A 57671-nucleotide genomic window follows, 5' to 3' on the forward strand; every position below is an offset into this window, starting at 1 on the left:
TTAAACCCTCTAGCAGATGCCTTTGTTCGTAACGGAACCTATGGGGCAAAGAATTATGGCAGTGATACTTCTTTAATAGTTAAGAGTGCTAATGTAAGCGGGTANTCCCGTTCATCTTACCTTAAGTTTTCTCTCAGCGGAGTAAGTAATGTGAGCTCNGCCAAGTTGCGAATTTACGGTCGTAATACTGAGAGTACGACAAGCATTAATATGTCTGCATTTGGTTTAGATAATGATACCTGGGCTGAAAGTGTTATTACCTGGAATAATGCTCCTGTTGCATCCTCTGCAGCTTTGGGTGTGATTGGTGTTAGTAATCTCGCAAACTATTATGAAGTAGATGTAACGGGTTTTGTGAAAAGCCAGGTTGCAGGTGATAAAATTGTAAGTTTTTTAATAAAAGATGCAGCAAACCAAAATAAAAATCTGCAATTTAATAGCAAAGAAAACCGCCAGAACTCACCTCAATTGCTTATTACCACTTCCACTGCCGGCATAGCTAACAAATCAATGAGATATAATACAGGTACTCTTGGTCTTGAAAATAATTTGAAAGTACCGACTGTTTATCCAAATCCTTTGCATAAAAGTTTTGATATTAAGCTTCCAAATAAATATGAAGAAGAGTTTACCGTACAAATTACGGATGAAATAGGTAAAAGATACAACATCGGAAAACGTAAATTATGCCAGGGCGAGACAACAATACATGTGGATATCACAAATTTGTCTTTAAGGACAGGAGTTTACTTTCTCAGAATTCAATCTAAAACAAAATCAGATATAATTAAATTGATTCTACTATAGCAGAATAGGCGGTGTAAATAAGGAGGCTGTCTCAACTTAATAAAGACAGCCTTTTTTTTACAGTATTCGTATAATCGTTTTTGCAAGAAATAGTATCTACAGTTTTTCTTAAGTTTGTGCAGGCATCATGGAGTAGTTTTTAGATAAAAAGCATAAAAAAATCTTACTAACATTTATCAGATAGACCCCAAATTAGTAAGTATTTAAAAATATATTTAAGATTTATTCGTAAAACATTGTTCGAGATCTTTTAAATTAAAATTGTTACCAGAGCTAATAATCCTGCAGCTTTCAATATACACTTTGAGCTTTGCTTGTGACGCTCTGTTAGGGGGTAGCAATTCTATTCTGCTTTGTTTCATATTTATAGGTATATTAAGTTAAAAGCGACCTGGTTTTATAACAAAAGATCTTCAACGCATATATTTGCAACAGTGTAACAAAAATATGAAAAATTTTATTTTCCTTTTTTCTGTAAGTTTCCTAATAATTATCCCTTCTTTATCTTTTTCTCAATCTTCCGGAAAAGGAGTGTTAACAGGCACTGTTACTGATGAAGATGGGTACCCGTTAGCAGGTGCATCTGTTTTTTTTCATGATGTAAACACCGGAGCTATTACTGATGCAAAAGGTAAATACAGCACTGCGCCCATCAATCGTGGAAATTATCTTGTTGAAGTTACTTTCCAGGGATATTCGTCAGTTATAGTACCCATTACTTTAAATGGCAATACCACACATAACTTTACTTTAAAGACAACTGCAGTAGAGCAGGAAGCAGTAACTGTAACTGGTGTGTCATCAGCCACCCGGTTAAGAAATTCTCCCCAACCCGTCTCTGTTGTTAAAAGAACAGACTTGCTTCAAAACGCATCCACCAACCTGGTAAATGCATTGTCAAGGAAAGGGGGTGTGTCTGTAATAACCACTGGTCCTGCTATCTCAAAACCCGTTATTCGTGGCCTGAGTTCCAATCGTGTAGTTACCATAAACGATGGCATACGCCAGGAAGGCCAGCAATGGGGCGATGAACATGGAATAGAAATAGACGAATACAGTGTTCAAAAAGCTGAAGTGCTAAAAGGGCCCGCTTCGCTCATGTATGGCAGTGATGGTATTGCAGGTGTTATTAATTTCATTACCAATCAGCCTGTTACTGCTGGTACGGTAAAAGGTAACCTTTTAGCAGCCTATAACGGCAACAACAACACCCAGGGATTTAATGGTAGCCTTGCGGGTAACCTTTTAAATGGCTTCAATTGGAATATGTATGGCAGCCTGAAGTCAGCGGGAGATTATGCAAATAAATATGATGGTCGTGTGCTTAATAGCCGGTTTAATGAAAAAAATTGGGGAGGTTATGTAGGTATCAATAAGTCGTGGGGTTATTCTCACTTGCTTGTAAGTAGCTTTAACCAGAAACTTGGCCTAACAGAAGGTGTAAGAGATTCTGCTACGGGAAAGTTCTTGTATCTGCCTGAGACACCGTATGAAGCAATAGCCACAGATGAATTATTGAAAAGCAAAGATTTTATTATTCCGTATCAACATGTACAGCACTTTAAGATTGCTTTAGATAATAGTATTGCATCTGGCAGAAACAGAATAGTTACCACTGTTGCCTTTCAACGAAACCAACGCCGTGAATTTGGCAACCCTGATGAACCTTCTACTCCTGGTTTGCATTTTGATCTTAAAACCATTAATTACAATTTGCAATATCAGATGGCTGCAAGACAAGGCTGGAAAACAACTATCGGAGCAAATGGTATGTATCAACAAAATAGAAATCTTGCACAAGAAAAGTTGATACCTGAATATAATTTGTTTGATGCGGGGGTATTTGTTTACACTACGAAAAGCTTCAATAAGCTGACATTCAGCGGTGGATTAAGGGGTGATATGAGAAAAATGGATATTAAAGGCTTGCAGGAAATGGGCCACTCAAAATTTACAGCTGCAAATAAAAATTTTGGAAATATAAGCGGCAGTGCAGGTGTAGCTTATGAAGCGTCAGATAAAGTAACGCTAAAAGCAAATATTGCGAGAGGCTACCGGTCTCCAAATGCTGCCGAACTCAGCAGCAACGGAGCGCATGAAGGAACCTACAGGTATGAATATGGCGATAATACTTTAAAAACTGAAAATTCATTACAGTTTGATGGAGGGGTAGATATAATCAGCAGGCACGTTAGTTTTGGTATCAGTACTTTTTACAATCACATCAGTAATTATATTTATTACAGTCGCCTTGAAGCTGCAAACGGAGGTGATTCTTTAATAGTAAACAACGGAACAACGTTGCAAGCTTTTAAGTTTAGTCAGTCAGGAGCCTCACTTGCAGGTTTTGAGGCCAATTTTGATATACATCCACACCCATTAGACTGGTTGCATTTTGAGAATACTTTTTCTTACGTAGCAGGTACTTTCAACCGTTCTTTTGAAGGCAGCAACAGGCTGCCTGCGATGCCTCCCGCACATTTACTTAGTGAGTTGCGGGCTAATTTTGCAAAGGTCGGTACTGTATTACGAAACCTTTATTTTAAAGCAGAGATGGACGCTACAGCAAAACAAAATCGAGTGTTTACCGCATACAATACGGAAACCCCCACTGCAGGTTATGCCTTGTTTGACATCGGTGCCGGTAGTGATTTTAATACCAAAAATGGCAAATTATTTAGTCTATACCTTTCATTAAATAATATAACAGACGTGGCTTACCAAAGTCATTTGAGCAGGTTAAAATATACCGATGTAAATAATGTAACCGGTAGACAGGGTGTCTTTAATATGGGAAGGAATTTTAATGTTAAATTAAACATCCCGTTCGATTTTAAGCAATAGCATTACGGGATTTAACCGCAAAGAATTTTGTTATTCTTTGTCTCTGTATACAAGCCTTTATCACAAATTTGATGAAGGCTTTTTATTTTGTAATTTGCCTTAAATGGATATTACAATTAATACACCAGCCTTGTTTTTTCCAGCCATTAGCCTGGTTATGCTTGCGTATACCAATCGTTTTCTTGCTTTGGCAAGTGTAGTAAGAAACCTTCACAGTCAGTACAATGATGGAGATAAAAAGCACAAAATACACGGGCAAATCAAAAATTTGAGATATAGGCTCAGGCTCGTTAAAAACATGCAGGCATTTGGGGTGTTTAGCTTTTTAAGTTGTATTTTCAGTATGTATTGTATTTATATTAATAAAATGAAGTGGGCTGATTTTATGTTTGGTTTAGGTATGTTGTCTTTTATTGTTTCACTTATTATGTCTTTAATAGAAATACAGTTAAGCACGAAAGCGCTTGAACTGGAACTGAGCGATATGGGCGGTCTTGAAGATCCTACTGTTGTAGAATATTTGAAAAAAAAGTTTGAACGTGAATAACAATTTGAGTTATTGCTTCCCATTAGCAAAACTTAGAAAAGCTGAATAGAAGTATGCGGATGAACGAAATGTGTCGCAATGAAGGCCTCAAAGAGACGTAATGACGTTACCATAAATAACTAAAATAACAGAAACTAATAATAAACAGAACATTACCTTTAAAGTTTCATTACTACCATCCGTCATTTTCATATAATATTTATAGGAATTAATTACATTATTTTTGTTTATGAGGCAAATTGTTTTTTTTATGCTGTTACTATCGATCGAAGGATTTGGGCAGGAAAAATGGAGTCTGCAACAATGCGTTGATTATGCTATGAAAAATAATGTGTCTGTAAAACAGTCAGATGTACAGGCACGGCTTTCTGCAATAAACGCAAAACAAAGTAAAGCGACTCTCTTCCCAAGCATTACCGGTAGTGTAAACAGCAGCTACCAGCATGGTTTAACCACAAATCCTACTACTAACATACTGGAGAGCTCAAGTTATTTATCGGGAAGTATGAACCTGCAGGCAAGCTATACTATCTTTAACTGGAATGCACGAAAAAATACAATTGCCGCAAATAACCTTACTTTAAAGGCTGATGAAATTGGAATTGATAAAGCTAAAAATGATATAGCCTTAACTGTTGCAAATGCTTTTTTGCAAGTAATGCTGCGCCGAGAGCAGGCAAGAATTAGCGAAGTGCAAATGAATCAATCAAAGTCCCAGCTTTCGAATACGCAGAAATTGGTAAACGCAGGAAGCCAGCCCGAATTAAATGCCATACAACTAGAGGCACAGTTGGCTAAAGACAGCTCTGCAGTGTTGCAGGCTAATGCACTTATAGAACAAGCTTTAACTAATTTAAAAGCTTACATCAACTATGACTTTTCCTTGCCTTTTGATATAGTAACCCCCTCTGTAGATGATATACCTATTGAGAATATTACTGACCTGCAGCCGGAAGCAGTATATCAACTCGCTCTACAATCGCAACCTCTGCAAAAAATGTATAAAGTACGTATAGAAGCTGCCCAAAAACAGGTAAAAGCATCAAGAGGATATATGTATCCGGGTTTAGCTGCATTTGGTGGAATGAGTACACGGGTGATCAATGCACAGCGGCCGGTGTATGGTGTTTTTCCTGATCAGCCTGACGGCTCATATGTAAAAGTAAACGGAACGCAATACCCTGTGTATTCTCCTTCTTTTGGTGTGGTCAGTTATAGCGGAACACCTTTTTTAAAACAGTTAAACCAAAACTTCGGGCAGGACATTGGAATAGGAATAAATTTTTCAATTTTTAATAATTATACCAGCCGGTCACAATGGGAGAGGGCAAAGGCCAATGTAAACCAGTTGCAATTGCAGGAGGAGCAGGAAAATTTAAACCTCAGAACCAATATATACAACGCTTACCAGGATGCTTTTTCATCGTACCAAAAATACCAGGCCTCGCAACGAACAGTGGCGTATTCTCAAAAGGCTTTGGAAATATCTAAAAAGAGATTTGACATAGGATTGCTTGGGACGCTTGATTATATAATTACTCAAAACAACCTTTACCTTGCCCAGATAGATGAAGTGAGCAATCATTACGATTTTGTGTTTAAGATGAAAGTGCTTGAGTTTTACAAGGGACAGGGAATAAAATTATAATTTTTTTCAAAAGAGTAAAGTAAACGAAAAACAGAAACTGTAAGTATGAATAAAAAGCTGCTATGGATAATTATTGGGTTGATAGGAGTTATCCTGATATTGGTAGTGCTGAAAAAGAAGGGTGTTATCGGAAAAGAAGAGGGAATAAAAGTAACTGCAGAAAAAGCTGCTAACCGTACAATTATTGAAACGGTAAATGCGAGTGGCAAAGTTTATCCTGAAGTGGAAGTAAAAGTGAGTCCTGATATAAGTGGGGAAATTGTAGAGCTAAACGTAAGCGAAGGTGACAGCGTACGCAAAGGGCAGGTGCTTGCACGAATATACGCAGACATTTATAATTCGCAAAGAGACCAGGCCGCAGCAGTGGTTAATCAATACCAGGCCCAGGTGTTAAACTCAACTGCACAGTTAGATGCGTTAAAAGCAACTATGGAACAGGCCGAAGTAACATATAAAAGGCAAAAACAATTATTAGAGGATAAAGTTATTTCCCGCGCAGAATTTGAACAGGCTGACCAGGCTATAAAAACGGCAAGGGCTCAATACAATGCGGCAGTTCAGGGTATAAAAGGATCAGAGGCTACGGTACAAAGCGCACGTGCACAATTATCCAGAGCTAATAAAGATGTCAGCCGTGCAACACTTGTAGCACCAATGAATGGAGTGGTAAGTTTACTGGCAGTAAAAAAGGGAGAAAGGGTAGTGGGAACAGCCCAAATGGCAGGAACAGAAATGCTGCGTGTCGCCGACATGAACGTGATGGAGGTACGTGTGAACGTTGGAGAAAATGATATACCAAAAGTTCAGTTAGGTGACAGCGCATTAGTAGAGGTCGACGCATATAATAACAGAAAATTTAAAGGCATTGTAACTAAAATTGCGAGCAGTAATACTACGGCTGCCCAGGCTACCATATCTGCAACCAGTACCGAGGTTACTAATTACGAGGTGCATATACGATTGCTGCGCGATAGTTATCAGGATTTAATGACGGGAAACAGAGCAAAAAGTTCTCCCTTCAGGCCCGGTATGAATGCAAGCGCCGATATTCAAACCAAAACACATACTAATGTTTTAGCTGTTCCGATAAATGCTGTTACCACACGTGATAAAAAAGGAGACAATCCCAATGCCAGTAAAGACGATGAAAAAAATAGCAATAATAATGACAACAACAATAATAATGATAACAACACTTCACCTGTAAATATGGAGGATCTTGAAGAAGTGGTTTATGTAATACAAGCAGATAAAACAACTGTAAAAAAGGTAAAAGTAAAAACAGATATACAGGACATTAATTATATAGAGATCACAGGTGGATTAAAGGCTGGAGATATGGTCGTAACGGGGCCATATAACCTTGTAAGTAAGACACTTAAAGATGGAGATAAGGTGAAGGTCGTACCCAAAGAACAGCTTTTTGAAGAAAAACCCGGAAAATAAACGGAATCATTAGATTGTATCTTGGCGTTTAAAATCAACACTCTTTTGTATGTTTGTTTAACATTTAAAGTTTGTTAATGAATTTTGGAATTATAGGAAGTGGAAGTTGGGCGACTGCGCTGGCAAAAATATTGACCGATAACAATAATTCAATCAATTGGTGGATACGTAACGCAGGTACTATTCATCACCTGCAGCAGAGAAGGCACAATCCTCATTACCTCAGTTCTGCTTACTTCAATACATCATTATTAAAATTGAATGAAAACATTGAAGAGGTTATTAAAGACTCTGATGTTTTGGTAATAGCGGTTCCATCAGCTTTTATCGAAAGTGCTTTTGAAACCCTGCCTCCTGGTAGTTTTAAAGGAAAAAAAATTGTATCTGCTATAAAAGGCATTTTGCCCTCATGCAATTTCTTGCTTAATGAATATTTGTATGAAAAATTCCAGGTAGAGCTTTCAGATTATTATACTGTCTTAGGGCCGTGTCATGCTGAAGAAGTTGCGTCAGAAAAACTTTCTTACCTCACATTTTCTGGAATTGATGAAGAAATGGCCGCAAAGATTGGTGAACATTTTCATACAGAATATTTAAATACTGTTGTTAATCATGATGTTGTTGGCGTTCAATATGCTGCTGTTTTAAAAAATATTTATGCCCTCGGTGCAGGAATCGCTCATGGTCTTGAGTATGGAGATAATTTTTTAAGCGTATATATTGCTAATGCAGCAAGCGAAATGGTTTCTTTTTTACAAAAAGCAGTTGGTGAAGGAGTTTGCAGGCAAGTAAATTACGCATCTTCTGTTTATCTTGGCGACTTATTGGTAACCTGCTATAGCTTATATAGCCGCAATCGTACTTTTGGCAATATGCTTGGCAAGGGCTACTCCGTACAATCAGCACAATTAGAATTGAACATGGTGGCAGAAGGATTTAATGCCAGCAAGTGTATTTTTAAAACAAATGAAAAAGTAGGCGCAAAAATGCCAATTGCAAAAACGATATATGAAATTTTGTGGCAGCATATACCTGCGGCAAATGGTTTCAAAAACATTGAAGGTATTTTAATATAAAACAAACAGTTATTTTTTGTAATTTTATCCATGCCTGTTTCCTTCACCATATTTGGCTCCTTCACCGCAGCGTTACTACTCGCTGTAGGAGCGGTAAATGTTATCAGGTTGATTGTAACAACAATACGCCATCTTTAGCAGGTAATCCAAAACAAAGTTCAATAAAGGTTTGCAGGGACGCCAAGTAATCAATCTTCTTTTTACTATTCTTATTTCAACTATTAAATCTTATAGCACTCTTAATATTGTTTGTTTTTTAAGGTTATAAGATTCTTTCTTTAAAAAATTAAATAGTCTACCAATCAATTTTTCTTTTGTATTTTTTGTAAACGAATACTTTACACTAATTTTTTTCTAAGAACTAATCATTAAGCATTTCATTCTGTTAACACAAACTGAGATTTATTTTAAAGCATTTCAAATTCAATGTCGGTGCAGCGAAACGAAGTCAAGAACTGCCTTTTTTAAAATAAATAAAACGTTAAATATTTTTTGTAATATTATTTTTAGTATTTAACTTTCAAACCAATTGCTTATGCCTCTTGCTATCTGCCCTGCACTAAGCCAAAATTACTCTTTTTGTGAGCCTAGGATTGTGCTGAAGTAATCACTGGTAAGGTTGCCGTAATATTATTTATTTAGAAATTATTGGAGATTAAATAAGAATATTTTTAACCAAAACAACGTGATGCTTATGTTGGTAATTAGACAATTGCTCATCATCCCTCTTTTATTCTTTGGAACTTTGCTATTTGCTCAAAACCGTACAATTACCGGTACCGTATTGTCAAGGAGTGATAACAGTCCAATCTCTTCTGCCACTATAGCTGTTAAGGGAAGCACTAAAGGTGTTTCTGCTTCTTCCAATGGTAATTTTTCTATCAGTGTTCCGGCTGGCAAGGTGGTTTTGTCTGTAACTTCTGTTGGATTTACCCCAAAAGAAATAGAAGTTTCTCCTGATCAGAACAATATAAATGTAGCTCTGGAAGGAGAGTCAAGGCAATTGGAAGGGGTTGTTGTAACTGCTTTAGGCATTACAAGGCAAGCAAAAACTCTTGTATATGCCACTCAGACTGTAAAGCCCGCAGAGCTTACTGAAGCAAGAGATCCCAACAACATTGTGAATTCGCTGCAGGGTAAAGTTGCTAATGCAATGATTACACAAGGTTCTGGCGGCCCAGGAAGTGGGGCTCGTATTGTTTTACGTGGTAATCGGTCTATACAGGGAAGCAACAACGCTTTGATTGTTGTAGATGGTGTTCCTATCAATAATGGTACAAACAGTACAGCCGGAAGTGACTTTGGTTCGGTGCAGGGTTCGGATGGTGCTTCAAACATTAATCCCGATGATATTGAATCTGTTACTATTTTGAGGGGAGCATCTGCAGCAGCTTTATACGGAAGCCAGGCAGGAAATGGGGTTATTGTTATTACAACAAAAAAGGGTACAAAAGATAAAATTTCTGTTTCGGTTAATTCGGGTGTCGCTACTGAAACTCCGTTTGCTTTACCTAAAGTGCAGAATGAATACGGACAAGGAAATGGCGGTAAGTTTGACAAAAGTTCCGGGGAAAGCTGGGGGGCAAAAATGACCGGACAACCAGATAGTACTTTTTTAGGAACTGTCGCTCCTTACGCAGCCCAACCAAATAATATAAAAGATTTTTTCAGAAACGGGCTTAGTTTGAATAATTCTGTTGGAGTATCAGGTGGAACCGAAAAAGTACAAACATATTTTTCCTATACAAATAATCTTATACAAGGTATTGTGCCGAAAAATGATCTGACGCGCCACACTGTTAATTTAAGAATTACAAACCAGATTAGTAAACGTTTCTCAACCGATGCCAAAATTACATATATAGCACAGGAGATTAAAAACAGGCCCCGGACAGGTGAAGAGAATGCACCTGTTATTGATATTTACCAAATACCCAGAAATATAAGTACAGAGCAAGCCCAAAATTATGAATATTTAAATAACATTGGCTTACCAACCCCAACTCCATTCCCTTCATCTTTAACCTCTATTTATCAAAACGCTTATTGGGTAATTAACCGTACAGCCATTAATGAAACAAGAGACAGGGTTATGGGATTTGTCTCTGGTAAATATAAAATTACTGATTGGTTAAGCATTTCCGGCAGGGCTAACCTCGACAGAACTTTTGACAGAGGTGAAGAACAATACTCCCAAGGTACTGTGCTTTGGCAGCAGTCCGGGGGAAATTATTCTAAAAACGAAATAATAGTTACGGCAAAATGGTTTGATGCCATGCTAGAAGGAAATAATACAATTACCAAGGACCTGAAAGTCAATTATCGTGTTGGTGGTATTTTCCAGGATAATAAATTTGATGGAAATTATCAGGCCGCTGGTGGTTTGAATATTACAAATAAGTTTAGCCTTAATTATGCTAAAAATCCTTCCGTAAGCGCAGGTTTCACGGAAGTTCAGACGCAATCTGTTTTTGGACAGGTGAATCTTTCTTTTAAAGATGCTATTTACCTTGATGCAAGTTTACGCAACGACTGGGACTCGCGGCTTCGCTTTCCACATACTTTCAGCTATCCTTCTATAGGTGTTTCTACAGTGTTGTCAGACCTAATAAGCCTGCCAAAAGCTATATCATTCTTAAAAGGAAGTATAAATTATGCAGCAGTTGGTAATGGCGGAAAGTTTGGCTTATTAAATTCTGTTTACAATTATGGCCAGGGAGCGGGAAACGGTTTTTTAACCCGCAGTTCAACACTACCTATTCCGGAATTGAAGCCTGAAATTGTAAAAAATCTGGAATTTGGGGTTGAAGCTCGCTTTGCAAGTAATCGAATTGGCTTTACTGCTACTTATTATAAAAGCAATTCAACAAATCAATTATTACAGGTTTCTCTGCCAGTTGCAACAGGATTTGCTCAACAATATATCAATGCCGGTAATATTCAAAACAAAGGGTTTGAATTAGTAGTGAATGGAACACCAGTAAAAAACAGGAACTTTAGCTGGGATGTAACATTCAATCTCGCCTTAAATCGCAGTAAGGTGGTTGCTTTAAGTGATCTGGTTAAGATTTTCTACCTCGGTGGTGGCTACGGACGCTCAGCTACTCCCGTTATAGAAGAAGGCAAAGCATATGGCGACTTACTAGCGTTTAAATGGGCTACAAATGCACAAGGAAACCGAATTGTTACACCTACAAATGACTCAGATGCAACGAAAGGTGGCAAACCTGTTCTTACTGCTGCGCAGGAATACATAGGCAATTTTAACCCAAAAGAAACAATTGGGTTTACAAATACCTTTAACTACAAAGGATTTTCCTTACGGGTATTAATGGATGGCCGTATAGGTGGTACTATGGTTTCAGGAACAGAAATGAATCTGGCTTTTAGTGGTATTACGGATGGTACTCAATATAATCGTGAAGGAGGATGGAATTTAGGAGGAGTTGATGCTGACGGTAAACCGGTATCGAAAACAATCGGTGCACAGGATTTTTGGCAGATCGCTTCTGGCAAACGGTATGGGGCAGGGGAGTTTTTTGCCTATGACGCAACAAGTTTCAGGGTAAGAGAAGCTTCATTGGGCTATGCTATTCCGGTTCCAGCCGCTGGTTTTATAAAAGCTGCAAAATTATCTGTTGTTGCTCGAAATCTATTCTGGTTGTACCGTGGAAGTTCTATTTTGGATATCCCTGGTATAGGAAAGCGCAAGATGTGGTTTGACCCCGATATGAGCTTAGGAAACGGCAATTACCAGGGTGTTGAGTATGGAACTTTACCTTCAACACGTAGTTTAGGTGTTAACCTGCAGCTTACTTTTTAATTCTACTCATTAAAACATTTGTATGAAAAAAATGAAAAAATTATTTAATATAAAATTTCCTTTTGCTCTTATTTGTTGCAGTCTCGTTTTAGCATCTTGCACCAAGAAGTACGAAGAAATTAATACCGACAGAAATACAGTGGCAACTGTTGGTGCTTCAGAATTGCCTTTCCTGTTTTCAAAAGCACAGGCAACAGCAATTCCGAATGTATGGAGTTACCAGGTTGCACAAAACCTTTTTGCTGATCAATACGCACAATATTTCGCAGACGTAGCAACTTACTTTCCTTCTGACAGGTTATTTATCAGGATGGATTGGGTTGGCGCCGCCTTCAATCCCATATACACAGATTTAGTACCCCAGTTGCAAACAATAATGCAAACAGCAGATTCCACATCTGCTGAATATGCTCTTGCAAATGTTGTATGGGTTCTTGGATTTCACAGGGTTACAGATTATTGGGGACCTATCCCTTATTTTAATGCAGGTAAGCCCGCAACATCAGTTCCTTACGACCCGCAGGATAAAATTTACGACGATTTTTTTAAAAGATTAAATGCTGCGGTAACAGTCTTGAAAGGAAAAACAGAAGAGCAGGTCTTTGGAGGAAGTGCAGACCTTATGTATGGAGGAAATGTAAATAAATGGATTAAATTCGCAAATACGTTGAGGCTTCGTTTAGCAATGAGAATATCAAAAGTAGATCCGGAGCGTGCTAAAAGTGAAGGTGAAGCTGCAGTAGCTGCAGGTGTTTTGACAGCTAGTCCTGATGATGATGCTTATATACAAAGAAGTGAAAAGGGACAGGATTATAATGGCCTTTCCATTATGTCGGACTGGAATGAGTTTCGGATGAGTGCAGCGATGGAGTCTGTTTTAAAAGGTTACCAGGATCCGAGGATATCAGAGTATTTCCTGCCTGCGGTAAAAACAGGAACATATGAAGGGTTAAGAAATGGACTTACATCAACACAACAAACTGAGGATATTAATAAGGCGGAATCAAATTCGCATGTTGGCCCACGCTGGACTAATCCTGATGTTTTTAAAGGTGGCAGGCCCGGTTTTCTTGCCACTCCTCAAAACGTAATGGCTACTGCTGAAGCTTATTTCTTAAGGGCAGAAGGTGCCCTGCTGGGATGGAATATGGGTGGAACTGCTAAAGAGTTATATGAAGCAGGAATTACTAATTCTATGAAGCAATGGGGGGTAGCTGATGCCACGGTAATTCAAAATTATATTAATAGTTTAAGTACCCCTATTCCACCAAATGATTACTTAAATTCACCCGCTTTAGCAAATATTCCTGTAAAATTTGATGTTGCTGATGTAAACGTACAGGAACAACAAATTTTTCTGCAGAAGTGGCTTGCCATGTTTCCTGATGGGGCAGAGGCATGGGCGGACTATAGAAGAAGTCGCGTTTTGCCACTTTATCCTGTAGCAAATTCTGACAACCCTGATATTCCCGATCCCAAAAGTCAATGGATAAGAAGAATTCCATTCCTTCTTTCTGAAACACAAAATAATAAGGCAGCAGTTGATGCCGCTGTTCCATTACTTGGAGGACCAGACAAAGTAACTACTCCACTTTGGTGGGATAAGAATTAATTTCCGGTAAACAGTTATGAAAGATTTCATCAAAGTAAACTCTTGATGGAATCTTTCATATTTTCCAAACATCAATAGGACCTGTGTTTAGTTCTCTGCCTCCCAGACTTTAAACTTTTTTAGTCCGAAAATTAAATTGTTTCATTGTTTATCTTTAAACATCTTTTATTTCTTCATAGAAATTTTTTAGGAGTAATAATAACTTATGCTATCTCTTTTCCATAGAGCTTTTTTCTTGCTTATAATCATTGCATTTACTGGTTGTAGAAATAATAACTCTTATTTGTTTACAAAGCTTGATAAAGATAAAACGGGAATAAAATTTCAGAATACACTATTTGAAGATGGACCATTAAATGTGGCCAATTATATTTACTTCTACAATGGAAGTGGTGTTAGTATCGGTGATATAAATAACGATGGTTTACAGGACATCCTATTTACCGGCAATATGGTTAGAAACAGGTTGTACCTAAATAAAGGGAATTTTGAATTTGAAGATATTACTCAAAAAAGTGGGGTTGCTGAAAAACAGGGATGGTGTACAGGTGCAACAATGGTGGATATTAACGGAGATGGAAAATTAGATATTTATATTTGTCGCAGTGCAGACATAAATCCCAGGATGAGGAAGAACCTGCTTTTTATTAATAACGGCAATTTAACTTTCAGTGAAAAAGCAGAAGAGTACGGGCTTGCCGACGCCGGTTATTCTACCCAGGCTTCTTTTTTTGATTATGATAAAGATGGCGATCTGGATTGTTTTATAATCAACCATTCACTGCAAAAATATACAGCAGGCATACAGGACAATGCAGATTTGCGTAAAGAATATAATCCTGATTTTGCCGACAAACTTTATCAAAATAATAATAGTCATTTCATTGATGTTAGCCGGAAGGCGGGCATTGTATCCAATGTTTTTACTTTTGGTTTAGGTGTCTCAGTATCAGATATAAATAACGACGGATGGCCTGATATATATGTCTCAAACGATTTTAATGAACATGATTATCTTTTCATCAATAATCGCAATGGCACTTTTACCGAATCCATTTCTCAATGTATGGATGAAGTTTCACTCTATTCTATGGGTACAGATGCAGCAGATTTCGATAATGATGGGCTGATTGATATTGCCACTCTTGATATGGCGCCTGAAGATAATAAAATACAGAAAATGCATAGCGGCGCTGAAAACTTTGATAAATTTCAAAACTTGTTTAGTAAAGGCTTTTATTACCAATATAGCCGAAATATGCTGCAGAAAAATAATGGTGATGGAACTTTTAGTGAAATAGGACAGTTAGCGCATGTTTCTAATACAGATTGGAGTTGGTCGGCTCTTTTTGGTGATTATGATAACGATGGATACAAAGATTTACTTGTTACCAATGGTTATGTGAAAGATTATACTGACATGGATTTTTTAAAATATTCTGTTGATAGGGTAGTGCGCACAATGCATCATGATTCAGTAGATGCTATACCTGAATATATACGTAAAATGCCCACTTTGAAAATTCCTAATTATATTTTAAAAAATAATGGTAATGAAACATTTACAAAAACAAGCACGGAATGGGGGTTAGACGAGCCGGGGGTTTCATCTGGTGCAGCTTATGCAGATCTTGATAATGATGGCGACCTTGACCTGGTTATAAATAATTCGAACGATTATGCCAGCATTTACAAGAACAACAATGAAGCTATTTTAAAGAATAATTTTATACGGGTAAGATTACAAGGCAACAAAGAAAATGAAAGAGGTATTGGAGCTAAAGTAAAGGTTTTTTGCAGAGGTAATGAATACTACCAGGAGGAATTTCCCACTCGTGGTTTTCAATCTTCTGTAGATCCGGTCCTCAATTTTGGCATTGGTAAAAATACTGCAATTGACTCGATCATTGTAATATGGCCAAATGATTCTGTTCAAAAATTTATAAGTGTAAAAGCTAATCAAATACTTACTGTTAAGATTGGAGATGCAAAAGAGAAATGGCGATATAATACTGTAATGAATAAAAAACGAGGTATTTTATCTGAAGAAACATTATCGGAGGTACAGCATCGCGAAAACGATTTCAATGATTTTACTGTTCAATCTCTGTTGCCAAATTATCTTTCACGGCAGGGGCCATGTATCCAGGTTGCAGATATAAATAAAGATGGACTCGAAGACTTTTTTATCGGTGGTGCAAAAAATGAATTATCAAAAATATTTATTCAAAACGCCAATAGCACCTTTACTATCAAAGAGGAACCTGCATTTCTAAAAGATGTTGCAAGTGAAGATGTTGCCGCTACTTTTTTTGATGCTGACGGGGATGGTGATAAAGATTTGTATGTAGGAAGCGGAGGGTATGAATTTGCAGAAAATGATCCGGCTTTGCAGGATAGATTATACATTAATGATGGTAAAGGGAATTTTACCAGGAAAGCAAACGCTTTACCTGATATGCTTATAAGTACAGGGTGCGTTAAAGCCGGAGATATAGATGGAGATGGAGATGATGATTTGTTTGTAGGAGGAAGATTAGTGCCGGGAAAATATCCTGTTTCTCCAGAAAGTAAAATTTTATCAAATGATGGTAAGGGAATATTTACAGATGTAACGGCAAGCATCGCAAAGCCAATTCAAAAAATAGGAATGGTTACTGATGCTGCGTGGATCGACATGAATAAAGATAACAAGCTTGACTTGGTGATTGTAGGTGAATGGATGCCGATAAAAGTATTTATAAATCAAAAAGGAAAATTCATTGATCAATCCTCCTCTTTTATCCACTTTAAAAGTACAGGTTGGTGGAACAGGATTAATGCGACCGATATGGATGGAGACGGTGATACTGATCTTATTGTTGGTAATTGTGGTATAAACACACAATTTCATGCAGATGAAAAAGAACCAATGACAATGTATTATAAGGATTTTGATAACAATGGTTCAATAGATCCCGTATTGTGTTATTACATTGGCGGAGTGTCATATCCGGCTGCTTCACGCGATGATATCACAGAGCAGCTTCCCGGGTTGAAAAAGAAATTTCTTGAATATAAAGAGTATGCAAATGCCACCATTCATGATTTGTTTACTGAAGATCAATTAAAAGATGCAACTATATTAAAGGCGGAAACAATGCAAACTGTTTTTTTGGAAAACGAGGGCAGTACAGGATTTGTGCAACATAATTTGCCAATACAGGCACAATATGCACCTGTTTATGCTATTGCTGCTGCAGATGTAAATCATGACGGAAAAAAAGATATCTTGATGGCTGGTAACAACACGTGGACAAGAATAAAATTTGGCCGTTACAGTGCTAACCACGGTATATTAATGATTGGCAATGGCAGAGGAAGTTTCAATTATTTGCCTCAACCAGCAAGCGGACTGAACATTAGAGGAAATGTGCGAAGCATGGAAGTAATTTCAGTAGGAAAGGATGTTGAAATTATATGTGGAATAAATGATTCTGCGGCAAAAATTATTAAACAAAATAATCCTCAATAACATACAGATCATACAATTATTATGCGGATACCATTGACAATAATCGCTCTGCTTATTTTAAATTATGTTACTGGCCAAAAACCCCAGGAACCTTTACTTGTGAGGCAATGCCATGATTTCGATGTGACGGGCAAGGGTGACAATTTCGAATGGGGAAAGACCCGATGGAATAATTTATCTAAACTTGATTCTGGAGGCAAAAACTACGAAAGCAAATTTAAAATTCTGTATTCCTCCACCGGTATTTATTTGTTATTTAGTGGAAAGGACAACAAGATAACAACGAAATTTGACCAGGACTTTGAAAATCTTTTTGAAGGAGACGTGTTTGAAGCTTTTTTTCATACCAATACCAGGAGGCCAATTTATTTAGAATATGAAATCAATCAACTGAATAAGGAGCTGGTCTTAATCATCCCAAATTTTGGAGGAGATTTTTATGGATGGATCCCGTGGCATTATGAAAATGAACGACGAATGAAAAAGATGGTGTATGTAGATGGAGGAAAAATGGAAAAAAATGCGGTTATCAACAGTTGGCGTGCTGAACTGTTTTTTCCATATAAGCTATTCAATCCTTTAGAAAATCTTCCTCCAAAAAGTGGCACTATTTGGAATGCGAATTTTTACAGGCTGGACTACGACAGCGGCAAAGGCATGAAGTGGTCATGGTCACCCATAAAAAATTCATTTCACGAGTTTGAAAAATTTTGGCCAATTAAATTTGAATAGCATACAAATTAACTCCTCATTTATTTCCTTAAAATTGCAATATAAGATTGGTTGAAAAAGTTTATCCCACTTTGTTTACTTAAAGGGTATTTAAAACTTTGTTGAATTCAATATTGATACTTCACAGCATGCAAAAATTATTAGAAAAGCTTACATTGTGATTGTTATTTCTTATAACAAACTCCTCATGCACCTTTTGTAAAGGTTTTTTAAAAAAGGGCGGGGAGTTTGAAAAGAATAATTGTCTTTCAGATTTTTAATATAGTAGTTGATAAATATAAAAATGTAGTACTTATAATGAAACGTAGAAATATACTTAAAGGATTATCTCTGGTTCCTTTGACTGCTGCCGGTATAGGAAGCAGTTTGCCATTCTCTTCAGCTTTTGCTGCACCTCCACCTCCACCTACCAAACGTGATCTTTTTAAAGAATTAGGTGTAACTCCAGTTATAAACGCAGGTGTAACCATGACGTTCTTGTCTGGCTCTCTCATGATGCCTGAAGTGCTGGAAGCTATTAACTCAACTGCTCATGATTTTGCAAACATGTACGAGCTACAGGATAAAGTAGGTGCAAAAATAGCTGAGATGTTGCAAGTTGAAGCTGCAATGGTGACATCTGGGGCGGCTTGTGCAATGTTGTTAGGCACGGCAGCCGCAATTACAGGTACAGACCAAGAGAAGATAAAGCTAATTCCAAATCTACCGGGTCCCCGACCTGAGGTAATTATGCAAAAAACCCATCGTTATCTTTTTGACCAGGCGGTTAGTACTACGGGTGCAAAAATAGTAGAGGTGGAGGGGCCAGAAGAAATGGAAAAGGCATTTAATGCTAACACAGTAATGGCTTTGTTTTTCAACGCCGCAGAAAAATCGAGTGTCACTCATGAAGAGTTTTTGGCAATAGCTAAAAAGCACAAAATTCCTACATTTTTAGATGCAGCGGCTGACGTTCCCCCGGTTGAGAACCTTTTTAAATTTCAGAAGTTGGGTTTTGATATGATTACCTTTTCAGGAGGTAAGATGATTCGCGGACCCCAAAGCGCAGGTTTATTGTTTGGCCGCAAAGATTTAATTGAAGCAGCAAAGCTCAACCATAGTCCACACGAAGCACCTATAGGACGCCCAATGAAGGTGAATAAGGAAGAAATGTTTGGGATGTATGCTGCGTTGAAATCGTACCTCGAAAGAGACCACAAAAAAGAATGGAACGAATGGCTTGACCGTTGTAAAAGAATTCAGGCACAATTAGAAACAATCGCATCAGTAAAAGGTGAGACCGTGGTCGATAAAGGACCTGCCAATGCCTTCCCAAGTCTTCACGTAACGTGGGATCAAACTAAAGTAAAGACTACTCCAAAAGACGTGTTGGAAGCATTAAAAAGCGGTACGCCAAGTATAGTAGCAAATGGTAAAGACGACATGTTAAGTATTGGTGTTGTGTTGCTAAAGCCAGAGCAGGTCAATATTGTAGCACGCAGGGTAAAAGAAATTCTTCAGCAGGCAGTTTGATGAGTTAAAGACCTGCTGGATTGAAGATGCGTAGAATAAAAGCTGCACAAATAGTATAGTCCACCTTAAATATCTTTTATTATGAACTCTACCTTTAAAGAAGGAGAATGCGTTTCTATGTCTTTTCTTTTTGGTAGTTTCAGGCTGCTTTTTCTCCTTTGCCCGGTTGTCTTTAAATGCGTGCTGTAAATACCGCTGTCCTTCAATATGGAAACATTTTATTATGTAACAAATGAGTGCAATTTTAAAAGGAATCATTGTATTAATATTAATGAGTGAAAAGAGATTACCGGGAAAATTCAAAAGATCTATGTTTCAAAAATTAATGATTATCGTCGTGTCCGCTTTTTCAGTGATTGCATCTTCAGGTCAAACAACTTCTAATAAAGCAGCTATTAAAAAGAAAGGCGAATTGTATCGCATTAAAGTTCAAAATCAAATATTAGAAATTGATCCCTCGATTGGAGGGAGAATTACTTCGCTACAGCTTGATGGAAAAGAATTTTTAACTGGTAAATCTGTAAATGACTTCAACTGGGGATCTACTTTTTGGATAAGTCCTCAAAGTAATTGGGACTGGCCTCCTTCCGCGGAATTGGATAATAAACTGTATTCTGCAAAAATTGAAGCTAATGAATTGATAATGGTAAGCCAGAAAGATTCCCAAACAGGATTGGTAGTTACTAAAAAAATTTCTGGTAACAGCAAAGGCGGCTCTTATACTTTCAAATATCTTATCACTAATCCCACTAATAAAGTTCAGAAAGTGGCCCCCTGGGAAGTTACACGGGTACAAACAAATGGTATCGCTTTTTTCCCATTAGGAAACGGAGAAAGGAGGGGCGGTTTAATTCCGCTAACAAGTGTACAAGATGGCATTTGCTGGTTTACCTATCAAAAAAGTAAATTGCCAGTTAAAGGCGACCGACAATTATATACTGACGGTGCTGAAGGGTGGTTAGCTGAAGTTAATGAAAACGTAATACTGGTAAAAAAATTTCCTGACATACCATTAGAGAAAAATGCGCCAAAAGAAGGTGAGATTGAGCTATTTGCAAGCCCTGTTGAGCCTGGTAAAAGTTATGTTGAAATTGAACATCAGGGAGCTTATGAAGAATTGCAGCCAGAAGCATCCCTGATCTGGATAGTTACATGGTATTTAAGAAAACTTCCTGCCGGGATAAAACCTGAAGCTGGAAATACCTCATTGTTGTCCTATGTGCGAAAGCTCGTCAAATAACTTTAATCAATTGCAGGAACTGACATATTCATATTGATGAAAAAGAACAAGAAAAGATTGTTGCTGTTAACTCTGCCTGCTATCATACTTGCAACTGCTTGTAAGAAAAAAAACCAGGACTGGAGTATTTATAAGGCGGATAATGAAAGCAGTAGTTATTCTGATCTAAATCAAATCAACAAAGACAATGTTCAGCAATTAAAAGTAGCATGGAAATTTACTCCGGATGATGCTGTGGAAGGAGCAAGATTTGGCAGTAGTGAGTGCAACCCGATAGTAATAGACGGAGTAATGTATGCTTCCTCTGCAAGGCATAGAATTTATGCAATAAATGCAGAAACTGGCCGACAAATATGGGCTTTTGATCCTTTTAACGGAGGTGACGGAGGCGGCGTTTGCCGCGGTGTTACTTATTGGCAAGACGGAAACGACAAAAGAATACTCTTTACCGCCGGAGATAATCTTTTTGCTGTAAATGCGGAAACAGGAAAGATAATACCTGCTTTTGGAAAGGATGGAAAAGTAAGTATGAATGTTGGGATAAGGGATGATCCTAAGGTTATTTCTATAAAACCAACTTCACCTGGCATTGTGTACAAAGATCTGTTGATTGTTGGCAATGAAGTTTCAGAATTGTACGGAGCGCAGCCCGGCTACATCAGGGCATATAATATAAGAAATGGAAACCGCGAATGGACGTTTCATACTATTCCAAAACCTGGTGAACCGGGTTATGAAACGTGGCCAAAAGACGCTTGGAAATATGCAGGCGGAGCAAACGATTGGTCAGGTATGAGCCTCGATATAAAGCGCGGTTTGGTTTTTCTTGCCCTTGGTTCTCCTACCTATGATTTTTATGGTGCAGACCGTAAAGGCGAAAATTTATATGGAAATTGTGTAGTTGCGCTTGATGCTGCGACAGGCAAACGTAAGTGGCATTTTCAAACTATTCATCACGATTTGTGGGATTATGATTTACCTGCTCCTCCCAATTTGGTTACTGTGATTAAAAATGGTAAAAAAATAGATGCAGTAGCACAAACCTCTAAAATTGGCTTTTTGTATGTATTAAACCGTGAGACAGGAGAGTCGTTGTTTCCGGTTGAAGAACGAAAAGTTCCTTCTTCAGACGTACCGGGCGAGGAAGCGTGGCCAACCCAACCTTTTCCCTTAAAGCCTAAGCCATACGCCCGCCAGTACATGACCATTGACGATCTTAGTAATTTTTCTCCGGCCGCTCATGATTCGTTAGTGAAGATATTTAAGGGTTTAAGATACGATGGATTATTTACTCCTCCCTCTACCAAAGGCTCTCTTAACCTGCCCGGGACGATTGGCGGCTCAGAATGGGGAGGTGCGGCGTATGATCCCGCAACAGGTGTGCTGTATTTAAAATCAAATGATTCGCCTGAAATAGATATTCTTCAAAAAATTGAGGAAGCAAAAAAAAGTGAAGACGAAACAGATTTTTATAGCGGAGGAATGGCAATTTATAAAACGTATTGTGTTAGCTGTCATAGGGAAGACAGAAATGGGGAGGAACCTTTTTATCCGTCACTGGTCAACCTGCAAAAAAGAATGACAAAAGACCAGGTGCTTAATAAAATAAGGCAAGGTGGTGGGAAGATGCCACCATTTGCAAGTATTATCAAAGGTCATGAAGAAGCCATTATTGCTTATTTGTTTGAAAATAAAAATAAGAAGCTTTCCCAGAAGGAATCTGATTTGTTAGAAATTAAAAACAACAAATCAGCCATACAAAGAGATAAAAGTGGCAGTGCAAAAAAAGATACTACTCCTACTTATCTAAACCTGACTGCATATTCCCAGTTTGAAGGAACAGACGGTTATTCAGCGATCAGACCGCCATGGGGAACGCTTAATGCGATCAACCTGAATACTGGTGAGTACGAATGGAAAATACCGGTAGGCAACTACCCAGAATTGCAAAAAAAGGGAGAACCTGTTACAGGTACATCCAGTTCTCCGGGTCCGATTGTCACTTCGGGCGGTCTTGTTTTTTTGGGAGGTACCAGAGATAATAAATTTTTTGCTTTTGACAAAACCAATGGAAAACTATTGTGGGACTTTACTCTTCCTGCAATTGGCTCTGCCACGCCATGTACATATATGGTGAAAGGTAAACAATATGTAGCGTTATCAGTAAGGGGAGATAAAGGAGGCCCCGCGGGATATATCATCGCATTTTCATTACCATAATTCCGGTTATCTCTCAATAGTAATTAAACGCTCATTGTCGAATAGCATTTTAGGTATAGCGAATACCGTTTTACAGGTCACTTTTAAGACTATTCACTTCTCAGGCTCTTAACAGGATTTGCAACTGCAGCTTTTACTGCCTGGAAACTTATTGTAAGCAAGGCAATAAAAATTGCCAAAAGACCTGAAAGACCGAATGTCCACCAGCTTATTTCAATTCTATAGGGATATGTCTGTAACCAGTTGTGCATGGCCCACCATGCGACAGGAAAAGCAACAAGGCATGAAATACCAACCAGTTGTAGAAAATCTTTGGACAGTAGCCCCGCAAGGGCGCCTGTAGTTGCACCAAGCACTTTTCTGATACCAATTTCTTTTGTCCGGCGTTCTGCGGTATAAGCAGCTAAACCAAACAAACCGAGACAGGAAATAATTATTGCCAGTGCAGAAAAGACCCAGGACAACTTTCCAATAAGAGTTTCTGTTTTGAATAATTTGTGAAATTGTTCATCAACAAATTTGTACTCAAAAGGATAACCTGGTTCATGTGTTTTTATAACGTTTTCTACTTTGGCCAAAGCACCGGCGAGATCTGTTTTTGCCTTGAAACGGATATTTAAAAAGTTGACATTTGCAGTATCCGGAAAAAGTATCAAAGGCGCACTTGAAGAATACATATCGTTGTAGACGAAATCATCTATTATTCCAACAATTGTATATTTTTGGTTGCCTCCGTCTCTGGTTATTAGGCTGCCTACGAGGTCTTTTTTCCCTATCAGTTTAGCAAGCGACTCATTAATAATGATATTATTGCTGTCAGCAGCAATATCAGCATAAAAATCTCTACCGGCTTTCAGCTTCATTCCCAATGTAGAGATATATTCCGGGCTAACGCCTTCTACAGTTATTAATATTTGTTTATTAGGATCTTTTCCCTGCCAGGCAAAATCTCCCGTATTACTGCCTAGTTGTAGAACGTAGTCATTACTTAAACCTACATTTTGCACAGCTCCTGTTGATATTAGATCATTTTTAATGGAGTTAAAATGCTCTTTCATTTTACCCTGCAAGTTCATATAAACAAGTCCCTCTTTATCATAACCCAACTGCCTGTCTTTTATATGATTTATCTGCTTATAAATAATTATTGTTCCGATAATAAGAATGATGGAAATCGAAAATTGCACAACCACCAATCCCTTTCGAATAAAACCTGCACTTGCGTTGGTTTTTATTTTTAATCCCTTTAAAACCACCACAGGATTGAATGAGGATAGGTAAAAAGCGGGATAGCTGCCGGCAATTATTCCGCAAATGAAAGCGATAGCAAATAATCCCGCCAGATGCAGGGGATTTTGTAAGTTGAGTGATAGTTCTTTGTCGACAAGGCCATTAAAGCCGGGAAGGGCAAAGGCAACAATTGCAATCGCCAACAAAGCAGAGAGAAAAGACATAATCAAGGCCTCACCTATAAACTGGCTCATCAGCATTCCTTTACCCGCGCCCATTACTTTACGCACACCGACTTCCCTTGCTCGCTTTTCGGAACGGGCGGTTGCCAGGTTCATAAAATTGATGCAGGCAATAATTAAAATAATCCAGGCAATAATACTAAACAGGTTTACATATTTTATTCTTCCGCCATCTTCTATACCGTTTACAAAATTGTTATAAAGCCTCCATTTCCTCATAGGAAAAATAAAAAGCCTGGAGTTGGCTTCAGCATCTTTCGATTGTATATAGCCGTGTAATCGGGCATTTACAGCCTCTAAATTTGTTGAAGGTTGCACTTCTACATATGTCACAATACCATTGTTACCCCATTTTTGCAACCATGTATTTTGATCCTCATATATTTTAAATGGAGCGAGCCAGTCGAATTTAAATGAAACATTTTCGGGCAAGTCTTTTATTACACCTGTTACCACGTACTCATGTTCGTTATTTACTTTAAGTGTTTTTCCTATAACATCTGTTGATCCAAAAAATTTATCAGCCATTTTTTTTGATATGACAACAGAGTGCAATTGTGCAAACGCATCTGATGCATTGCCTTTTATAAAATGCAATTGCAGCATTGAAAACAGGTTAGAGTCTACATAATTGCCCTGCTCATAAATAGATTTGTCTCCCAATGAAAAAAGTAATTTGTTGCCCCAGGTACAACGTGCAGTATTTTTTATTCCCGGAATTTCACTTTTCATTGTTGGCGCCAGTACACCGGGTGTAGCATCGAATGTGTAAGTTGTACCATCGTAAGTCTGATTATTCTTCACAGAATACAAATAATCCTTCTTCGGAAAAGAGTCATTGAATGTTAACTCATCCTCAACCCATAAAAAAATTAGGGCGGCACAAGCTATGCCTGTGGCTAAACCAAAAATATTTAAAAAGCCATAAGTTTTATTTTTCCAAAGATTGCGAAATGCTGTTTTAAAATAGTTCTTAAACATAAAATGCGATTTATACTCAAAAAAAATGGTAGTCAAAGTGTTCTTTCAAACATAAAACCAATTTCATAAGTTATTGACTGTTAATTAACTTCTTTAAAAAATGGTTGTAATTGTTCTATTTTGATACAAAAAGCTGTTCGTTTTTGGTACACGTGTAAAGTGATAAATTATTGAAAGTGTGGTGAAGGCAAAATTTTTAATAACTACTTCCTTACACATTGTGATGAAATTAGTTTTAGACACTTGTTTTAATTCTTGCAACTAAAATCTCCTGCTATTCCGTTCTTAAACTGTTTACAGGATTTGCAATCGCAGCTTTCAAGGCCTGGAAACTTACGGTAAATAAAGCAATGGCAACGGCAGAAAAACCAGCAAATACAAACACCCATACGTTAACACTTGTATGATAAGCAAAGTCCTGAAGCCACTTATACATGAAGTACCAGGCCAGAGGAGCCGCTATGGCAAATGATATAATAACAAGCTTTAAAAACTCTTTTGATAACAGGTTTACAATGCCGGACACGGAAGCGCCTAATACTTTTCGTATACCTATTTCTTTGGTACGCTGAACAGTACTGTAGGAGGCGAGGCCGAGTAAGCCAAGACAGGAAATAATAATGGCCAAAATGGCAAAATTTAGAAAAAGCCTGCCAAACCTTTCTTCACCACGATACTGCTTATCAAAAAATTCATCTAAAAAATAATAACTGAACGGGCGGTTTGGAATTAGCGTTTTCCATTTATTTTCTATTGCTGATATAGTCGCCGGCAAATTCGCAGCAGATACATTTACAGAAACAAGATTAGAACCTTCAGGCACGATACGCATACTTAATGGTTTGATAGGTTGTTGTAGAGACCGGAAATGAAAGTCTTTCATCACGCCTATTATCTTTCCTTCTCTGCCCCATTGTTTGAAGCGTTTTCCGATTGCCTGCTCAGGAGAGCTATAGCCAAACATTTTTACAGCGGCTTCATTTAATACCATCGCCTGCGTGGTATCAGTCATGAAGTCTTTGGAAAACGCTCGGCCTGCGACCATTTTTATTTTAAACTGATTGATGTAATCAAAGTCTACAAAGTACAAATCAAGGTTGGCTATCTGCAGTTCACCTTTTATATTTTCAATTTCTGAGTAAGCCGCCGGATTGCCCCCGCCGGGAACGCTGGAGGAAGTGGCCGTTGACTTTACAGAAGGAATGCTTGCTACTGCCTGCTGGAAAGCCTTTTTTGCAGGGTCTCCGTTAGTATCAATTATCATCATTTGGTCTTTACTAAAGCCGAGGTCCTGGTTTCGCATGTACTTCATTTGGTTGTAGACAACAATTGTTGCTATAATCAAGGCAATAGATATGGTAAACTGGGCAACAACCAAACCTTTTCTTAGCAAAATTCCTTTAGTACCTGTAGCAAACCGGCCTTTCAAAACAATAATTGGTTTAAATGAGGTTAGGACCAATGCCGGGTAAATTCCCGCTAATAAACCAATACCGATAGATGCAAGAAAAAGCTGAAACACGTGATACATATTGTGAAAAATGCCGGTGCTAATGGTTTTGCCAGCTAACTGGTTAAATAAGGGCAGGAGCAAGGCGGAAAAAAGAATAGTCAGCAAAAAGGCAATAAAACATAACATGACAGACTCTCCAATAAATTGCCATATCAATTGAAACTTGTCAGCTCCGGCTACCTTTCTTATTCCAACTTCTTTCGCTCGTTCGGCCGCTCGAGCAGTGGTAAGATTTATAAAATTAATACATGCAATTAAAAGGATAAATACTGCAATAATGGAAAATATGTAAACATTGTAAATATTACCGGTCTTGCTACCATCACGGGTTGAACGGAGGTACACGTCTTTTAATGGTTCAAGAAACAGGGTAGGGTACATTTGTATTTTTTTCATCTCCGTACCATTCCGTCTTTCAAGAAATCCCGGAAATTTGGCCTCCAACGCTTTTGCATTACTACCGGGTTTCAATAATAAATATGCAGAAGCCCCATAGTTGCCGTATTGACTATCTATCCCGGGAGCAAACTTTTGGGTAATCGTCGCCATTGACAGCACTACATCTGCTTTTATGTGCGAATTTTCCGGTATGTCTTTCATTACTCCCGTCACCTTAGCTGGCAGTCCATCTCCTGTAACTAATAAAGTCTGACCAATTGGGTCTGTTTTACCGAAATATTTTTTTGCAGCTGTTTCAGAAAATACAATACTCAATTGTTCTTTTAATGCGGTTTGAGGGTTGCCTCTCAATAAGTTGAAATCAAAAACATGAAAAAAAGCCGAATCAGCATAAATAGTATTTTCTTCCTGGAATTTTTTGTCTCCTTTTCGTATTAAAAGATTGTCGCCCGATATGCGAACAAATGATTCTACTTCAGGAAATTCGTCCTTTGTATTTGGTGGTACGGCCCATGAAGGACCGCTTGCATTAATTACTTCAGTAGGTGTTTTAATGTCAGCTACTATCCTGTAGATGCGGTCAGCCTTAGTATGAAATGTATCATAACTTAATTCAAAAGTTACATATAGGTAAATCAGAAAACAAGCGGTCATGCCTATGGCAAGGCCGATAATGTTGATAAAAGTGAAAGCTTTATGGCTCCACAGTTTACGAAAAGCAACTTTTAAATAGTTTTTTATCATTGGGGGTGTTTTTGTAATTAATGCGTTTTTTGGTTTTTCATGACAATACGTTTTGTTTCAATAGCTGCCTCTTAAAATGGCATTTTATTATTCTGTTCTCAAATTTTTTACGGGATTGGTGGTGGCTGCTTTAATAGCCTGGAAACTAATGGTAGCGAAGGCGACTATTGCTGCAATACAAGCGGCAACAATAAATACCCAAACCGGAATGTTAATACGATACGCGAAGTCTTCCAGCCATTTGTTCATTGCGTACCAGGCAACCGGAAAAGCAATAACAGCAGCTACTAACACCAGTTTTAAAAAGTCTTTAGACAATAAACCTACAATTGTGCTTACACTGGCTCCTAATACTTTGCGTATGCCTATTTCTTTTATCCGTTGAGTAATTGTAAATGCTGATAAACCAAACAGACCAAGACAGGCGATTAAAATGGCAATGCACGAAAAAATAGTGAAAATAGTGCCTTGCCTCTTTTCTGAGTCGTAGAGCTTAGAATATCTTTCATCAACAAAATTGTATTGATAAGGTATTTCGGGTAAAAACTTTTTCCAAGTTCTTTCAATATGAGCTAATGCAGCAGGAACATTACCTGTGATTTTGATAGAAATATTTCCGTAAGCGCCTTGGTTAGTGCCTTCAAATAAGACAACAGGCAGTATGCGTTGGTGTAAGGATTCAAAATGAAAATCATTAAAAACTCCTGCTAAAGTTCCTTTCCGTCCGCCATATTGAAATTGTTTGCCAATGGCTTCTTCATTCGACTTTAGTCCTAATGCTTTTACAGCAGCTTCATTAATAAGAAAAGAGGACGTATCAAAATTAGTATCTTTATAAAAGTTTCTTCCCGCAACTATTTTAATTCCGTAGGCAGGTAGAAAATCTGCATCTGCACGAACAAGTTTTATGTCAGCTTTTGTAGGTGCGAGGGAATCTCCACGATTTATCTGAGAGCCATTTGCATCTAACAGGCGGCCAGTGGGAACGCGGGACGAAAGTCCTACTTCTTTGATATTTGCATTGGCTAATAACTCTGTTTTAAATGCCTGGTAATTATCATTTAGCCCGGCATTATTATTAATCTGCAAAACGTGATTTTTGTCAAAACCCAACGATTTATTTTGAATGAAATGTAATTGCTGAAACACAATTCCTGTAGCGATAATCAGAATGATAGAGATTGAAAATTGAAATACAACCAAGACCTTTCTAAAGGAAACATTTGCTCCGCCGACTTTTAAAATGCCTTTTAATACTTTAATAGGTTGAAAAGATGAAAGAAAAAGCGCGGGATAAATGCCAGCAACTATTCCCACGATAAATGGTACAAGTAGCATCACCAGTATTATGTACGGGTTTAATAGACTTCCTAAAACAAGTTTCTGGCCTGACAGGTCATTTAGCCACGGAAGGGCTGACCATGTTAATGCAAAAGCAAGTATAGTTGCAACACACGATACAAATACGGACTCACTTAAAAATTGAGCAATTAATTCTCCTTTGCGTGCACCTGCAACCTTTCGTACACCAATTTCTTTTGCCCTCAACACAGAACGTGCAGTCGAGAGATTCATGTAGTTAATGCATGCAATCAGCAAAACAAATAAAGCAATAGCTGAAAAAATGTAAACTCTTTTTATATCGCCATTTATCTCAACTTCGTCATCTTTATGAGAATAGAGATGAATGTCGGTCAGCTTTTTTAGGTTTAAAACTGAAAAATCAGAAGTTTTAAATTTAGCCGGACCATCATCACGAATATACCTGTCCTGGAAAGCAGGAAACTGGGCTTCTAATTTTTTTGGATTGTAGCCTGGCGGTAACAGCAGGTAGGTTAAAAAAGAATTGTTGCTCCAGTTTGTTTTAAGATTTTTTTCTCCATAAATAGCTGTGTCTTTTAAGGTGTTGAAGGATAACATAATTTCGGGATGAAAATGTGCATTTGGCGGTAAAGATTTGTAGATGCCTGTTACTTTAAAATCAAATTGGTTATTAAAACGGATGACTTTATTCATCGGGTCATCATTACCAAAATATTTTTTTGCTGTTTCTTCCGTAAGCATCACAGAATAAGGATTATATAAAGCTTTGGCTGGATTGCCTCTTGTTACTTTAAAATCAAAAACGTCAAACAGGTTTTCATCAGCAAAAAACACATCTTTTTCATTAAAGATTTTATCTTCAAATTTCAATGGAGTTGTTCCGAAAGGTAGTAGCCGGGTTACTTTTTTTATTTCTTTAAAATCATTCTCCAGCAATGGGCCAAAGGGCGGCGCAACACTTCCCAACTCCAGGGAAAGCATCTTGGTTTCGGGGTTAAGAAAAGTTCTCTCTACACGATAAATATTCTCCGCATTTTTATTGTACCTGTCATAGCTTAATTCATTTAAAATATATGTAGTTATAAGCAGGCAGCAAGTCAGGCCGACCGAAAGCCCAAACAAATTAATGAAAGAAATAAATTTGTATTTCAGCAGGTTACGTACGGCAATCTTCAGGTAATTTCGTATCATCAGGAGCGGTTTTATCAGTAAGAGAAAAGCAGATAGCAGAAAAGCAATACTTCTGCTTACACCATTATGTTTTCAGTAACCGTTTGTCCGTCGAGCATGCGTATAATGCGGTGGCTATAGCGTGCATCATGTTCACTATGGGTTACCATTACAATGGTTGTTCCCTGTTCGTTAAGGTCTGTAAGCAGGGCCATTACTTCATTGCCGTTAGAGGAATCAAGGTTACCTGTAGGCTCATCCGCAAGTATAAGTTTAGGATTGTTTACCACAGCACGGGCAACTGCCACACGTTGTTGCTGACCGCCCGACAACTGTTGCGGATAGTGATTTCTGCGATGCATAATTTGCATTTTATCCAATACAGCTTCTACCCGTTGTTTTCTTTCCGGTGCTTTAATACCAAGATAAATAAGTGGAAGCTCTACATTTTCAAAAACAGTCAGTTCATCGATGAGATTGAAGCTTTGAAAAACGAAACCGATATTTCTTTTCCGGAGCTCAGCCCGTTTGCGTTCATTAAATTTTGCGACTTCTATTCCGTTAAAAAGGAAGCTGCCATCATCAGGATCATCTAATAACCCGAGTATGTTTAGTAAAGTAGATTTGCCGCATCCCGATGGACCCATTACTGCAACAAATTCTCCTTCTTTTACTTCAAAAGTTAATTTATTAAGTGCTACGGTCTCAACATCTTCGGTACGGTAAATTTTTTCGAGGTTCTTAATCCTGATCATATTTTGTAGATTTTTTAGGTTGAAATATATGTATTGGTTAGTTTAAACGGAAACTAAAAATGTTAAGCGGATGAATTTCAGTATTAACGTCATCCTGTAAAGCTTTTTCTTTTTCGCAAATATTAATATTGGTAATCTTCAAAGCTTTTCTGTGTAGGTAACAGGACCCAGGTGTAGCAGAAATGAAGCCTTCAAAACATGTTATCAATATTAAGTATGTAAGCAGCTTTTTCATAATTGTATGGTTTGATTTGTTCCTGGTAGTCAAATGTTTTCAGAACCTCTTATTGCGAGTTTCCTTTTTTCAAAACCAGCTCCTGCATGGTGCCATAATTCTCATAGCTAGATGTTACCACTTTGTCTCCCGACTTCAGGCCTTGCAGCACTTCATAGTAATCAGGGTTTTGCCTGCCTAATTGTATATCCACCTTATATGCTACATTTCCATTTTCCGCAACTTTAAATATCCAGTTGCCACCTGTCTGTTGAAAAAATCCGCCCTTGGCAAGTAGTATGGCCTGCGTTTCATCACCAAGCGCTAAACGTATTTGTAAGGTTTGACCTCTGCGGATACCCTGCGGTACTTGCCCTACAAATTCCATATCAACCTGGAAACGGCCATTAGTAACCTGCGTATACACTTTCTTTATTTTAAGTCTATATGTTTTATCTGATAAAGTAAAATCGCCTGTCAGACCTGGAAATATTCTTGATATATAGTGCTCATCAATATCGGCTCTCACTTTGAAGCCGCTGGTAATATCTAACTGACCCAGTCTTTCACCCTTGTTTTTGTTTTGCCCAATCTCAGCATCAAGCGATGTTAACTGGCCATCCACAGGAGCACGCACTATCAGGTCACCTACTTTTTTGCGCATAACATTCAATGCATTTTGTGAACCTTCGTATGACTGCCTTGCCTGTGTCAACTGCTGGGTGTTGGAGGTAGAGTCCTGTTTCAAAATTTGTTTTGTCAGGTCTTTCTTTTGTGCATAGTAATTAAAATTGTTCTCCGCCTGTTTAAACTCCTGCAGACCTATCGCTTTCTGCTCATACAGGTGTTTATCTAGGTTGTAAATGCGTTCTGCTTCCTTCAGCTGGCTTTCCACATCGGTCATCTGGTTCAGTTTGTTTACCGTATTCTGCTGTGCTGCATTCCGTGATATCTGCATTTGTGTAAGCAGGTTATATACGTTGGTTTGCTGCGTTACTAGGCCAAGTTCGAGGTCGGTATTGCTAAGGCGCAAGATTGGTTGGCCTTTCTTCATCATTGTACCATCATCCACATATTTTTCTTCTACGCGACCACCTTCAGTAGCATCTAAATAAATGGTGCTTATTGGCATAACAACTCCGTTTACAGGTATAAACTCCTGGAAGGGTCCTTTCTTAATTTCTGATATTGTCAGCCGTTCTGTATCTACATTTAGCCTGCTTTTGCCCGATGTAAAATAGAGGCTTCCGGCTATCAATCCTGCAACAGCAATAATTCCTACAATAGTTGCTATTCTTTTACTGTTCCACTTTTTTTTCTTAATAACTCTGTCCACTTTCTAAAGTATTATTATTTAAATGTTTACTAAATTCAAAGCTTTAATTTTTTAGTCATCTTTAGTTACAAATGCTCATCTCCGCTTGTGTCACTCACTTGTACTGCATCTTTTCAAGGCAACTTTTCCTAAAGCTCTTTTTAGCTCTAAAAAATCAAATCTGAATAAACAATCTTTAATAGTGTGCCGATTCTGTAACTTGCTGATACTCAAATTTCTATTATTCTTTTGTGTGCTTACAATGTTCGTTTGTGTTACAATAAGTGTCCGCTTTTGATACACCTGTCCCTACCTTATTTTCTTTAAAAAATTCATAATCATAGTTTTATATTTACGGTATGTTTGTAGTACCTATAAGCCAAACGAAAAACAGGAAACAAAAACGACATGCTGCTTAAAAATGCTTCTATATTAGTTATTGATGATGACCTCGATGTATTAACCGCTGTAAGGTTACTTTTGAAAACTGAAGTGAAAGAAGTTTTAACAGAAAAAAACCCTGAAAATCTTCGTTCCATTTTAGCAAAGCAATCATTTGACCTTATTATGCTCGATATGAATTTTACGAGCTCTATAAATACCGGTAATGAAGGTTTATTCTGGCTAAAAAAAATTAAAGAATTTAAATCTGATGCGGCGGTAATTATGATTACTGCTTATGGAGATATTGACCTTGCTATCCGCTCTTTAAAAGAAGGCGCAGCTGATTTTGTAGTAAAGCCATGGCACAACGAAAAATTGTTAACTACTATAAAAGAGGCTTTAAATAAAAAAACAAATGGAAAAGCAAATGAAGTTCCTTTAAAATTTGAGTCTATAATAAACAGGGAGCTTCTTGGAGAATCTCCAGTAATGCAGGAAATATTTTATAAGATACAAAAGATTGCTCCGACAGATGCCAATATTTTAATACTGGGAGAAAACGGAACAGGAAAAGATTTAATTGCAAAAGCCATTCACCAGCAATCGCTAAGAGCAAACAAACCTTATATAAAAGTGGATGTTGGCGCATTGACCGAGACTTTATTTGAAAGCGAATTATTTGGTCATAAAAAAGGAGCTTTTACAGATGCAAGAGAAGACCGCGCCGGAAGATTTGAAGCAGCAAACGGTGGAACACTTTTCCTGGATGAAATTGGAAACATATCGTTGCACCAGCAGGCTAAGTTGCTGAGTGTGTTGCAAAACAGGCAGGTGATGCGGTTGGGAGATAATCATGCTGTGCCGATAGATATTCGTTTGGTTTGTGCTACCAACGTCCCCTTGCAGGAATTAGCGAATGAATCGCGGTTTAGAAAAGACCTCATCTATAGAATAAATACTGTGGAAATCATGGTTCCACCGTTGCGACGAAGGGGAAATGATATTATTCTTCTGGCAAATCATTTTAGTAAATTTTATTGCAATAAATACTTAAAACCCTGCGCGCAGTTCGACCAGAGTGCAATAGATAAATTACTGCATTATAATTATCCCGGCAATGTAAGAGAGTTGCAGTATACAATAGAAAGAGCTGTAATAATGGCTGAAGGAGAAGTGCTTAAAGCAAGTGATATCATCTTTTCTCCGATAGAGACTGTAAGACCGGCAGATGAAGAACCAGTGGAATTAAACCTGGGCTCGGTAGAAAAAAATACAATATTAAAAGTGATAGAAAAACATAACGGAAATATATCTAAAGCGGCAAAAGAGCTTGGTCTCACTCGTACTGCTTTGTATCGGAGATTGAGTAAATACGATATTTAAAAGTAGATGGTAGGGTGTAAAATATTAATGATATGCCTAGCAACAATCCGCCTTCATCTATACCTTAAACCTTTGACCTCATTTGATTATGATTTTTAAAAACATGGAATGGCGTATATCAATAAGAGTATTACTAATGTTTGCAGCGCTTATCGCCGAATCTTTTTTTCTTGTAAAAGGCTGGCTTTTGCCTGCAGCGTTGTTGTCACCTGTTATTATTTACAGTGTAGTAGAGTTTTTCCGCTTTCATCGCGAGGCGCAGGTCGAGTTGAATCAATTTGTAGAATCGATTCATTACCGCGATTTTTCTAGAAATTTTGATGTAAAGCATGCGCCTGCAGACCTTCAGATATTGCGAAAAGGTTTCAATGAAATCAACAGTACTTTTAAAGTAATCAGTAAAGAAAAGGAAACTCAGTACCAGTATTTACAAAAAATACTGGAGTTGGTGGATACGGGGATACTTTCTTATAAGCATGAAGGCGGTGAAGTGCTCTGGATGAATGAAACACTAAAAAAAATGCTGGGCTTGCCTTATTTAAAAACTATTCATTCGCTAAGTAAACGTGATGAAGATCTGTACCAACAGGTTATTTCACTAAAACCGGGAGAAACTAAAATTGCTACGGCACATTCTGATAGAAAATCTTTTAAAGTGTTATTATCTGCAACCGCTTTTCAAACCGAAGGAGAAAAGTTTAAACTGATAGCTTTTCAAAATGTTGATGAAGCGTTAGATGAAACGGAGTCAAAGGCGTGGCAAAAATTACTGAGCGTAATGACACATGAAATCATGAACTCTATTGCGCCCATATCTTCCCTTGCCGATACTCTAAAAAACAGGCTCGAAGAATCTGTCAGCGATTTACATAATAATGGAGGAAGTGTTGATGACCTGAAACTTGGTATTGAGACAATTAAGAGAAGGAGTGAAGGGCTACTAAAATTTGCTGAAACGTATCGTAACCTCAATAAGATTACTACCCCAAATCTTAAGAAAATATACGTGCGCGATCTTTTTGAGAATCTCTACAGCCTGATGGAACCCACGCTCGATCAAAAGAACATAGAAATGGAAATAGTGTTGAAGGATACGGATTTAATACTGGAAGCCGATACAAGTCTTATTGAGCAGGTATTGATTAATTTGTTAGTAAATAGTATAGATGCTGTGAAAGATCAGCCGGAACCAAAAATATTATTAACTGCGGACATGAATGCAAATAAAAAAATTACCATCAAAGTTGCCGACAACGGCGCCGGCATGAGCAAAGAAGTTCTGGACAAGATTTTTATTCCCTTTTTTACTACTAAAAAGAGTGGTAGCGGTATTGGCTTAAGCCTCTGCAAGCAGATAATGATGCTTCATCATGGAAATATTCATGCTCAATCCATTGAGGGTAGGGGAACTACTTTTGTATTACAATTTTGATAAGAGTTTGTAAGCTTTTAGTAAACTTTGGCAGAGATATAATAACACGTCTTGGTAGCCAAAATACTGTGTGTTTATTAATCTCAATTTTGCTTTATATAAAAAGCCGTTTCGGTTTTAATGAAACGGCTTTTATTTTAGTGACTTCTTGTTACTGCTAAAGTTCCTTTATCTTAACATCTTTCCATCTTACCTTTATGCCGCCACCCGCGTGTATTTGCAGGGCTATAAAACCTTCACCTTTTCCTATCTTCTCGTCTTTTAGATATACCATTTTATGACCGTTTAGCCATGTAGTTACTTCATCCCCGTCTACTTTTATCTTCATTTTGTTCCATTGTCCTGGTTTTAAAATCTTTTCATCTTCAGGCTTTGGTTTTATAAGCCACTCTCTTCCGTATGATTCGTATATTCCTCCTGTAAAAAGATTAGGTGGAGCAACTTCTACCTGCCATCCGTTTATTTTTGTTCCTTCAATACTGGATCGGAAAAATACACCGCTGTTTCCGTTTGCTTCCTGTTTAAATTGAAGAGTGAGAATAAAATTTTTGTAAGGCTTATCTGTAGATAGATATCCATATTGTTTATCGGGGCCGCTTTCACAAATCAGTTGACCATTTTCAACATACCATTTTTCAGTCCCATGTATTGTCCAGCCCGTCAGGTCCTTCCCATTAAAAATAGACTTAAATGATTGGCTAAAAAGTAGCGTTGTTGTAATGCAACATAATAGAAATAAAGAAAGTTTTTTCATGTAAAATTTTTAATGAATGTTTTGAAGTAATTTTTGGAAATTAAGACAATATTACTCAGATTAATACTATTTTAAGCTTTCTCTAAAAAAAAATTGTATTTCTCTTGCAAGCCCTTTAAATGTTTTGTATATTTCTTTCGTAGAATGTTAACTGTTTGAGGTTTAATCGTTTTTAAACATTTTCCTTCTTGAATGACCAATATAATTGAAGACTAACCTTAAAAACAAATCTTATGTACATCATTCGTGACATTTTTCAACTCAAGTTTGGACACTTCCGGGATGCGAAGGCATTGCTGTCAGAAGCAACCAAAAATAACCTCTTACCCAACGCGCAAAATGTAAAAGTACTTTCAGATTTCACCGGTGATTCTTATCGTTTAATATTAGAGGAGCAATATAATTCCCTTGCTGAGTATGAGCAATCTTTAACCACGAGCATGAAACAGGAAGCCTGGCAAAATTGGTATTCCCGGTTAAAAGATCATATTCTTTCTTCTCACAGGGAAATATTGAAAGAAATAGACGTTTAATTATTTCTCTCACAATTAATCACAGATTAATCCAAAGTAGAAATGGATTCAACTATAAATAAGAAAATTAAAGTTGACCTCTTTACAACGAGAAGATTGTAAAATACGAATTTTTTCATCTTAAAAATTGATATCAGTCCTTTCTTATAAATTACTAGTTAACAAATAGATAATAATAAGGACACATTGCCGAAATATTGCGCCCATAGTTTTGTAAACATCTTAAAAAACAATCCTAATATGAGGTATTTCAACCCCCTGAGACTGCTATTGTTGTGCCTGATAACAATTCAGATCTTCACATCTCCCTTATTTGCTCAAAACAAACTTGTAAAAGGCAAAGTTGTCGATTTAGCTTCCCAAAATCCTGTGGCAGGAGCTACTGTTTCTGTAAAAAATAGCAGTAAAGCAACCTCCACCAACGAGTTTGGAGAATTTTCAATTAATGTTCCCGCTAACGCAGATTTGATAGTGAGCAACGTAGGTTTTGAAAATGCAACAGTAAAAGTGACTGGTAATTATTTGACCATTCAGATTTCATCCTCAACAACGCAGTTAAACGATGTTGTTGTTACTGCGCTTGGCATACGAAAAGAAACAAAAAGACTGGGATACTCGGTTCAGGAAGTAAAAGGTTCTGATTTGCTTAAAGCGAGAGAACCCAATCCGGTCAATGGTCTGGCAGGCAAAGTAGCGGGTCTTAACGTTGGCGTAAACCAAGAATTGCTGTCTAATCCGACAGTATTGTTGCGTGGTTCTCCACTCAATTTTTATGTTGTTGATGGTATTCCAATTAACTCCGACACCTGGAATATAAGCCCTGATGATATAGAGAGTTATACAGTGTTAAAAGGGCCTACAGCCGCCGCTTTATATGGAAGTCGGGGTATTAACGGCGCTATATTAATAACCACTAAAAGAGCCGCTAAGAACAAAAAAGGGTTTACTGTAGAGTTTAACACAAGCAACCAGTTTAACAGAGGCTTTATCGCTAATCCAAAAGTGCAGAATGAATATGGAGGCGGAGAAAAGCAGCAATATGCCTTCGGAGATTATAACAGTAATGGTAACTCTGTTGATGGTACTAATGACGAAGACTATGATGTGTGGGGGCCAAGACTTGATATCGGGCTGATGCTGCCGCAATATGATGGCAAGTATGATCCTACACAATATTTTACTTATAAATTTGGCGACGGATCTGTTCACCAGAGTCATATACAACCTACTCCATGGGTTTCGCGCGGAAAGAATAATCTGAATAATTTTTTAAGGACCGGTTTTCTTACAAAAAATAATATCAATTTCTCAGCCCTTTCAGACCGTTCAAACCTGCGTATGTCTGTATCAAATTCCTACCAAACCGGCATTACGCCAAATACAAGTTTAAATACAGTCAATTTTAATGTTATTGAAAGTTATGATGTCAGTGATAAATTTAAGATCGAGGGCAATATCAATTACAACAGGCAGTTTACACCAAATATTCCCGATGTAACGTATGGCCCAAACAGTATAATCTATGATGTTGACATTTGGACCGGTGCTGACTGGAACGTATTGGACCCAAGTATCAGAAACATTTGGCAGCCCGGTAAAGAAGGTATACAATCGATGTTTGTTGAGTACAAGCGATACCAGAACCCATATTTTATGAGTTACGAATGGCTGAGGGGACATTACAAAAATGACTTGTATGGCTGGCTGGCTTTTACCTATAGGTTTAATAAGAACCTGAGTATGTTGCTTCGTTCAAATGTGACAACGTATAACGTATTAAGAACTGAAAAACAACCGTGGTCGGCGCATCCTTACGGCGATGAACACAATCACGGCAACTACCGCGAAGACCGCCGCGACCTTTGGGAAAACAACACCGAGCTATTATTAAGCTACAATAAGGAAAATCTGGGAAATTCAGGATTTTCGATTAACGCAAATGCAGGCGGAACCGGCCGTAACATGAAATATGGATCAAGCTATACCAGCACCAACCAACTGATTGTTCCCGAGGTTTATACTTTTGCAAACTCCTATTTGCCCGTCAGAGCTTATTCTTATGGCGCTAACCTTTTAATGCTTAGCGCTTACTATTCTGCCGATATTACCTATAAAAAATATTTCACTGTTTCCACTACAGGCCGTGTGGATAAAACTTCTGCGTTACCATCTGGTCGCAATGCTTTTTTCTATCCTTCGGTATCATTGAGTTCAGTGATTTCTGATTATATCAATTTTCCAAAATTTATCTCTTTTCTTAAAATCAGAGGAAGTTTTGCCAATGTAAAAGACGGTGGTACATCTCCTTATATCGGTGCTTCGTTCCAATCACTGGGAGCAAGCAGCCCGGTTGGATATGGAAACAGTTACTACACTCCGTATGACGGGCCGGTATATAATCTTTCCAAACCATTTTATTCGACCGGATACACCTACAATAACCAAACGGGTGCTACAGCTCCAAATTATTCAATAGATCAAAACATCAAACCCTCATCGCGCAGCAATTACGAGTTGGGCGGCGATATTCGCTTTCTCCATAACCGGTTAGGTATAAGTGCAACCTACTTTCAATATAAAGACGGTCCCGCTATCTCTAACCAGTTCGTATCAGAAACCAGCGGTTTGAGTTATTTTACAACAAACGGAGCAACAACAAAAAGAACAGGAGCCGAGCTGTCATTGCTGGGAACAGCCATCCAGACAAGGAACTTTAGCTGGAATATTTTAGCTAACTGGTCAACGTATAAAGAGGTATTTTCGGCATTTGCAGGCGGAGCAAAAGAAGTATCTAATGGTACAGGATATCCGTACAAAATTGGCGATCGTGTAGATCAGCTGTATGCAAGTGTAGAAGCGAAAACGCCCGATGGCAAAGTGATTGTTGACGAATCTGGTTTCCCGATTTATTTGCCAAAAGCGCAGAAGTTTGGTCACAGCGACCCCAACTGGGCCTGGGGGGTTAACAACAGGTTTAGCTACAAGTCTTTTAGTTTATCTTTTCAGTTTGATGGTATGGTTGGTGGAACAATCGGAGACTATGTGAAACGTAAACTTACAGAAGGCGGCCGGGGCGAAAATACCGTAACAGGTGTAATAGGACAAGCACGTTTGTATGAATCGCAGCACTGGGGCGATCCAGGGTATGAGGGAGCTGTTATAAATGGTGTACCTATAATGAGTGGCGACCAGGTGCAAGTGGTAGGGGGAGCAAGTAACATTGCTTATGACCCTGTCACAGGCGTCATTACAAATGGAAAGACTTTGCAGTTTACTCCAAACAAAACAGCTACCCATTGGATGCAGGATTACGTAAGTAGTTTTTACAACGATGCGGAACATACAAGTACGAGTAAAACTTACGCGAAACTCCGCGAAGTTGTATTCTCTTATTCTCTGCCTGCAAGACTGTTTCAAAAAAGCTTTATCAGCAAGATCGACGTTTCTGTCGTCGGGCGAAACCTTCTGTATTTCTTCCACAAGGGCTTTTATGATATTGATGTTGACCAATTTCCGGGAAGAACACAATTTAATGGCATCTCAAGAGAGCAGACATTGCAAACGCCAACGACCAGAAGTTATGGCTTTAATGTCAACGTAATGTTCTGATCATTTTTATTAAGTATTAAAATATTAAATAGTAGATATTTATATGAAATCTTTTAAAGTAGTTTTTATACAGGTAGTTGCAATCGTAGTGCTATGCACAGGCTGCTCCAAAAAATTTGAGGATTTTTCTCAAAATCCCAACCAGCCCATACCGGGCAAGGTTCCTCCGGGTATTTTGTTGAAATCTATACTAAATGACCTCGTTGTTTTTCCCGGCGGCGATGCAGACAAGCAATGCCAGTTCATTTGTTCTAATTATGTCTATTATGGAAACAACCAGTATTGGAGTGGTAGCGCCGCGTTAAATTACGGTGATCTAAACAATACAATAGCTATGGAGTCTGAAGCAAGAAGGCTGGCAGGTTCTGACAATAATCCTTACCACGCGCTCGGCCTTTTCCTGCGTGCCTTTTACTTTGTTAATATGACAGAAAAAGTAGGAGATATTCCGATGACGGAGGCTTTGCAGGGACTTGCTAATACTACACCAAAATATGACAGCCAGAAAGATGTTTTCAAACAATCATTGCTTTGGCTTGATTCTGCAAATACATTGCTTGCTGATCAAATCAATAATGGCTTCCTCGAATTCTCAGGCGATTTCTATTATAACGAAAGAATAAACTCGCCATTATCACCCCGCGACGCATTGATCGAGTGGCAAAAAGTGGTAAATAGTTATAAACTCCGTGTGTTGATCGAATTAAGCAAGAGGACAGATGATGCTGAATTAAACATTCCGCAGCAATTTGCTAATATTTACAATCATCCTGATACCTACCCGATTTTCACCGGCATGGCCGATAACCTTCAATATGTTTACAACAGCACTTATAATTATTATCCCGACAATATCACTAATCTTGGAAATAACCAGCTACGTTTAAATCTTGCAGCAACTTTGGAAACTACGCTTGGACAATTGCATGATCTGCGTTGTATGGTGTTGGGCGAACCTGCCCGAGGCCTAGGATTCAGCGATACTTCCTATCAGTCTTTTGTCGGCGCACCATCCGGTATGGATTTAAGTACTATGAATGCGCTAATCAATTCTGGTTTACTCGATTCTAAATTGTCATTATACAATAGGAATCACTTCTACTCAGGTCTGACTGGCGAGCCGACCTACATTCTTAGTTACCCCGAAGTGTGTTTTTGCATTGCAGAGGCGATGAACAGGGGTTGGATAACAGGAAATACCGAAGAATGGTATAAAAAAGGAACTACCGCTCAATTTTCTTTTTACGGAATAGTAGATGGTGTTAACACGGTTATACTTCAGGCAGCATCGGGTAAAGAAACTCCTTATACTGTTCATTTTAGCTTTAATGATTATTTTAACCAGCCGGCAGTAAAGTATGCAGGTGATAATACTACCGGGTTAAGTCAAATTCTCCTGCAAAAATATTTGGCTTACGCACGAAATTCTGGTTACCAGGCTTATTATCAATGGCGTAGAACAGGAGTTCCGGTTTTCAATGCTGGTCCGGGAACAGGAAATGGTGGCGTAATTCCATTACGTTGGCAATATCCTACTAATGAAATAACAGCAAATGGCGAGAATCTAAAAGCGGCGTTGCAGAGCCAATACGGAGGTAGTGACGACATCAATGCCAAAATGTGGCTAATTAAGTAATTTTATTTACTTCGGCCTGTAAATTCAATTTTTGATCTAAAATATTCATATGCTTCAAAAAAAAGTCATACCTAAAGGGGCAGACGTTTCTGCAGAAATCAATGATTTATTTATTAAGTATGGTGATGAAGACTACGACGGAGAACCTGTATCGCAGGCATCTCATATGATACAATGCGCAATGCTTGCCATGGGAGAAGGTGAGGTTGAACTGACGATCGGAGCTTTTTTACACGATATCGGCCATTTATTAAAACATAGGCAGGAAACTGAAGCGATGGGAAATTTCGGAGTAGTTAACCACGAAGGTATCGGAGCAGCTTATCTCCGTGAAAGAGGATTTTCAGATAGAATATGTGCGGTTGTAGCTAATCATGTAAATGCTAAGCGGTACCTGGTTGCTACAGATAAGACTTATGCGGAAAAGTTATCACCTGCAAGTCAGGAAACCTTAAAGTGGCAGGGCGGTCCTATGACAGACAAAGAGGTGAAAGCTTTTAGAAACCACTCATTTTTTGACGATATCATTAAAGTGAGATTGTGGGATGAAAAAGCTAAAGACACTCAAGTAAAAATGTTGCCTTTGAGTTATTTTATAAATCTCATCGCTAACTATTTAAAAAGTAGAAAAGAAACAGAATAACAGTTATAATTATTCGGCAGTCAAAGCGACTTAAAATATCATTTAACAAAATAAAACCCTTAAAGTACACTTAAGAACCTTTCAATGAATATTTCTAACAATCCATTTTCAGCAAATGGAATAAATTACTCTCCCGCAGAAAAACCTATAGTTGTCATTTGTATTGACGGCAGTGCGGATGAATATCTTGATACAACGATGGCTTTTGATCGCATGCCCAATTTAAAGAAAATGGCAACAAGCGGGTATCGAGGAATGGTCCGCGGAGCATTACCTTCTTTTACCAATGTGAATAATTCTTCAATCGTAACAGGCGTTTCTCCGGCTGTCCATGGTATCAGTGGAAATTTCTTTTATGATGCTGACAAAGACCAGGAGGTAATGATGAATTCTGCAGAGTACTTGCGTGCAGAGACTTTGCTTGCAGCAGCTTCTAACGCAGGAAGAAAAGTGGCCGTAGTAACTGCCAAAGAAAAACTTCGCGATATTCTTTCGCATAAAATGAAAGGCATAGCTTTCTCTGCAGAAAAGGCAAACCAGGCAAAAAGAGAAACACACGGCATAGACAATGTGGAGGAAGTAACAGGTCATAAAACCCCAGCCATTTATAGCGGAGATGCAAGCTTGTTTGTACTGAGGGCAGGCATAGCATTAATAGAAAAAGGATTAGCAGATTTTCTGTATCTTTCTCTTACTGATTACATGCAACACACCTATTCCCCGGAAGCAGAGGAATCTCTTGCTTTTTACGAGGCAATGGATACAGAAATAGGCAAGCTTTTGCAACTTGGCGCTATTGTAGGAGCAACGGCAGATCATGGCATGAATTCAAAAATAAAACCTGATGGATCGCCTAATGTGTTGTTTGTTGAAGACATGCTTGAAGAAAAGTTCGGAAATGGTTTTCGCGTTATTTGCCCCATTACAGATCCTTACGTAAAGCATCATGGGGCTCTGGGTTCTTACGTAGTTGTGCATATAAACGATAAATCTATTATTAATGACGTAAAGAATTGGCTGGCCATACAGCCGGGCATCACAGAAGTACATGATAAAGTAACTGCGACGCGTTTATTGGAACAACCCGAAGATCGTACCGGAGATCTCGTGGTTTTATCAGCAAGGGATGTTGTTGTAGGTCGAAGGCCGCAATACCATGATCTGTCCGCGCTGGATAGCACTCTACGGTCGCATGGAGGCCGCTATGAAGAAATGGTTCCTATGATCATTTCCCATCCTTTAAATGCTGCTTATAAAATAAAAGCAGCGGCAGACCCACGCAACTTCGACATTTTTGATTTCACTATAAATGGAACAAATTAATTTATAAAAATATGGACGTACAAGAGAAAACAATTGATGTGGCCGGCGCTGCAGCGAGTCAAAGTGAATCTGCACTGCATTTACATTGCTATGTAGCAGGTAAAGGCGTAGATACATCAAAATATTTGTCTGTTCATAGCCCTTATGATAACAGGCTTGTTGGAACTGTAGCGTTGGCGGGAATTAAAGAAACGAACGAAGCAATTGAAGCCGCATTGGAGGGAGGAAAAACATTAAGCCGTTATGAACGATACACCGTTCTTGATAAAACACGGCAGCTGTTAATGAAGCGAAAAGAGGAAATCGCTCAGCTGATAAGTGCAGAATCGGGATTATGCATTCGGGAGGGCAGATACGAGATTGGTCGTGCACACGACGTGTTGCTGTTTGCCGCTATGGAATGTTTAAAAGATGATGGGCAAGTCTTTTCATGCGATATTTCTCCAACAGGTAAAACAAGAAAAATATTTACGGTGCGTGAGCCACTAAAACTTGCTGTTGCTATCACGCCTTTTAATCATCCGCTTAACCAGGTGGCACATAAGATAGCTCCAGCAATTGCATCAGGAACGCCGGTGATTTTGAAACCCTCCGAAAAAACTCCACTTACTGCCATACGTTTAACCGAAATGCTTTATGAAGCAGGGTTGCCTCCATACATGCTGAGCGTACTGCTTGGTCCTACCACAGAAGTGGCAGAGCAATTGTTAAAAGACGACCGCATAGAGCTTGTTTCATTTACAGGAAGTGTGCCGGTAGGTAAAAAAATAGCCCAGACGGCAGGATATAAAAAAGTAATCCTTGAACTAGGCGGTAATGATCCATTAATCATCCTTGAGGATGCAGATTTAGAGCTTGCTGTAACATTAGCCGCGGAAGGATCTTTCAGAAATTCGGGGCAACGTTGTACTGCGGTAAAACGGATACTGGTACAGGAAAGCATACGTGAAGAATTTACCAAACGTTTTGTCGAAAAGGCAAAAGAATACACGTGCGGTGATCCGTCAGATCCTGACACGAGAGTGGGAACCGTAATAGATGAGCGGGCTGCCGTTTATCTTGAAGAAGTAACAAAAAAAGCCGTTTCCCAGGGGGCGAAAATATTGCTGGGCGGAAAGCGAACCGGCGCTTTAATGGAACCGACAGTTATCGCAGATGTACCGAGAGATGCACAAATGATAGTGCAGGAATCATTCGGACCATTAGCTCCGATATTAGGTTTTAAAGATATAGATGATGCTATCAGTTTATCAAATTCTACCGCATACGGTTTGTCATCGGGTATTGTTACCAATAATATGCAAAATGCTATTCGATTTATAAAAGAATTGAAAGTGGGAACAGTAAACATTAATGAAGTTCCGGGGTATCGTATCGAGAATTCTCCTTTCGGCGGAATAAAAGACTCCGGCTTAGGTATCAAAGAAGGAGTGATCGAAGCAATGAAATGTTTCAGTTTTGTAAAGACATTTTCAATGCCGTGGTAATCGAAACAGCGTCGCTATTAAAATACATACAAGAAGTATAGTGCGGATGTAATCGACATTCTTTTATCACTTTTGTTTTTTTGGGTTTCCTTTCAAAAAATATATTCTACCGTAAATAATATGCCGCATATTGAGGAAAGAAGTGATGTTGTAGTTGTGGGAGGTGGCATTTTTGGTAATGCCATTGCTTATTATTATACACGTGATAATCCAGGTAAAAAAATTGTTGTTCTTGAAAGAAATGAACTCTGTAATGCTGCTACTAGCCGCGCTGCTGCTTTAATTACAAAAGTCAGAGCTAAAAAACATTTCGTTGCCTTATCACTTGAAACGTACAAGGTAATCCCTGAAATGGAGCGGCAATTGGGCGAAAGTATGGATGTAAAATACGTTGGAGTTATGCACGTCGCGGCAAGTGAACCAAGTGTAACAGCTTTGGAAGAATTGATGAAAGTGGCCGAAGAATTTGATCAGCCTGCATACTACATCAGCAATGATGAAGCACATAAGAAATCGCCATGGCTAAAAGCCGATGACGCCGAAAAAATTGCTTTTATGCCGGGTGAGGCCTATTGTGATCCTTATCTTTTGGGAACTTTTTTCTCGCGCTGTGCGAGGCTTCAGGGTGCAGACATCAGGCAAGGTATCGAAGCAACAGAAGTAGTCATGGATGGTGATACTGCAGTCGGAGTTGAAACGACACAAGGTGTAATTTATGCAGATGCAGTCGTCATTGCAGCAGGGGCATGGTCGCCGGTATTAGCTGCGCGGGCAGGAATTGGATTGCCGATGGCGCCCGTGCGAAGCCAATATTGGATAACTGAACGAAATGCTATTTTTCCTGTCAACTCGCCTATTGTTTTAATACCTGATGCACAAACCTATGCAAGACCGGAAGGAGGCGGCCTGTTATTTGGGATCCGCGAGTCAAAGTCATTTAGCGTTTCACCAAAACAAATTCCTAATGACATCAGTCATTTTTGTTTCAGCCCTGATAAAGGAATGACAGACCTGTCGGAAATGATTGATCAACTTGCACGCTTTTTTCCAAAAGCCCATGACATTGGTTTAAAACATTATATAGCCGGATTTTCCGGATATACGCCTGACAATAATCTTTCTATGGGTAGAGCCCCGGGAAAAAACAATCTGCTGCTGGCAACAGGTTGTGCAGGTGCAGGCATATCAGTTTCCGGTGGGGTAGGTTTAGCCTTTGCAGAAATGGCAGCAGGAAGAGATAATCCCTTTAATTTTTCTTATTTTAATATAAATCGTTTTGGGTCAATAGATCCGTTTTCTAAGGAATGGTTGCAAAAATGCGCATCGGCCAGATCGAATAAGAAAAGTGGGTAGTGAAGGATGATTTCCTGTTGTATAAATAGCCCTCTAATGCTATAAAATGTACTTCATCAATTAATTATCAGAAGCATGAATAAGGTTCAACAAGTACTTCTGCGTTCAAAAAGCATTTTCATTGTCTGGAGCATGATTGCTGCTTTTGGTACTTACTTCTGCATGTATGCTTTTCGAAAGCCCTTTAATGCAGGTACGTACCCCGGTCATGAATTAGGACACATTGACTACAAGGCTGTTTTAATAGTTGCCCAGGTAATCGGATATATGTTATCAAAATTTATTGGCATTAAAGTCATTTCGGAGCTTAAACCATCGAGGCGGAAATCGTTAATCATCGGTCTTATTCTTTTTGCCGAAATCGCTTTACTATTATTTGGTCTGATACCACCACCTTACAATTTTATTTGTTTGTTTTTAAATGGACTGCCATTAGGAATGGTTTGGGGAGTTGTATTCAGCTATCTTGAAGGCCGTCGTTTTACTGAAGTACTGGGCATGGGCCTTAGTATCAGTTTGATCATTTCTTCCGGATTTCTTAAAACCATTTACTTTTATATTCATGCTTTGGTGCCTTCAATAAGCGAGTTTTGGATGCCTTTTGTAATGGGATTACTATTTCTGCCACTCTTTTTATTTTTTGTGTGGATGCTTTCAGTAATTCCTGCGCCTAATCAGGAAGATATTGGATTGCGTAAAGAACGTTTGCCAATGACGAGCCAGGACAAAGGAAAGGTTATCAGCCAATTTGGAAGTGCCCTTTTTGTCCTCATCATTGTGTATACCTTTCTCACAATGCTAAGGGATTTTCGAGATAATTTTTCTGTTGAGATTTGGAACGAGATGGATCCGGCATGGAATAAAGATGTTTTTGCACAAACAGAGACGATGGTGGGTTTAATTGTATTAATTGTAATAGCTTGCCTATCAGCAATCAAAAGTAAGGCGGTTGGTTTTTGGTTTACTATGCTTTTAATATTTATAGGTGTCGCGTTAAGTGGCGTTTCAACTTTGTGCTTTCAGCTTCATTGGATAACGCCTTTTTACTGGATGCTTTTATTAGGCGTGGGTTTATTTTTCGCTTACATTCCTATACAAATTGTTTTATTTGAAAGAATGATAGCACTGTTTAGTATTAAAGCAAATGCGGGTTTCTTTGTTTACATGTGCGATTCGATAGGGTACCTCGGGAGTGTAGGATTGCTTTTTTATAAGGAGTTTTTTGTAAAAAGTATGAAGTGGACAAAAGTTTTAATGCAATTTTCCTACCTGTTATCTGTTGTTTCGATGATACTGTTGATATTATCTGCTTTCTTATTTTATAAACAATATTACCTAATTGCACAAAATGCCTCAAAGATCAAACCAGCGGTGCAGGTAGTATAATGACAATGTAATAGAATGATCATGCAAACAAAAAAAATACTTTTTACCCCCGGGCCACTAACAACTTCTAAAACAGTAAAAGAAGCGATGCTCGAAGATATGGGATCGAGAGACGCTGCCTTTATAACAGCAGTAAAGGAGATCAGAACAGAGTTATTACGACTCGCGCATGTATCGAAAGAAGAAGGCTATGAATGTGTGATTGTACAAGGCTCTGGTACTTTCGGAATAGAATCAGTTATAAGCAGTGCAACAGGAAAGGATGATGTACTATTGGTGTTAGCGAATGGAGCTTATGGAGAACGCATAGTAAGTATGGCAGCTATTCATAAGTTAAATCACCAGGTTTTGCGATTTAGTGAAGATGAGATTGTAAGCCCGGAAGCTGTACAACAATATTTAAAAGAGCATCCGGAAGTAACAAAAATAGCATGTATTCATAGTGAAACCACTACAGGCTTATTCAATCCGATTTTTGAAATTGGCCTTGTTTGTAAACAACACAATGCCGTATTCATTGTTGACGCTATGAGCAGTTTTGGAGGTGTAGAAATGGATATGAAGCAGATGAATATCGATTTTCTTGTTTCCTCTTCAAATAAATGTATTGAAGGTGTACCAGGTTTTGCATTTGCTTTGTGCAAAAGGCAAGAGCTGGAAAAGGCCAAAGGACAGGCAAGAACGCTAAGTTTAGACCTGTATGCGCAATGGGAAGGATTGGAGAAAAACGGCCAGTTTAGATTTACTCCGCCTACACTTAGTATAATGGCTTTTTTGCAGGCATTGAAAGAATTAAGGGAAGAAGGCGGAGTTGAGGCACGTGAACAACGATATAAAAAAAATAAAGAAATTTTAGACGAAGGTCTCCTCGATATTGGTTTTAAACATTATTTGGCGCCGGACATTCAAGGTCACATCATCACTTCCTACCTTTATCCCCAAGATCCTAAATTTAATTTTGACCGCTTTTACAATAAGCTAAATGATCTCGGTTTTATCATTTATCCGGGCAAGTTAAGCAAAGCAGATGCTTTTAGAATCGGAAATATCGGCCAGATTTTTCCAGCTGATGTCCATGATTTGATAAAAGCCATAAAAGCGGTTTTAGCAGAAGAAAATATTATGATAAAAGAACATTCATTAAATGCCTGAAAGCCCACACTCTTAAAACACCATGAATAAAATCCCCCATATCTTTTTTTTCTTTCTTTTTGTTTACTCTTCGGCAAATGTGTTTTCTCAAAGAGAAGTGAAAGTACTGACGGTACCTGCGCACATAGCTTACACACATATTGATAAAGATGGTAAAACTGTTTTACCTAGCGGACGGTATCTAACACCTGCCGGGCAAACGATACAGATAACACACGATCCGTTCGGAATGGCAGTTTCACCCGACGGCACAAAAACGGTTACACTCCATAACGGTGTCTTTACTATCATTAATAATTCAACGTTAGAAAATACAAGGGTTCCAAGTTATGACAATAGTATTCCTTCACCGTTATCGAAAGGTTCTTTTCTAGGTGTTGCTTTTTCTCCGGATTCTAAAACAGTTTACCTAAGCGGTGGAGACAATGGTGCAGTGATTATTTATGATATTGAAAAGTTACAACGATTAGACTCCATTTCATTAAATGGTAAAATTGATACTACAGATTTTGAAGATAGCTTTACCTCGGATTTGTTGCTTAATGAAAATAATAATGAGTTGCTTGTTTTAGACAGGGGGAATTTCCGGTTAGTACGTATTGATTTAAATACAAAAAAGATAACCTCTTCGGTTAAAACCGGTCGTCAGCCTTTTGGCCTCGCCCTTAGTCCTGATCATACAACAGCTTTTGTCGCAAATGTTGGTATGTATGATTATCCTCTTTTGGGAGGTCTTACAGAAAAAAATCAAGATAGTTTACGAATTCCTTTTCATCCTTACGGTGATAATACAAAAGAGTCAATAAGTGGATATAATTGGAATGGAGAGAATATACCCGGCCTGGGAAGTCCTTTAGCTCCAGAAGCAATGAGTGTATATACTATTGACCTTGCTTCTAATAAAGTGATAGATAGATTTAAGCCCGGACATCAAATAGGGCAAATGGTAGAAGATGCAGAAGTTATAGGCGGGGCAAGCCCTAACTCAATAGCTGTAGGCAGTAAATATGCTTATGTAAGCAATGCAACAAACGATAACATTTCTGTTATTGATTATAAAAACCATAAGATTATTGGTCATATTCCTATAAAAACTGATAGGCGCATTGACCATTACCGTGGTACTTTGCCTTTTGGCATTGCATTAAGCAAAGATGAAAAAACTTTGTATGCAGCACTGTTAGGTTTTAATGCTGTTGCAGTAATCGATTTGGAAAAAAAGGTTACCAAAGGTTTAATACCGACAGGGTGGGGGCCGGCAAGGGTACAATTAAGTAACGATGAAAAGGAACTATATGTCATTACTTGCCGTGGTTATGGGGCAGGGCCGAATGGAGGTAAAGATTTTGTAGCACCTGTTCAGGGAACTTACATTGGAGATATTCAATTGGGAACATTTCAAAAAATACCAATGCCGGATAGACAGCAATTGGCAGCTTATACAAAGCAATCTATAGACAATACTTTTGTTCAGGTCCGCATGAAAGATGACGTAAAAAATCCATTGCCTCTTTTGCCAGCCGGAAGGAATACTCCTATAAAGTACGTGGTATATATTACCAAAGAAAACAGAAGCTATGATGAAGTGTTGGGACAGTTAACATCAGGTAAAGGAGACTCGACACTTGCACGTTTTGGTGCAGGGGTAAATATAAATACTAAAACTGACACTGTAAGAAATGTAGATGTAGGGCCAAATCATTTAAAAGTAGCGAAGGAGTTTGCCTTCAGTGATAATTTTTATTGCGACAGTGATGCTTCTATTCACGGTCATCATTGGATGATGGGAGTAATTCCCAATGAATGGGTAGAAGCAAATTCGAGTGTAGATAAAACTGCGAAAATATTTTCCAAAGCGCCAGGGCGTCGATATCCTGGCTCTACAGGCAGTATGGATCCGGAAGATTATGCGGAAAGAGGCGGCTTGTGGGAAGCTTTGGAGCGGAGCAAAGTATCTTTTTACAATTTCGGCGAAGCCAACGAAACAGCGCATGTCCGAGAAGAATGGATGGATACTGCAACAGGCGCTGCCCATGCAGTAATGGTGCCTATGCAAAAGGCTTTATGGTCAAGAACAAGTCATGATTATGCAGGATTTAACACCAATATTCCTGACCAGTTCCGTATGGATCAATTCGAAAGAAATTTTACAAAAATGTGGTTAAAAGGTAAATCAAAAATGCCACAACTTGTTACTATGCAGGTGCCCAATGATCACACAGCCTCGCCAAGACCAAACGACGGTTATCCCTATATTCACTCCTATGTTGCAGACAATGACTTGGCTGTAGGAAGAATATTACATTTTCTTTCAAGAACTCCTTATTGGAAAAACATGCTGGTAATTATAACAGAAGATGATCCACAGGGCGGGGTAGATCATATAGATGCACACAGAAGTATTTTAATGATGGCAGGTCCTTATGTAAAAAGAGGATATACCTCTCATACTCATGCTAACTTCGGTTCAATTCTTAAAACTATTTACAATATTCTTGGCGTCCCTTATGTAAACCAGTATGATGCTACAGCTTCCCTGTTACAGGACTTTTTTACAAACAAGCCAGACTTTCGGCCTTATACTTTAGTAATGCCAAGTAAAAGTGTTTTTGATCCCGCTGAGGCAATGAAACGTTACAATAAAGATATTGATTGGAGAAAAATAATGAAAGGTCCTGAAATGGATGATGAAGATGAACTTCGTGAAAAGCATTACGCTCCGGCCAACTAAATAGGAAGTAACCAGTACTAATTTTTTCAAAAGGAAATCTCGTATTTTTTATATGAATAAATCTTTCAGCTGCATTTGTATATTATTGTGTTTTTCAAATTCATTATTATTTGCGCAGGGCAAACAAAAAAAAGTAGTTTTTATTATAGCGGACGGTATACCTGCGGATGTGGTAGAAAGGGTTCATACTCCTAACATTGATCTCATTGCAAAAGAAGGTAAATATATGCGTGCCCATGTGGGAGGTGAAAAAGATGATTACTCTCAAACACCTACTATATCAGCGGTTGGATATAATAGCTTGCTGACCGGTACATGGGTCAACAAACACAATGTCTGGGATAATGATATAAAAGAGCCAAATTATAATTATTGGAACATTTTTCGGTTTTTTAAGAAACAATATCCTGATAAAAAAACAGCCATTTTCTCAAGCTGGACGGATAACAGAACCAAACTTATAGGTGATAGTGTTGCTGCTGCTGGAAACATTCATCCTGATTATCGTGCCGACGGTTATGAATTGGATACTATGAAGTTTCCGCACGATGAGGAAAGCGACTACATGCACCAGATTGATGAAACCGTAACGAACGCAGCAAGTGATGCTATAAAAAACAAAGCGCCAGACCTGTCATGGGTTTATCTTGAATATACAGACGATATGGGTCACAAGTATGGAGACAGCAAAAAGTTTTATAATGCTGTAAGTATTTTAGATACACAAATAGGTAAAATATGGCGTGCTGTACAATACAGAAGAAAACATTTTAATGAAGATTGGCTAATTGTCATTACAACAGACCACGGGCGTAATGAACAAACAGGTAAAGACCATGGCAGTCAAACGCAGCGGCAACGAAATACATGGATAGTAACTAATTATCACAATCTTAATAATTATGCTCAATACTATCGTCCTGGTATAGTTGATATAATGCCATCTATTGCACGTTTTATGAATCTCAATATTCCATTAGAAAGAGCAAGAGAAATAGACGGCATTTCGTTAATAGGTAAAGTTTCGGTGGCAGATGTTCGGGTAAATTATTTTCAAAATAACCTTGACATCACGTGGAAAGCATTGGAGAAGGAAGGAAAAGCAAAAATATGGGTTGCCATTACTAATCATTTTCGGGAAGGCAAACCTGACAAGTACCTGTTGGTGGGAGAGGTGCCGGTCAGCAATGAGCAGATTACAATAGACGCGAGCAAACTAAAATCTTCCTTTTATAAAGTTGTTGTAGAAGGGCCCTTTAATACAGCCAATAAATGGTTTGTAACGGACGATAAACAAACGTTATCAAAATAAGAAATAGAACCATTTAAGGGAAATTTTAGGGAGTATCAATTCAATAGCTTCCCAAGATTTTCAAAAGTTTCGTACGGACCTTTTGTTATAAACATATTGGTTACAGGGGCAGGAACATTTCCGGAAGGGTCCATTTTTAAATAATAACTAATACTTATTTTATTGTTTCCAACATATTTTACATCCCAGGTACTGCTAAAAAACTGAAGCCGTACAACCCCTTTTTGTATGGGAAAAGCACCGGGTTCCCCCGAAGCTACCACCTTCAACGTATTTTTGGCTGGGTTTAGATTAAAGCGCATACGTACAGCAATATCGCGATTACTTACGGGCCATGGCAACTCAGTTTCACTGTAATACAGAATTTCGTTTCCACTGATTTGCCTGATTGGGTAAGACTGCTTCGTACTATACACCCATTCTTTGTTTTTTCCTACATCGCGAAGTATGTTTACCAGCTTTTGTAATGTACCTGCAAGAACCGCTTCTACTTTTATAGATTTATATTTTGATTCACCTTCCGTTGCTGTGTACACTTTTATGCCGTTTTTATCTTTAGTAAGCTCCCAATTGGTTTGCCCATAAGAAACATTGGTAATAGCAACAAAAAAGAATAATATAGCTGTTTTTACATTCATAGTTCTGTTAGTATCCTATTTGCTTGTTTTGATACTTATTTTATCCATTAACTTATAAACTTTAAGTAAAGTTTTCTTAAGTATTGCAAAAATTATTTAAAACCTCTTGAAAGGTAAGCTTCAATCTGAGTAACATGAAGTTAAAAAAAGCTAAACAAGCTTTTCCTGCAATTGTTCAGTGCAACACTTTTGCTGAACCGAATTTTTTTAATTGAAAGAATTTATTTTTACCAGTAAATTCGTCTCTATGAGCATAGACATAGACCAGTTGGAAATAAACGTAAATCTTCATGCGCTTCGTCCCGAATTTTTAAACTCTGAACTCCATTATGTTATTGCACAAAACGAAAATTCTTTTCGTTTTGTAACCTGGCACGAAGAGCCAGAAGAAAACGAGGAAAAGTTCTATTGTTTTTTAACGGAACAGGATTTTCTTATTCCGGCAGGTAATGTTTTGATTAAGGAGAGTTATATGCTTAGAGAAGATTCTATTTACCCTCCCGCATCAAATTATATGGATTTTATCGAAAGTATAGAAACTCTTGAACCAGGTGGCGCAGCAAAACGTATCAGAAGATTTTATGACGAAGACATAGATAAAATAAAAGAAGGCCTCGAAGAAAAGTATGAAACAGTAGAGAAGCATGTAGTTACGAGTAAGCAGGGACAACATTTGTTATTTTTAATTGATAATGTTGAGATATCAATATCTGCAACCATGGTCTATTTTCGTTACAAAACTCCGTTTAATGAAAGCCACTACAAACATGTGAAGGAAGAAAATGAAGAGAATTAAACTCTTTAATTCCTGAAATTTTGTGTAATCATTAATCCATATATGCCTCCGTCTACAATACCGATCCCTACTCTTCGAAACAGCGGATTAAGGATATTTTTACGATGGCCGGGAGAATTCATCAAACCACGATGGCAAATAGAAAGGGTTTGACCTAGTGCCAGGTTTTCGCCGGCAGCCAGGTATTTTATATGTGCTTCTTTCATTCTGTCAAAAGGAGACAAACCCTCGGGCGTTACATGTGAGAAATAACCTCTTGCAAACATGTCTTTTGAATGCTCCCGGGCTACTGCGAGCATTTCAACATCAGGTTTTAAAATAGGCAAGCCTGCTTTTTGCCTTTCTTTGTTTACCAGGACCAGCATCTTAGCTTCCAGATCTTCGCGGATTTTTGGATTTGCGTCTTTGAACGGCAATGCAATCAACTCTTCCGACTCCGGGTTTATTCTTATTTTGCCGAACGGTTTATTTACAATTTCATTTAAAAGCGGCGAGAGTTTTTCGTCGAGCCAGTCCACCTTATCATACATTTTATTCGCCAGCTTGCTGTTTTCTGATAAGGCAGATAAACGTTCGGAAAAAGGAACTGACAATAAAAGGGCAGCAACAATAAATGCCCATACAAGACCATTAAAAGCACCTGGCACTATACCCATTATTCGGTTTACAGTATTTTCATGAGAAGATTCTGGTATTGATGATAGAAGAAAGTTGGCTATAAATGAAAAAATTATACGGGCAACAACGAGTGCGATTATAAAAGAAAGAGGAACCCTCCACATGCCTAAAGAAGGTATGACTTTATCTAAAATCGAAGCAAAAAACGGGTATAAAAAAAACGCTGTTAAAAGCCCGGCAGCCAGCATAAATAGTTGGAGCATGCCTGTTATGAAGCCTTTTTGAAAGCCGCTAGAAATGTTGAGAAGTAAAATAAGTATAAGAAATATATCAATAACGTTCATAACAATTGGTCTGACAGATTTGATGTAGCTATCACAAAATATAGTGCCGAAAATTTATTTTATAGAGAATGCTGACTTACAAAATATAGAAAGTAAATAGTACTAATGAGAGCTGCATCGACCAAGTTAAGTCAAGATGAGATAGGGGACTAATTATGATTTTAAAATAAATTTTTAATTTTCGTATAGTCAATTACTTTTGTCCCCGATTGGTTCCTGCATTTTGTTTGTTCGAAATCAGGATTAAAAGGGAAGCCGGTGTAAGTCCGGCGCTATCCCCGTAGCTGTAAAGTCTGCATTCCAAAACCTGCTTAAGGAGATGGAAAAATTCAACTTGTAACCACTGTTCGTTTCGAATGGGAAGGAAGTTGAGTTTGCGACAAAGCCAGAAGACCTGCCTTTCAAAAAAATATTTATCATCGGGCTTTCGGGCGAAAAGCAGGAGATGTGATTGTCTTGTGGCAAAGACCTTTTCATTCTCATTATTTCTTATTCCGAAGGTTCATAGCAAAAAAACTATGGCCAAAAAACTACTTACAACAGTATTTATTTTTGCAGCACTTACTGCAACTGCACAAACTGACACATTACAGGGAAGCCAGTTAGACGAAGTAGTTGTAACGGCAAACAAATATCCTCAAAAACAAAGCACTACAGGTAAGGTTATCACTGTCATTACAAAAGATGAAATTGAAAAAAGCAACGGAAAAACACTGCCTCAATTGCTAAACGAACAGGCTGGAGTAACAATAAATGGCGCACTGAACAATCTGGGCGCAGTGCAAACTGCATATGTCAGGGGAGCTGCATCTGGTCGTACTTTAATTCTTTTAGATGGCGTTCCGGTCAATGATCCTTCTATGATAAATAATGAATTTGATCTAAATCTTATTTCGCTTGATAATATTGACCGGGTAGAAATTTGTAAAGGTGCTCAATCTACTTTGTACGGTTCAGACGCTGTGGCTGGAGTTATTAATATCATCTCTGTAAGAGAAGATGTGAATAAACCTTTTAATGTAAAAGCAACCCTGGGGGGAGGTAGTTTCCGGACTTTTAAAGGAAGTTTTCAATTGTACGGCAAGAAAGACCGGCTCACCTATTCCGTTAGGCATAGCAGGTTAACAAGCAGTGGTTTTTCGTCAGCTTATGATAGTACCGGCTCAAGTAATTTTGATAAAGATGGCTATGATGGAAATGCGACTAATGCACAGGTAACATTTAAGGCATCTGAAAATTTATCTTTAAAA

36 protein-coding genes and 1 riboswitch (1 of these 37 only partly in view) are annotated in these 57671 nt (G+C 38.2%); of the genes, 28 read left to right on the forward strand and 8 right to left on the reverse strand.

What is annotated here, in order from left to right; genetic code table 11:
- The 13 genes from B154_RS32735 to B154_RS0108580 all read left to right on the forward strand — a co-directional run.
- A partial coding sequence (locus B154_RS32735; protein WP_018613418.1) for a CBM96 family carbohydrate-binding protein occupies window positions 1-807 on the forward strand: 807 nt, incomplete at its 5' end.
- Window positions 808-1254: 447 nt separating this feature from the next.
- Window positions 1255-3651, forward strand: coding sequence for a TonB-dependent receptor (locus tag B154_RS0108520; protein WP_018613419.1), 2397 nt, complete (start codon window positions 1255-1257; stop codon window positions 3649-3651).
- Window positions 3652-3754: 103 nt separating this feature from the next.
- Window positions 3755-4198, forward strand: coding sequence for a DUF2721 domain-containing protein (locus B154_RS0108525; RefSeq protein ID WP_018613420.1), 444 nt, complete (start codon window positions 3755-3757; stop codon window positions 4196-4198).
- Between the two features lie 250 nt (window positions 4199-4448).
- Window positions 4449-5846, forward strand: a complete 1398-nt coding sequence (locus B154_RS0108530; RefSeq protein ID WP_018613422.1) for a TolC family protein — start codon at window positions 4449-4451, stop codon at window positions 5844-5846.
- 45 nt (window positions 5847-5891) lie between these two features.
- A complete protein-coding gene (locus B154_RS0108535) occupies window positions 5892-7292 on the forward strand; it encodes an efflux RND transporter periplasmic adaptor subunit (RefSeq protein WP_018613425.1) in 1401 nt (466 codons plus the stop codon).
- A 77-nt stretch (window positions 7293-7369) separates the two neighbouring features.
- The gene (locus tag B154_RS0108540; protein ID WP_018613427.1) at window positions 7370-8368 is read left to right on the forward strand and encodes an NAD(P)H-dependent glycerol-3-phosphate dehydrogenase; all 999 of its coding nucleotides are present in this window, start codon (window positions 7370-7372) and stop codon (window positions 8366-8368) included.
- Window positions 8369-9062: 694 nt separating this feature from the next.
- Window positions 9063-12191, forward strand: coding sequence for a SusC/RagA family TonB-linked outer membrane protein (locus B154_RS0108545; protein ID WP_211217472.1), 3129 nt, complete (start codon window positions 9063-9065; stop codon window positions 12189-12191).
- Window positions 12192-12222: 31 nt separating this feature from the next.
- A complete protein-coding gene (locus B154_RS0108550) occupies window positions 12223-13803 on the forward strand; it encodes a SusD/RagB family nutrient-binding outer membrane lipoprotein (RefSeq protein WP_033411423.1) in 1581 nt (526 codons plus the stop codon).
- 283 nt (window positions 13804-14086) lie between these two features.
- Window positions 14087-17317, forward strand: coding sequence for a VCBS repeat-containing protein (locus B154_RS28055; RefSeq protein ID WP_018613433.1), 3231 nt, complete (start codon window positions 14087-14089; stop codon window positions 17315-17317).
- 21 nt (window positions 17318-17338) lie between these two features.
- Window positions 17339-18049 (forward strand): carbohydrate-binding family 9-like protein, encoded by a 711-nt coding sequence (locus B154_RS28060; RefSeq protein WP_018613434.1) that lies wholly within the window; start codon window positions 17339-17341, stop codon window positions 18047-18049.
- Window positions 18050-18346: 297 nt separating this feature from the next.
- Window positions 18347-19561: an aminotransferase class V-fold PLP-dependent enzyme gene (locus B154_RS0108565; RefSeq protein WP_026260059.1), complete on the forward strand. Its 1215-nt coding sequence runs from the start codon at window positions 18347-18349 to the stop codon at window positions 19559-19561.
- Between the two features lie 232 nt (window positions 19562-19793).
- Window positions 19794-20801 carry a DUF4380 domain-containing protein gene (locus B154_RS28065; RefSeq protein WP_018613438.1) on the forward strand — a complete coding sequence of 336 codons (1008 nt, stop codon included), beginning with the start codon at window positions 19794-19796 and terminating at the stop codon, window positions 20799-20801.
- Between the two features lie 36 nt (window positions 20802-20837).
- Entirely contained in the window at window positions 20838-23021 is a 2184-nt protein-coding gene (locus tag B154_RS0108580) for a pyrroloquinoline quinone-dependent dehydrogenase (protein WP_018613440.1), read from the forward strand.
- Between the two features lie 89 nt (window positions 23022-23110).
- On the opposite strand, the gene B154_RS0108585 is transcribed toward B154_RS0108580, so the two are convergent.
- The 5 genes from B154_RS0108585 to B154_RS0108610 form a co-directional block, all read right to left on the reverse strand.
- The gene (locus tag B154_RS0108585; protein WP_018613441.1) at window positions 23111-25474 is read right to left on the reverse strand and encodes an ABC transporter permease; all 2364 of its coding nucleotides are present in this window, start codon (window positions 25472-25474) and stop codon (window positions 23111-23113) included.
- A gap of 274 nt (window positions 25475-25748) precedes the next feature.
- A complete protein-coding gene (locus B154_RS0108590; RefSeq protein WP_018613443.1) occupies window positions 25749-28130 on the reverse strand; it encodes an ABC transporter permease in 2382 nt (793 codons plus the stop codon).
- Window positions 28131-28217: 87 nt separating this feature from the next.
- Window positions 28218-30644 carry an ABC transporter permease gene (locus B154_RS0108595; protein ID WP_018613445.1) on the reverse strand — a complete coding sequence of 809 codons (2427 nt, stop codon included), beginning with the start codon at window positions 30642-30644 and terminating at the stop codon, window positions 28218-28220.
- 56 nt (window positions 30645-30700) lie between these two features.
- A complete protein-coding gene (locus tag B154_RS0108600) occupies window positions 30701-31378 on the reverse strand; it encodes an ABC transporter ATP-binding protein (protein WP_018613447.1) in 678 nt (225 codons plus the stop codon).
- A 284-nt stretch (window positions 31379-31662) separates the two neighbouring features.
- Window positions 31663-32928 (reverse strand): efflux RND transporter periplasmic adaptor subunit, encoded by a 1266-nt coding sequence (locus B154_RS0108610; RefSeq protein WP_018613452.1) that lies wholly within the window; start codon window positions 32926-32928, stop codon window positions 31663-31665.
- Between the two features lie 387 nt (window positions 32929-33315).
- On the opposite strand from B154_RS0108610, the gene B154_RS0108615 reads away from it, so the two are divergent.
- Together B154_RS0108615 and B154_RS0108620 are read left to right on the forward strand one after the other, a co-directional pair.
- Entirely contained in the window at window positions 33316-34674 is a 1359-nt protein-coding gene (locus B154_RS0108615; RefSeq protein WP_018613454.1) for a sigma-54-dependent transcriptional regulator, read from the forward strand.
- 103 nt (window positions 34675-34777) lie between these two features.
- Window positions 34778-36106, forward strand: a complete 1329-nt coding sequence (locus B154_RS0108620; RefSeq protein ID WP_245542572.1) for a sensor histidine kinase — start codon at window positions 34778-34780, stop codon at window positions 36104-36106.
- 157 nt (window positions 36107-36263) lie between these two features.
- On the opposite strand, the gene B154_RS0108625 is transcribed toward B154_RS0108620, so the two are convergent.
- Window positions 36264-36860, reverse strand: a complete 597-nt coding sequence (locus B154_RS0108625) for a 3-keto-disaccharide hydrolase (RefSeq protein WP_018613458.1) — start codon at window positions 36858-36860, stop codon at window positions 36264-36266.
- A gap of 233 nt (window positions 36861-37093) precedes the next feature.
- Between B154_RS0108625 and B154_RS0108630 the strand changes: the two genes are divergently transcribed.
- From B154_RS0108630 to B154_RS0108680, 11 genes are all read left to right on the forward strand, one after another.
- Entirely contained in the window at window positions 37094-37393 is a 300-nt protein-coding gene (locus B154_RS0108630; RefSeq protein ID WP_018613460.1) for a hypothetical protein, read from the forward strand.
- A 240-nt stretch (window positions 37394-37633) separates the two neighbouring features.
- Complete coding sequence (locus B154_RS0108635; RefSeq protein WP_018613462.1) at window positions 37634-41002, forward strand: SusC/RagA family TonB-linked outer membrane protein; 3369 nt, start codon at window positions 37634-37636, stop codon at window positions 41000-41002.
- Between the two features lie 43 nt (window positions 41003-41045).
- Entirely contained in the window at window positions 41046-42638 is a 1593-nt protein-coding gene (locus B154_RS0108640; RefSeq protein WP_018613463.1) for a SusD/RagB family nutrient-binding outer membrane lipoprotein, read from the forward strand.
- A 49-nt stretch (window positions 42639-42687) separates the two neighbouring features.
- Window positions 42688-43281, forward strand: a complete 594-nt coding sequence (locus B154_RS0108645) for an HD domain-containing protein (RefSeq protein WP_018613465.1) — start codon at window positions 42688-42690, stop codon at window positions 43279-43281.
- Window positions 43282-43365: 84 nt separating this feature from the next.
- A complete protein-coding gene (phnA, locus tag B154_RS0108650) occupies window positions 43366-44604 on the forward strand; it encodes a phosphonoacetate hydrolase (RefSeq protein WP_018613467.1) in 1239 nt (412 codons plus the stop codon).
- A gap of 11 nt (window positions 44605-44615) precedes the next feature.
- Window positions 44616-46091 (forward strand): phosphonoacetaldehyde dehydrogenase, encoded by a 1476-nt coding sequence (phnY, locus tag B154_RS0108655; protein WP_018613468.1) that lies wholly within the window; start codon window positions 44616-44618, stop codon window positions 46089-46091.
- A 120-nt stretch (window positions 46092-46211) separates the two neighbouring features.
- Complete coding sequence (locus B154_RS0108660; RefSeq protein ID WP_018613470.1) at window positions 46212-47444, forward strand: NAD(P)/FAD-dependent oxidoreductase; 1233 nt, start codon at window positions 46212-46214, stop codon at window positions 47442-47444.
- A gap of 75 nt (window positions 47445-47519) precedes the next feature.
- A complete protein-coding gene (locus B154_RS0108665) occupies window positions 47520-48830 on the forward strand; it encodes a DUF5690 family protein (protein WP_018613472.1) in 1311 nt (436 codons plus the stop codon).
- A gap of 21 nt (window positions 48831-48851) precedes the next feature.
- On the forward strand, window positions 48852-49982 hold the full coding sequence (locus B154_RS0108670) for a 2-aminoethylphosphonate--pyruvate transaminase (RefSeq protein ID WP_018613474.1): 1131 nt from the start codon (window positions 48852-48854) through the stop codon (window positions 49980-49982).
- 22 nt (window positions 49983-50004) lie between these two features.
- On the forward strand, window positions 50005-52713 hold the full coding sequence (locus B154_RS0108675) for a YncE family protein (RefSeq protein WP_018613475.1): 2709 nt from the start codon (window positions 50005-50007) through the stop codon (window positions 52711-52713).
- Window positions 52714-52765: 52 nt separating this feature from the next.
- Window positions 52766-54025 (forward strand): alkaline phosphatase family protein, encoded by a 1260-nt coding sequence (locus tag B154_RS0108680; RefSeq protein ID WP_018613476.1) that lies wholly within the window; start codon window positions 52766-52768, stop codon window positions 54023-54025.
- A gap of 35 nt (window positions 54026-54060) precedes the next feature.
- Here the strand turns inward: B154_RS0108680 and B154_RS28070 are convergent, their stop codons facing one another.
- Window positions 54061-54663, reverse strand: a complete 603-nt coding sequence (locus B154_RS28070) for an START domain-containing protein (RefSeq protein WP_018613477.1) — start codon at window positions 54661-54663, stop codon at window positions 54061-54063.
- Between the two features lie 247 nt (window positions 54664-54910).
- Between B154_RS28070 and B154_RS0108695 the strand changes: the two genes are divergently transcribed.
- Window positions 54911-55459, forward strand: coding sequence for a hypothetical protein (locus B154_RS0108695; RefSeq protein ID WP_018613478.1), 549 nt, complete (start codon window positions 54911-54913; stop codon window positions 55457-55459).
- A gap of 5 nt (window positions 55460-55464) precedes the next feature.
- Here the strand turns inward: B154_RS0108695 and B154_RS0108700 are convergent, their stop codons facing one another.
- Window positions 55465-56421, reverse strand: a complete 957-nt coding sequence (locus tag B154_RS0108700) for a CvpA family protein (protein ID WP_018613479.1) — start codon at window positions 56419-56421, stop codon at window positions 55465-55467.
- A 193-nt stretch (window positions 56422-56614) separates the two neighbouring features.
- Window positions 56615-56837: riboswitch (cobalamin riboswitch) on the forward strand.
- Window positions 56838-56939: 102 nt separating this feature from the next.
- On the opposite strand from B154_RS0108700, the gene B154_RS0108705 reads away from it, so the two are divergent.
- On the forward strand, window positions 56940-57671 hold the start of the coding sequence (locus B154_RS0108705) for a TonB-dependent receptor plug domain-containing protein (protein ID WP_018613480.1). The gene runs 1194 nt beyond the window's last position; only the first 732 of its 1926 coding nucleotides appear in the window; the start codon lies at window positions 56940-56942; its stop codon lies beyond the right edge, outside the window.

The organism is Segetibacter koreensis DSM 18137 (assembly GCF_000374045.1).
GTDB classification, from domain to species: domain Bacteria; phylum Bacteroidota; class Bacteroidia; order Chitinophagales; family Chitinophagaceae; genus Segetibacter; species Segetibacter koreensis.

Bases quoted from the DNA above. Each gene is read 5' to 3' on its own strand.
- B154_RS0108520 (WP_018613419.1), top strand. From the start codon at position 1,255: ATGAAAAATTTTATTTTCCTTTTTTCTGTAAGTTTCCTAATAATTATC.
- B154_RS0108525 (WP_018613420.1), top strand. From the start codon at position 3,755: ATGGATATTACAATTAATACACCAGCCTTGTTTTTTCCAGCCATTAGC.
- B154_RS0108530 (WP_018613422.1), top strand. From the start codon at position 4,449: ATGCTGTTACTATCGATCGAAGGATTTGGGCAGGAAAAATGGAGTCTG.
- B154_RS0108535 (WP_018613425.1), top strand. From the start codon at position 5,892: ATGAATAAAAAGCTGCTATGGATAATTATTGGGTTGATAGGAGTTATC.
- B154_RS0108540 (WP_018613427.1), top strand. From the start codon at position 7,370: ATGAATTTTGGAATTATAGGAAGTGGAAGTTGGGCGACTGCGCTGGCA.
- B154_RS0108545 (WP_211217472.1), top strand. From the start codon at position 9,063: ATGTTGGTAATTAGACAATTGCTCATCATCCCTCTTTTATTCTTTGGA.
- B154_RS0108550 (WP_033411423.1), top strand. From the start codon at position 12,223: ATGAAAAAATTATTTAATATAAAATTTCCTTTTGCTCTTATTTGTTGC.
- B154_RS28060 (WP_018613434.1), top strand. From the start codon at position 17,339: ATGCGGATACCATTGACAATAATCGCTCTGCTTATTTTAAATTATGTT.
- B154_RS0108565 (WP_026260059.1), top strand. From the start codon at position 18,347: ATGAAACGTAGAAATATACTTAAAGGATTATCTCTGGTTCCTTTGACT.
- B154_RS28065 (WP_018613438.1), top strand. From the start codon at position 19,794: ATGAGTGCAATTTTAAAAGGAATCATTGTATTAATATTAATGAGTGAA.
- B154_RS0108580 (WP_018613440.1), top strand. From the start codon at position 20,838: ATGAAAAAGAACAAGAAAAGATTGTTGCTGTTAACTCTGCCTGCTATC.
- B154_RS0108585 (WP_018613441.1), bottom strand. From the start codon at position 25,474: ATGTTTAAGAACTATTTTAAAACAGCATTTCGCAATCTTTGGAAAAAT.
- B154_RS0108590 (WP_018613443.1), bottom strand. From the start codon at position 28,130: ATGATAAAAAACTATTTAAAAGTTGCTTTTCGTAAACTGTGGAGCCAT.
- B154_RS0108595 (WP_018613445.1), bottom strand. From the start codon at position 30,644: ATGATACGAAATTACCTGAAGATTGCCGTACGTAACCTGCTGAAATAC.
- B154_RS0108600 (WP_018613447.1), bottom strand. From the start codon at position 31,378: ATGATCAGGATTAAGAACCTCGAAAAAATTTACCGTACCGAAGATGTT.
- B154_RS0108615 (WP_018613454.1), top strand. From the start codon at position 33,316: ATGCTGCTTAAAAATGCTTCTATATTAGTTATTGATGATGACCTCGAT.
- B154_RS0108620 (WP_245542572.1), top strand. From the start codon at position 34,778: ATGGAATGGCGTATATCAATAAGAGTATTACTAATGTTTGCAGCGCTT.
- B154_RS0108625 (WP_018613458.1), bottom strand. From the start codon at position 36,860: ATGAAAAAACTTTCTTTATTTCTATTATGTTGCATTACAACAACGCTA.
- B154_RS0108630 (WP_018613460.1), top strand. From the start codon at position 37,094: ATGTACATCATTCGTGACATTTTTCAACTCAAGTTTGGACACTTCCGG.
- B154_RS0108635 (WP_018613462.1), top strand. From the start codon at position 37,634: ATGAGGTATTTCAACCCCCTGAGACTGCTATTGTTGTGCCTGATAACA.
- B154_RS0108640 (WP_018613463.1), top strand. From the start codon at position 41,046: ATGAAATCTTTTAAAGTAGTTTTTATACAGGTAGTTGCAATCGTAGTG.
- B154_RS0108645 (WP_018613465.1), top strand. From the start codon at position 42,688: ATGCTTCAAAAAAAAGTCATACCTAAAGGGGCAGACGTTTCTGCAGAA.
- phnA (WP_018613467.1), top strand. From the start codon at position 43,366: ATGAATATTTCTAACAATCCATTTTCAGCAAATGGAATAAATTACTCT.
- phnY (WP_018613468.1), top strand. From the start codon at position 44,616: ATGGACGTACAAGAGAAAACAATTGATGTGGCCGGCGCTGCAGCGAGT.
- B154_RS0108660 (WP_018613470.1), top strand. From the start codon at position 46,212: ATGCCGCATATTGAGGAAAGAAGTGATGTTGTAGTTGTGGGAGGTGGC.
- B154_RS0108665 (WP_018613472.1), top strand. From the start codon at position 47,520: ATGAATAAGGTTCAACAAGTACTTCTGCGTTCAAAAAGCATTTTCATT.
- B154_RS0108670 (WP_018613474.1), top strand. From the start codon at position 48,852: ATGCAAACAAAAAAAATACTTTTTACCCCCGGGCCACTAACAACTTCT.
- B154_RS0108675 (WP_018613475.1), top strand. From the start codon at position 50,005: ATGAATAAAATCCCCCATATCTTTTTTTTCTTTCTTTTTGTTTACTCT.
- B154_RS0108680 (WP_018613476.1), top strand. From the start codon at position 52,766: ATGAATAAATCTTTCAGCTGCATTTGTATATTATTGTGTTTTTCAAAT.
- B154_RS28070 (WP_018613477.1), bottom strand. From the start codon at position 54,663: ATGAATGTAAAAACAGCTATATTATTCTTTTTTGTTGCTATTACCAAT.
- B154_RS0108695 (WP_018613478.1), top strand. From the start codon at position 54,911: ATGAGCATAGACATAGACCAGTTGGAAATAAACGTAAATCTTCATGCG.
- B154_RS0108700 (WP_018613479.1), bottom strand. From the start codon at position 56,421: ATGAACGTTATTGATATATTTCTTATACTTATTTTACTTCTCAACATT.